Origin of the sequence: Chitinophaga sp. CB10 (assembly GCA_001870995.2) — a bacterium.
GTDB lineage: Bacteria > Bacteroidota > Bacteroidia > Chitinophagales > Chitinophagaceae > Chitinophaga.
In genome coordinates this window covers 1-57,671 of record MLAV02000009.1, presented here as the reverse complement: position 1 = coordinate 57,671, position 57,671 = coordinate 1, and the positions used below count along the sequence as shown (strand labels likewise).

Annotated in this window: 44 protein-coding genes and 1 tRNA gene (1 of these 45 running past the window's edge); 40 read left to right on the top strand and 5 right to left on the bottom strand. The window is 52.3% G+C overall.

Annotation, left to right across the window (positions count from 1 at the left end):
- From BOC67_RS14275 to BOC67_RS14110, 34 genes are all read left to right on the top strand, one after another.
- A protein-coding gene (locus BOC67_RS14275; RefSeq protein ID WP_291911037.1) for a hypothetical protein crosses the window boundary here: on the top strand, positions 1 to 3,000 show its 3' portion. It extends 216 nt beyond the left edge of the window; 3,000 of the gene's 3,216 nt are visible here — the last part of the coding sequence; the start codon falls outside the window, past its left edge; it ends in the stop codon at positions 2,998 to 3,000.
- Between the two features lies 1 nt (position 3,001).
- Positions 3,002 to 4,024 (top strand): PQQ-binding-like beta-propeller repeat protein, encoded by a 1,023-nt coding sequence (locus tag BOC67_RS14270; protein ID WP_291911036.1) that lies wholly within the window; start codon positions 3,002 to 3,004, stop codon positions 4,022 to 4,024.
- Between the two features lie 45 nt (positions 4,025 to 4,069).
- Complete coding sequence (locus BOC67_RS14265) at positions 4,070 to 8,539, top strand: hypothetical protein (RefSeq protein ID WP_291911035.1); 4,470 nt, start codon at positions 4,070 to 4,072, stop codon at positions 8,537 to 8,539.
- Positions 8,540 to 8,551: 12 nt separating this feature from the next.
- Positions 8,552 to 10,636, top strand: a complete 2,085-nt coding sequence (locus BOC67_RS14260) for a hypothetical protein (RefSeq protein WP_291911034.1) — start codon at positions 8,552 to 8,554, stop codon at positions 10,634 to 10,636.
- Between the two features lie 22 nt (positions 10,637 to 10,658).
- On the top strand, positions 10,659 to 16,190 hold the full coding sequence (locus tag BOC67_RS14255; RefSeq protein ID WP_291911033.1) for a hypothetical protein: 5,532 nt from the start codon (positions 10,659 to 10,661) through the stop codon (positions 16,188 to 16,190).
- Positions 16,191 to 16,266: 76 nt separating this feature from the next.
- On the top strand, positions 16,267 to 17,079 hold the full coding sequence (locus tag BOC67_RS14250) for a tetratricopeptide repeat protein (protein WP_291911031.1): 813 nt from the start codon (positions 16,267 to 16,269) through the stop codon (positions 17,077 to 17,079).
- A 185-nt stretch (positions 17,080 to 17,264) separates the two neighbouring features.
- Positions 17,265 to 19,400 (top strand): catalase HPII, encoded by a 2,136-nt coding sequence (gene katE, locus BOC67_RS14245; RefSeq protein ID WP_291911030.1) that lies wholly within the window; start codon positions 17,265 to 17,267, stop codon positions 19,398 to 19,400.
- Between the two features lie 626 nt (positions 19,401 to 20,026).
- Positions 20,027 to 20,311 (top strand): hypothetical protein, encoded by a 285-nt coding sequence (locus BOC67_RS14240; RefSeq protein WP_291911029.1) that lies wholly within the window; start codon positions 20,027 to 20,029, stop codon positions 20,309 to 20,311.
- A gap of 45 nt (positions 20,312 to 20,356) precedes the next feature.
- The gene (locus BOC67_RS14235) at positions 20,357 to 20,842 is read left to right on the top strand and encodes a hypothetical protein (protein WP_291911028.1); all 486 of its coding nucleotides are present in this window, start codon (positions 20,357 to 20,359) and stop codon (positions 20,840 to 20,842) included.
- A gap of 4 nt (positions 20,843 to 20,846) precedes the next feature.
- Positions 20,847 to 21,059 carry a hypothetical protein gene (locus tag BOC67_RS14230; RefSeq protein WP_291911027.1) on the top strand — a complete coding sequence of 71 codons (213 nt, stop codon included), beginning with the start codon at positions 20,847 to 20,849 and terminating at the stop codon, positions 21,057 to 21,059.
- Between the two features lie 129 nt (positions 21,060 to 21,188).
- Positions 21,189 to 21,506: a hypothetical protein gene (locus tag BOC67_RS14225; RefSeq protein WP_291911026.1), complete on the top strand. Its 318-nt coding sequence runs from the start codon at positions 21,189 to 21,191 to the stop codon at positions 21,504 to 21,506.
- Positions 21,503 to 21,733, top strand: coding sequence for a hypothetical protein (locus tag BOC67_RS14220; protein ID WP_291911025.1), 231 nt, complete (start codon positions 21,503 to 21,505; stop codon positions 21,731 to 21,733). Before BOC67_RS14225 ends, BOC67_RS14220 begins: the two co-directional genes overlap by 4 nt.
- Positions 21,734 to 21,736: 3 nt before the next feature.
- Positions 21,737 to 22,219, top strand: a complete 483-nt coding sequence (locus BOC67_RS14215) for a hypothetical protein (protein WP_291911023.1) — start codon at positions 21,737 to 21,739, stop codon at positions 22,217 to 22,219.
- Positions 22,216 to 22,794 carry an N-acetylmuramidase family protein gene (locus BOC67_RS14210; RefSeq protein WP_291911022.1) on the top strand — a complete coding sequence of 193 codons (579 nt, stop codon included), beginning with the start codon at positions 22,216 to 22,218 and terminating at the stop codon, positions 22,792 to 22,794. Before BOC67_RS14215 ends, BOC67_RS14210 begins: the two co-directional genes overlap by 4 nt.
- A complete protein-coding gene (locus BOC67_RS14205; protein ID WP_291911021.1) occupies positions 22,795 to 23,082 on the top strand; it encodes a hypothetical protein in 288 nt (95 codons plus the stop codon).
- A 242-nt stretch (positions 23,083 to 23,324) separates the two neighbouring features.
- Positions 23,325 to 23,936 carry a hypothetical protein gene (locus BOC67_RS14200; protein ID WP_291911020.1) on the top strand — a complete coding sequence of 204 codons (612 nt, stop codon included), beginning with the start codon at positions 23,325 to 23,327 and terminating at the stop codon, positions 23,934 to 23,936.
- Between the two features lie 78 nt (positions 23,937 to 24,014).
- The gene (locus BOC67_RS14195) at positions 24,015 to 25,652 is read left to right on the top strand and encodes a hypothetical protein (protein ID WP_291911019.1); all 1,638 of its coding nucleotides are present in this window, start codon (positions 24,015 to 24,017) and stop codon (positions 25,650 to 25,652) included.
- Positions 25,653 to 25,703: 51 nt separating this feature from the next.
- Positions 25,704 to 26,204 carry a hypothetical protein gene (locus BOC67_RS14190; protein WP_291911018.1) on the top strand — a complete coding sequence of 167 codons (501 nt, stop codon included), beginning with the start codon at positions 25,704 to 25,706 and terminating at the stop codon, positions 26,202 to 26,204.
- Between the two features lie 48 nt (positions 26,205 to 26,252).
- Positions 26,253 to 26,636 (top strand): hypothetical protein, encoded by a 384-nt coding sequence (locus tag BOC67_RS14185; protein ID WP_291911017.1) that lies wholly within the window; start codon positions 26,253 to 26,255, stop codon positions 26,634 to 26,636.
- Positions 26,636 to 26,956 carry a hypothetical protein gene (locus BOC67_RS14180; protein WP_291911016.1) on the top strand — a complete coding sequence of 107 codons (321 nt, stop codon included), beginning with the start codon at positions 26,636 to 26,638 and terminating at the stop codon, positions 26,954 to 26,956. The genes BOC67_RS14185 and BOC67_RS14180 overlap by 1 nt, the downstream gene beginning before the upstream one ends.
- A 4-nt stretch (positions 26,957 to 26,960) precedes the next feature.
- Positions 26,961 to 29,000, top strand: a complete 2,040-nt coding sequence (locus tag BOC67_RS14175; protein WP_291911015.1) for a hypothetical protein — start codon at positions 26,961 to 26,963, stop codon at positions 28,998 to 29,000.
- A 3-nt stretch (positions 29,001 to 29,003) separates the two neighbouring features.
- Positions 29,004 to 32,447, top strand: coding sequence for a M15 family metallopeptidase (locus BOC67_RS14170; RefSeq protein WP_291911014.1), 3,444 nt, complete (start codon positions 29,004 to 29,006; stop codon positions 32,445 to 32,447).
- Positions 32,444 to 33,286: a hypothetical protein gene (locus BOC67_RS14165; protein WP_291911013.1), complete on the top strand. Its 843-nt coding sequence runs from the start codon at positions 32,444 to 32,446 to the stop codon at positions 33,284 to 33,286. Before BOC67_RS14170 ends, BOC67_RS14165 begins: the two co-directional genes overlap by 4 nt.
- 26 nt (positions 33,287 to 33,312) lie before the next feature.
- The gene (locus BOC67_RS14160; RefSeq protein ID WP_291911012.1) at positions 33,313 to 33,534 is read left to right on the top strand and encodes a hypothetical protein; all 222 of its coding nucleotides are present in this window, start codon (positions 33,313 to 33,315) and stop codon (positions 33,532 to 33,534) included.
- The gene (locus BOC67_RS14155) at positions 33,535 to 34,302 is read left to right on the top strand and encodes a hypothetical protein (RefSeq protein ID WP_291911010.1); all 768 of its coding nucleotides are present in this window, start codon (positions 33,535 to 33,537) and stop codon (positions 34,300 to 34,302) included. It begins immediately after the preceding gene.
- Complete coding sequence (locus BOC67_RS14150; RefSeq protein ID WP_291911009.1) at positions 34,271 to 35,200, top strand: hypothetical protein; 930 nt, start codon at positions 34,271 to 34,273, stop codon at positions 35,198 to 35,200. Before BOC67_RS14155 ends, BOC67_RS14150 begins: the two co-directional genes overlap by 32 nt.
- Before the next feature lie 2 nt (positions 35,201 to 35,202).
- On the top strand, positions 35,203 to 36,408 hold the full coding sequence (locus BOC67_RS14145) for a baseplate J/gp47 family protein (protein WP_291911007.1): 1,206 nt from the start codon (positions 35,203 to 35,205) through the stop codon (positions 36,406 to 36,408).
- A 2-nt stretch (positions 36,409 to 36,410) separates the two neighbouring features.
- Positions 36,411 to 38,141, top strand: a complete 1,731-nt coding sequence (locus tag BOC67_RS14140) for a hypothetical protein (protein WP_291911005.1) — start codon at positions 36,411 to 36,413, stop codon at positions 38,139 to 38,141.
- 2 nt (positions 38,142 to 38,143) lie between these two features.
- A complete protein-coding gene (locus BOC67_RS14135) occupies positions 38,144 to 38,998 on the top strand; it encodes a hypothetical protein (RefSeq protein WP_291911004.1) in 855 nt (284 codons plus the stop codon).
- 2 nt (positions 38,999 to 39,000) lie between these two features.
- On the top strand, positions 39,001 to 39,831 hold the full coding sequence (locus tag BOC67_RS14130) for a hypothetical protein (RefSeq protein WP_291911003.1): 831 nt from the start codon (positions 39,001 to 39,003) through the stop codon (positions 39,829 to 39,831).
- Positions 39,824 to 40,909 (top strand): hypothetical protein, encoded by a 1,086-nt coding sequence (locus tag BOC67_RS14125; RefSeq protein ID WP_291911002.1) that lies wholly within the window; start codon positions 39,824 to 39,826, stop codon positions 40,907 to 40,909. Before BOC67_RS14130 ends, BOC67_RS14125 begins: the two co-directional genes overlap by 8 nt.
- A gap of 17 nt (positions 40,910 to 40,926) precedes the next feature.
- Entirely contained in the window at positions 40,927 to 42,498 is a 1,572-nt protein-coding gene (locus BOC67_RS14120; protein ID WP_291911001.1) for a hypothetical protein, read from the top strand.
- 30 nt (positions 42,499 to 42,528) lie between these two features.
- A complete protein-coding gene (locus BOC67_RS14115) occupies positions 42,529 to 44,889 on the top strand; it encodes a hypothetical protein (protein ID WP_291911000.1) in 2,361 nt (786 codons plus the stop codon).
- 90 nt (positions 44,890 to 44,979) lie between these two features.
- Positions 44,980 to 45,471: a hypothetical protein gene (locus BOC67_RS14110; RefSeq protein WP_291910999.1), complete on the top strand. Its 492-nt coding sequence runs from the start codon at positions 44,980 to 44,982 to the stop codon at positions 45,469 to 45,471.
- A gap of 229 nt (positions 45,472 to 45,700) precedes the next feature.
- Here BOC67_RS14110 and BOC67_RS14105 read toward each other — a convergent pair whose 3' ends face one another.
- Positions 45,701 to 46,324: a hypothetical protein gene (locus BOC67_RS14105; RefSeq protein ID WP_291910998.1), complete on the bottom strand. Its 624-nt coding sequence runs from the start codon at positions 46,322 to 46,324 to the stop codon at positions 45,701 to 45,703.
- Between the two features lie 86 nt (positions 46,325 to 46,410).
- Between BOC67_RS14105 and mqo the strand changes: the two genes are divergently transcribed.
- A complete protein-coding gene (mqo, locus tag BOC67_RS14100) occupies positions 46,411 to 47,922 on the top strand; it encodes a malate dehydrogenase (quinone) (RefSeq protein ID WP_291910996.1) in 1,512 nt (503 codons plus the stop codon).
- A complete protein-coding gene (locus BOC67_RS14095) occupies positions 47,923 to 48,783 on the top strand; it encodes a fumarylacetoacetate hydrolase family protein (protein WP_291910995.1) in 861 nt (286 codons plus the stop codon).
- 108 nt (positions 48,784 to 48,891) lie between these two features.
- Here BOC67_RS14095 and BOC67_RS14090 read toward each other — a convergent pair whose 3' ends face one another.
- Together BOC67_RS14090 and BOC67_RS14085 are read right to left on the bottom strand one after the other, a co-directional pair.
- Entirely contained in the window at positions 48,892 to 49,584 is a 693-nt protein-coding gene (locus tag BOC67_RS14090; RefSeq protein ID WP_291910994.1) for an HAD family hydrolase, read from the bottom strand.
- 60 nt (positions 49,585 to 49,644) lie between these two features.
- On the bottom strand, positions 49,645 to 51,039 hold the full coding sequence (locus BOC67_RS14085; protein WP_291910993.1) for an MmgE/PrpD family protein: 1,395 nt from the start codon (positions 51,037 to 51,039) through the stop codon (positions 49,645 to 49,647).
- Between the two features lie 76 nt (positions 51,040 to 51,115).
- Between BOC67_RS14085 and BOC67_RS14080 the strand changes: the two genes are divergently transcribed.
- From BOC67_RS14080 to ligD, 3 genes are read left to right on the top strand one after another with little or no spacing between them, the layout of a single operon-like run.
- On the top strand, positions 51,116 to 51,622 hold the full coding sequence (locus BOC67_RS14080; protein WP_291910991.1) for a CinA family protein: 507 nt from the start codon (positions 51,116 to 51,118) through the stop codon (positions 51,620 to 51,622).
- 11 nt (positions 51,623 to 51,633) lie between these two features.
- On the top strand, positions 51,634 to 53,163 hold the full coding sequence (locus tag BOC67_RS14075; protein ID WP_291910990.1) for an FAD-dependent oxidoreductase: 1,530 nt from the start codon (positions 51,634 to 51,636) through the stop codon (positions 53,161 to 53,163).
- Between the two features lie 45 nt (positions 53,164 to 53,208).
- Positions 53,209 to 55,989, top strand: a complete 2,781-nt coding sequence (ligD, locus tag BOC67_RS14070) for a DNA ligase D (RefSeq protein ID WP_291910989.1) — start codon at positions 53,209 to 53,211, stop codon at positions 55,987 to 55,989.
- Here ligD and BOC67_RS14065 read toward each other — a convergent pair.
- Positions 55,984 to 56,541, bottom strand: coding sequence for an AAA family ATPase (locus BOC67_RS14065; RefSeq protein ID WP_291910988.1), 558 nt, complete (start codon positions 56,539 to 56,541; stop codon positions 55,984 to 55,986). The two genes, ligD and BOC67_RS14065, sit on opposite strands and share 6 nt — an antisense overlap.
- 17 nt (positions 56,542 to 56,558) lie before the next feature.
- Positions 56,559 to 57,269 (bottom strand): phytanoyl-CoA dioxygenase family protein, encoded by a 711-nt coding sequence (locus tag BOC67_RS14060; protein WP_291910987.1) that lies wholly within the window; start codon positions 57,267 to 57,269, stop codon positions 56,559 to 56,561.
- Between the two features lie 112 nt (positions 57,270 to 57,381).
- On the opposite strand from BOC67_RS14060, the gene BOC67_RS14055 reads away from it, so the two are divergent.
- Positions 57,382 to 57,466: transfer RNA gene (locus BOC67_RS14055), tRNA-Ser, on the top strand.
- Positions 57,467 to 57,671: the final 205 nt, after the last annotated feature.

Here is a 57,671-nt window from a genome sequence, read left to right as displayed (position 1 = left end):
ACCCTGAAGGACGGCGCGAAAAATGAGAAGTCCGTATGGAAGGATGAATTTATCAGTGCAGCCGAGTCTGAAACGATCAATGAGGAACTGAAAGCTGTCAACCTTGCCAGTGATAATAAGAAAGAATTTGGCGTGTACGTGCTGGTATTCAACAGCTGGATCATCAATCTCACCACCCCGATAAAAGAAGGAGATAAGGCCTCCGCTTACCTGCAACTGAAAAAGCATGCGCCTCCCGCGCGTATAGCGCAGGTGAACAGCGAAGTGAAGGAGCTGGCGGGTGAGATATGGAGTAAAGCCGGTTTTTCCCAGCAGGACTTCACCGTTCGTATAGGCATCGTGTATGGGAGGGAGTTACTGCTCTACAACCAGTCACTGAACCGGGCCTTTGCCATTACCCAGGCATATGGAGACGGCATTTCCCGCAGGAAGCTGGACATGCTGAACGCCAACCTGGACAGCGTGCGCAGCATCGGCGATCCTGTCGGTTACCTGACCACTTATCCCAAAGCGCTGTATAAGGCATTCCGCGCCAAAACGATGCCTGTACAGCTGAAGAACCGGTTTGTGCCGGCGCTGAACAGCTATTTCGGGGACTGGTACATCCGCATGCCGAAAGAGTATAAAGGCGATAATGATCAGGCGCCGGTTGAAACAAGAGGCGTACCGATCGTTGATTACAGCCACGGGCTAAGTCCGGAGGAATTAACGCGGGTACTGAAAGGGTTGAATAAATCCTCCGGCGAAACCGGTTATATACCAAAAGTATTCATTACCTCCTATGTTACCCCGGATGAATTGCTGAAGCAGGTAAAGGATTATGTGGCCAACCCTGCCGGCGCAAAAGAGATTGTGATCTGGGTGCATGTAGCGGCGGACAAAAGTATCCAGTATGAATACGGCTACGGCAAGGATGTGCCGCAGCAGCAGGAGATCAGCGCCTTTGCCGCGCTCTTTGCAAGGATACTGCCGGAACTCCACGGCAATCCGCTGGCGGATATGTTTGACGCTATTTCCGGGTTGATCGGGAAGGCCATCGTACCGCCTAAGTACTACGATCCGGAGGACCCTGACTTTAACTCCATCCCCGGCCTGGTGGTGGGCAGCACGGTGGGCAACCTCGTGGCGGCGCCGCTGTATCCTATCCTGAGCGCGTTGCAATATGGCCACGACGAGGACAAGTTCACCATGACCCGTATCAACTTCGCCTTCACGGTGGGTTTGTGGAATGGCACCGTGGAATTTATACAAGGTATTTCCAATACGCTGAACCTCTTGTCTGGCGGGAAGGAGTGGGATAACATGAAGGAGGGGATCACCAAGCTGGGCGAGCTCTATAAAAAGGAAGGGATAAAAGGTGTCATGGGCGTTTTCGGGAAGATGATCAAGGACGCCCACACCGGTAACCCGTGCAAGGTAGGTCATACAATAGGCGTGGACGTAATCAATATCGCTTCCTTCTACTTTGCCTTTGCAAAAGCCGGGACGGCCGCAAAGATAGGCCAGCTGATGGATGCCCTGGATCCGTTTACCTACGTGATGAAAGGAGCGGGGAAGGTGGCTTCCTTTGCTTTCAAGGTTTCCGGTAAAACGGCCAAAGGCTTGTACCAGGTAGGGAAGAAGGTAGTGCGGATACACGTGGAGGATTTCAGGAAGCTGGTAGAATACTGGGATGACGTGGCTAAGAAGTGGATTCCTTACGTCTTGCCGCCTAACGGTAACCCACAGCTTGAGTTGGCGGGCGTCGGCCGGATAGAGGTGGATGTATCTTCCCTCCCAGGTGTGGACCCCCAAAGCATCAAGGCGATATCCCGGATAGAGGACGGGGCCAACGCATTCAAGGATGACGCGGGGCATATATTCGTGGAGATAGAGCATAACGGGACCAATGAAGTGGTGATGGGCAAGCTCGTGGAGCAAACCCTGGAGGACCTGTTGAAGAAACTGGATGCCTATCCTACCCTGCAGGCGAAGATAAAAGCCATGGAGGAAAAGGCGCAGCGAGCCTTTATTGAGGAGTTTGAAGGAAGTCCGGATGTGTTGAAGGCTTTTGAAGCGGGTGCTGCCAACTCCAAAGGCCTGGTTAATCCTACGCTCTGGAAAAAGTATTTTGACTTTACCCAGGTAGCCGGCAACGCAGCTGCCTATTCCAGGCTTTTCAGCAAATTAAAAGGGCTGGATGTGCAGGACCGCCTGCGGTTCTTCACACATTTCGGCGGCGATGAAGCGGCGCTCAAAGCATTTGAACTAGGGGAGGAAGTAAGCCTGGAAACATGGAAAACCCTGAGCGTAGTGCCTAACTCCGCGAAGGTTTTTGAAAACCAGCGATTTTTCCATGCGTTGCTGAAAAGCGAGCATGCCGCCAAGGTGGGGCTGGATCACGCAAAGATGTCGCAGATACTGAATGCGAGAGCCCTGGCCAAAAGGAATGTGGCGGATTTTAACACGTTTAAAAATGACCTCGGGGCTTTTGTGGAGAATTTCGCGGAGGTGGATAATGCGAAGTCTGTGATTGCGAACCTGGCGAAGGAGCAGCGGCAGGGGATTTCCTATATCGGGGAGGAGTTTGTGATCTATTGCCTGAACAGGCCGGAGAAGCTGCCGTTCGATCCGAAGGAGATTATCGGGTTCCAGGTGCCTGTTGATGCAAGGGATATTGATATCCTGACTTCGGATGGCCTTATCACGATTGCGCATGAGATGAAAAGCATCCAGAATTTTGAGAAGAAATATATCACGCAGTTACTGAAAGATTTCGAACGGGCAGCAAGCATTGACGAATTCAGGTGGCTGTTGAAAAAGAAAGGCGCTTATGAAGGCGCCAGCGCAATGGCAGATTTAAAAGCAACCGTGACGAAATTTTTAAAAGAAGCAGATATAGATGAAACGATTATCAAAAAGTACATTAAAAAACAGAATGGCGTAAATAATCAAACGAAAGAGAACTTCATTAAGTTTGTAGAGAACAACTTTGAAAAGATCTTTTACCTGATAGATTAATATGAAACTATTATTTACCATAGATAAACTCAAGTCCTGTACCCCTGTGGGCAATAAAATGATCATCAAAAAAGATGGGATGCTAACGGCCTATGACAGGCAGGCGCTGACGCCTGCGTGGTCAATGCCGGTAGGGAAGGAGGAAAGTTTTGATGTGACAGGCGGGCGGCTGATTTTTGTACATGGGCAACAGGTACGCCTATACGATCCGGAAGATGGAAGACTGGTGGTGGAACGTACACTCGACAGCGCCGGTTTTTGCTTTGCCGGCCCGGGCGCCATGGTAGTGGAAGCGCCTGACGGTAACGGGCATACGTTGTTGCGGAAAATTGATCTGTTATCCAATGATACGCTGTGGTCAACCACTGTTTCATCCGGCGCCGGCTTTTTTCTTTCCAATGATAAGGTAATGGTCATTTCCGAAGGAGAGGAAGCCCTTACGGGAATTGACCTCCGCAGTGGCGATACATTATGGACCGCTGAAAAATCGGCGCTCCTGGATGGCGGCGCCGAGCATACCGGCGTGCCTGCTGAAGTTTTTGGCGATCATTTTTACCTGTTTACGGAAAAAAGAGAGATGGTAAAGGTGGCGTTGCTTACCGGAACAGTGGTGTTTACATTCCCCAGTCAAACTGTACTGGCAACAACGCCTGCTTTTTATGAGCAGCAGGTATATTTTTCCGGCGGCCAGAAAATCGTGGAGTTGGATGCTGCCGGCCAGGTTACGAAGGAGATCGGGTATAAACCCTATGTGACCGGCGCCCCGTTTTTGTTTAGGACGTACCTGGCTGTAAATGAAAATTATATACTGCTCGGTAATACCCGGTCCTGCGAAGTGCTGGTGTTTAACAGGCATACGGGCGATTTCGTCTGTTCGTTCTTCACCGGCGATAAGGACTGGAACATCCGTGCCTACCTGTTTACCGCCAGCGGCGATCAACTGCTGGTGCAAATGGTGAGTACAGGTGAAACGAATGATAACCGGCTTAATATCTATTCACTTAAACCAGATGAAGTCAGTTAAAAGGTAACGCCTTCATCCACCTATACCTATTGTCCGTTATATCCTATGCCTAGTTTTATCAGCCGTTGCTACCTTGCCCTGTTCCTGGGATTGCTGGTGATCGCCACATCACTGCAGGCGCAGCAGCGCACGCCACTGGAACAACATATCCATGATGTCAACAAGTTGATCCTGGAACGCCGCGCTGCCAATGTCCTCAACAATAAAGATCTCTATGATCAGCTCAGGGATACCACCCAGTTCAAACTGCCGGTGGGCATCGGCGGCGGTAACGACGGCAATCCGCCGGTGATCATCGACAGTATCCGCTTCCTGCCGGACCATGCGGAGATTACCGCGTACTTCGTCATCCCCGTGCCCGGCGATGGCCGCGAACTGATGTTTGCTGCCAGCAGGATACCCGTGAGCCGCAACGGCGGCCTGGTAGGCACCGCGCGGCTCGAACTCGTCAACGATCAGCCATTCAACCCCTTCGGCAACGATGCCGTGATGACCTTCCTCCATGGTAAAACCTTCGTGGAATTTGACTGCGAGGGATTTAAACGGCTGGGCATCGGCGCGGAAATAAAACTGCCGTCCCACCTGGTGCCGGCCTATGCAGATGCCAACTCCAATACGAAGGAGCGGGTAAAGGCCACCTTTGAAGTAGCCACTTCCAATATACACGATATTATCGCAGCGGTAAACATAGAGCCCTTCCAGGTCAGGGGCGTTAAAAACGTGAAGTTCACCGTGCAGGATGCCATCATCGACCTCAGCGACGCGAATAATAGCCCGGATGTGGCATTCCCGGCGGAATACAATACGGACGATAAACAATTCTGGCGCGGGTTTTTCCTCCGCAGGTTCGAAGTGCAGCTGCCTCCTGAAATACGTTCCCGCAAATCAGGCAAGGCCCCGGTAATTGCCGTGCGCAATGCTCTCATCGACGATAAGGGTTTCTCCGGGGACGTGTACGCCACCAACCTCATTCCGCTGGATGACGGAGACCTCGGCGGCTGGTCCTTCTCCGTGGATAAAGTAGGCCTCCGCTTTGTAGCCAACCAGGTAAAAGGCGGCGAGCTGGCAGGAGGGATCAACATCCCCATCACGAAAGAACAAACCCGTTTTGATTATACTGCCGTCTTCCATCCCGGTAACGACTATATTTTCACCGTAGCCGCAAGGGATACGGTAGATATTCCCATTTTCATCGGGAAGGCGAAACTCTTGCCCAGCAGCAGTTTGGAGGTAGCCGTGAAAGACGATCACTTCCAGGCCAAAGCCGTCCTCAATGGAAATATTTCCATCAACGGCGCCGGCAGCGAAGGCGCTTCGGCGCTGGCTAAAAAGCTGAATATACCGGACCTCGCATTTGAACGCCTCACCATTTCGACGGAAGCGCCGTATTTCCACGAAGGAGTATTCTCTTTCTCCTCTCCGCTGAAACTGCCGACCATCGCGGGCTTCAGCTTCTCTATCGACAGGCTGGGACTGGTGAAGAGTGGGGAAAAGCGGGGCCTTAGCTTTACGATTAAAGTGAACGTCAGCGGCAAAGGTGAAAACGGCTTCGGCGCGGATGCCAGCATGTCGCTCATGAGCGTGGCCGCGAAAGACGCGGACGGCCGCATCCGGCACAAATTCTCCGGGCTGGAAGTGAGCCGCGTTGGCATCGATATCCACCAGGGCGTGTTCGCCCTGGCAGGCGCGCTCGAATTCTTTACCGATGACGCGGTGTACGGGAATGGGTTCAGGGGAGATATAGCGGCATCGCTGCAAATTTGTAAGGCAGAGGTGAAACTGGCTTCTACTGCATTATTCGGGAATGTAAACAGCGAGCGATACTGGTACGCGGATATCATGGTGGACCTGCCGGTGGCGATCTACATCTTCCCGCCGGCGGTGAGCATCAAAGGCTTCGGCGGCGCTTTGTTCTATGGCGTGTCCGTACTGGGTAAAGGTGAAAATACAGGGCCTTACCGCCTCGGCAAAACCAATACCGGCATCATCTACAAGCCTGATCCTACTGCCGGCTTAGGCATCAAAGCCTCGCTGAAGTTCATTGCCATGCAGGAAAAAACACTGAGTGGAATGGTAGGGCTGGAACTGGCATTCCATAAATCCGGCGGCCTGAAGCGGATCACCTTCCGCGGACAGGTAAACGTGATGTCCATAGGGCTTTCTCCCGGCGATGCGGCCCTGCTCAAAGGCATCAGCGGCATGATGAAACCCGGCCCGGCCGATGCGCCCGCGGGTGATTGCGGCTATGATCCGAATGCCTTTACGCCGGAGGGCGTGATTTCCGCCGGCCTCCTCGTGGATGTGGATTTTGAGAACAGCAGCCTGCTGGCTAACCTGAAAGTATATATAGACGTATATGGCGTACTCACCGGCATAGGCCCGAAAAACCTCGCCGGGGAAGGAGAGTTCTACGTTGGCCCGGATGGCTGGCACCTCTTTGCCGGCAAGCCGGATAATCCGATTGGTATCAATATCCTCGGGATTGCCAAAGCGCATTCCTATTTCATGGTGGGTACCAACCTGCCCGGAAGTCCGCCGCCACCGCCGGTGGTATCGGAAATACTCGGCGGTATGGACCTCGATTACATGCGGGACCTCAACGCCCTCGGCAAAGGTTCCGGCTTCGCCTTTGGCGCCGGCCTGGATTTCGATACCGGCGACCTCAAATTCCTCATGTTTTATGCCCGCCTGCGCGCCGGCCTGGGCTTCGATATTATGCTGAAAAACTACGGGGATCAGTTCCACTGCCAGGGTAGCAGCGGCCCTATCGGTATCAATGGCTGGTATGCAAACGGACAGGTGTATGGCTACTTCCAGGGTAAGATCGGCATCCGTGTAAACCTCTTCTTCAAGAAAGGGAACTTTGATATCATCGACCTGGGCGCCGCCATCGTACTCCAGAGCAAAATGCCCAACCCCGTTTGGATGCGCGGTATCGTAGGCGGCTACTACAGCCTGTTCGGCGGTCTTATCAAAGGCAGGTGTAATTTCGAACTCACGCTGGGTAAGGAGTGTAAGGTGGTAGGCAACAACATCTTCGCCAATGCCGGGGTACAGGTGATCGGCGATGCCACGCCGCGGGATGGGGAGTCGGATCAGAGCATCTTTACTGCGCCGCAGCTGGTGTTCAATATGCCGGTAGGCAACATCATGCGCATTAACGACGATGCCGGTAAAGCCCACGAATTTAGGACGCGGCTCGAATATATGTCCCTCCGCAGGGAAGGCCAGAACGCCGCCGGCGCCCAGCAATGGAACGGCGATAATACCATACTGGTACTCAATACTACCCAATGCCTGGAACCTAAATCCATCTATAAACTTACCGCTAAAGTAACCTTCGAAGAAAATGTCAACGGCAGCTGGACCCCTTACCTCGTGGAAGGAAAACCTTATGCGGAAGAAGTCAATAATACATTCAGTACAGGCAACCTGCCGGATAAGATCCCTGCCGATAAAATAAAATATACTTACCCGCTGAAAAACCAGCTGAATTTCTATCAGAACGAATCGCCTTCCAGGCTGGGGTACATGCAGTTCACGCAGGACCTGGCGCCGATGTTCCGCCCGGATAGCTCCTTTACGCAAACGGCGCGACTGGTGCCATCCGCCGGCGAGCCGGTCAACATACCGTTTAGCTATGATACCGGCCGCCTCACCTTCCGCATCCCGGATGGCCTGAAGAACGACGAAGTATATACGTTCGCGTTAGTGAACGTGCCCACGGAAGATGAAATGGACATCAGCCGCAACGTAGTGGCAGAGCAGAAACAGGTGGATGTGCAGGAAGGCGGCTCCATGACGGTTACCACCAAAAAGGCCACCAAATCGATCACCGTAGGGTCTGAAAAATCCTTCTTTGAGCTGGACTTCAGAACCAGCTTGTATAACACCTTTAACCAGAAGCTGGATGCGCTGGGCATGGGCGACTCCTATCGCCTGCCGCTCCGCGACGCCGTTCATGAGCTGGGCTACCAGCTCTCCAACAACGAACTGTTTGACGGGTATGAGCTTGACCAGGGCGGCGGCAGCAAACTGCTGAGATACGAAGCCCTCCTGGATGGTAACCCCTGGTACAACGAGGACATCTACCCCTGGGTGTACGATGGCTATCCGTTTGCCGCCGCCGCCGGCAACGCCGCGCCGGTAACTATTGAATGGCGCACGGCGGAAGCGCTGGGCGTGCCGCCGGTAAGAGCGGTAAGCCTGCGCCAATACAACCAGGGTATGCTGCTTAACGGGGACGCACAAACGAAATACACCGGCATCAGCACCTTCGTCTATAACCTGCCTCATTACATGGAAAGGGATAACTACCAGCTGATCAGCAAGATTGTAAATAACATCTACGCAAGGGGAGCGGACTACCCGGCTAAAGTGAAATCGATGATCCTGCAGCCGTTCAAAGCCATCCGCAAAGGCAGTTACCGCTTTAAGGTGAGTTACGTGCTGCCCGGTACCAACGTAGTGACCTCCACCAGAATTATCACCATTGAAAATCCCGTAGGGCTATAATAACCGATGAAAATGAAAACCAAAATATGCTCCATGATGATTGTCGCGATAGCGGGACTGTCGCTGGCGGCTGCGGCGCAGCAGAAAAAGCCCGCCCCGCAGCAGATAGCGGTGATGGCCCGGCCCGGCCACGACTCCATCATGCTGCGCTGGGCGCCCACCTCGCAGGCTTTATGGCAGCAGGCTAACGCCAACGGCTATATGATTACCCGCTTGACCGTCATGCGGGATAACAAAACGCTGCCGGTACCGCTGGTGGCCACCGTGCATACCGGCCCCCTAAAGCCCCTGCCGCTGGCCGGCTGGGAGGCAGTGGTAAAAAACCATGAAAAGTACGGCAGCATTGTGGCGCAGGCATTATACGGCGAGCAGTTTGAAGTAGGGGCGACGGGCAATGGCAACAGTATTATGGACATCTACCATAAATCCCAGGAATCAGAATCCCGCTACGGCTTTGCGTTGTTTGCGGCGGACCAGGATTTTGAAGTGGCCAAAGCCGCAGGCCTGGGCTGGGTGGATCACGACGTTCGCCCGAATGAAAAGTACCTCTATCGCATATACGCCGCCGCAGCCCTGCCCAACCTGAAGTATGATACCGGCTACGTCTTCTGCGGCCCTGCTGATGCAAAGCCATTGCCGGTTCCTAAAGGGCTGAAGGCAAACGGGCTGGAAAACGCCGTTATGCTCAGCTGGAACAAAGCCCTCTACGAACCTTTTTACAATGCCTGGATACTGGAGCGGTCCGCCGATAACGGGAAAACGTTTACCTCCGTGAGCAAGGAGCCGCTGATCAATACCCAGGAAGGACTGTCGGACAATATCCAGGACTTCTACCGCATCGATACCGGGCTGGTGGCCGGAAAGCCCTACGCCTACCGCATCAAAGGAATTACAGCCTTTGGGGAAACAGGCCCCGCCTCCGATACGATTGTAGTCGCCGTGGAGCAGAAGCTGAATGAAAGCCCCGTTATCCTGCAAACGGAAATGGTGCTGGGCAAAGTTTTCATTCGCTGGAAGATGCCGGAGCATAAAGCAAGGATTGTACGCTTTGACCTCGAACGATCCACCTCTCCTCAGAAAAAATATAACACGATCAACGAAAAACCGCTGACGGAAAAGGATTCCATTGTAACGGACGAACAGCCGCTCAGTAGTAATTATTACCGGATTAAAGCCACCACAAAAGACGGGCAGGTCATGCATTCCTTCCCGCATTTTGTACAACAGGAAGACAGTATTCCTCCTGCGCCGCCTACCGGCCTTGCCGGCAGCATCGACAAGAAAGGCATCGTATCCCTTACCTGGGAGGAGAACAAGGAGAAGGACCTATTTGGATACCGCGTCTTCAGAGCCAACTCCCCCGAAGAAGAATTTGTGCAGGTAACGCGTAAATCCGCGGAGGTAAACAGTTATACCGATACCATCTCCCTGCATACGCTCACTAAAAACGTGTACTATAAACTGGTAGCACTCGATAAACATTACAATCCATCCGGCTTTTCAGCCATGCTGGTGCTGAAGCGCCCGGATATCATTCCGCCGGTAGCGCCCTTCTTTACGAAAGTAACAGCCGGGGAGGCAGCCGTGCAGCTGGAGTGGATGCCCAGCAGCAGCGAGGATGTAGCCTGCCATGAACTGCTCCGCACACGGGATAGCGTATGGGAAGTGGTGCAGTATTACCCTGCGGGCGATACCACCCACGCTTATAACGATACCAGCGCCGTTACCGGTGTAAAGTATCAGTACCAGGTAACCGCTACGGACGACAGCGGGCTGAAAGGCATCTCCAAACCCGTGAGCAGCGGGCGTATTGATATGGGCCGCCTGAACGTGGCGAAAGCCCTGCGCATTGGGATAGACAGGGATAACAAACTCGTGAAGCTGGAATGGCAGCAGGTGGCCGGCGTAAATAAAGTGTTTGTGTACCGCGCCGCCGGCGACGGGCCTTACCAGTTGTACCAGACTTTCACCAATGGCGAAAACAGTTATAAAGACAACAACCTTTTAATTAACACGGTCTATAAATACAAGCTGAGAATGATGAATACGAGCAATGGCCGAAGCGGCTATACGGATGAAGCTATTGTAAATTATTAACTTATTCTTATCGCGATTACCTATGAAAAAACTTTACCAATTCCTGTTGCTGATAATGATGCTGGGAGCCGCCCCGAAGCTCTTTGGCCAGGCGCTCATCTACAGGGTCATGTACAGTGGCGACCTGAGCGGGACCTCCGGCTGGAGCTGCAACGGCGGTTCCAGCGTATATACTATTTTTCAGGATGCCAGTTATACAAAAATCTGGGATAAGATGCAATACGGCGTTTATTTGCCCGGGCCCAGCTCCTACGGGGATAACTTCTATACGGAGCAACTGCCTGCCTATGCGTATTTTTCCAGTTTTATGGGTAGCAGTAATACAACTGCCCAGGGCGACATCAATCAAACCTTTGACGAGTACGGCTATAGTACAACGGAGTTGGAAGGGTATGGGTCTGTTTCTGATCCCGGCGGGGGCGGAATGGGTGGTTGTAACATCACCCTGCGAGCAACCGTGATGATAATGAAGATGTACCTCCGGCTGGTAAACGTCAAAAATAAAACTGCCTATTGCCAGGATGAGTACGTAGAATTCAATATGCCTTTTTCGCCTGACCAGACTGTTTGGGAGGCAGCGAATCCTGGCGACTATTTCCGCTCGGTGACCTGGGTGAACGGTAGCCAGTTTAGAGGTACAGCGGCGGATTTTGCCAGCATTGGTATCGATATTACCAAAAACATTACCATCCGCGCCCGGGCCGATTTCGGAGATGTGCGTTGGAAATACACCGATGAACCTGTCTTTCACTTTACCGATGCCGTGCCGGCGCCGGCAGTTGTAAAGAAGGACCCGCTCTGCTTTGGCGGCGAAGGATCTTTTACTTTCAGCGATTTCAGGTATGCTAATGGTACCGCCTATGATGGTACGAAAAAGCTGATCCTCACGCTTACCAGCCCGGCCAAAACGTATAACGTGGAAGTGAATTCCACTGCGCCGGTAACCGTCAACGTTATTCCGGGCGTGTATTCGATGTATATCGAAAATGAAGCGTCCGAATGTCCGCGTACGATTACGCTGCCGGAAGTGAAAGCAATCCCGCAGGACCTCTCGGCCACTACCTCCCTGTCTTGTGTGGACGGTAAGCCTGCGGCCTCCATCAGCGTGACGGGTGGTACGGCGCCTTATACATACTCCCTCAACGGCGGCGCTAAAGTAAGCACCAACCTGTTTACCAGCCTGGCCCCGGCCACTACCTATACCATCACTTACTACGATGCGAATAATTGTAATAAGTCCGTAACGGTGACGACGCCATCAGCCATCACCTTACAATCCTACACCACCAAAGCGCCTTCCGGTACGGCTAATGACGGGGAGATAACAGTGACGGCTGCCGGCGGTACGGCGCCGTATATGTATAACCTGAACAATGGCAGCTGGCAGTCGGCCAACGTCTTCTCCAATCTGCCACAGGGCAGCTACAACGTGTCCATACGGGATGCCAATGGATGCCTGTTGCCGCAACCGGTTACCATTGTGCTCGAACAGCTGGACTTCACTGCCACCGCTACGCCGGTTAGCTGCGTAGGCCTGGAAGACGGCAGTATCGCATTGAATATTACAGGCGGCAGCGCCCCGTATAAAATCAAGCTGGATAACGGCGTTTATCGCACCAATGATAATCTCTTCAAGAACCTGGCCGCCGGTACCTATGAAGTGTGGGTGATGGACAGCAAGAATGTGGAGGCTCATCATACCGTTAACGTTGGCGCACCTACGCCGGTTACGTTTACCTACACCGCTACCAATCCGTTGTGTAAAGGCGATGGCAACGGCCAGGTGATACTGACCGCGACGGGCGGCAGCGGCGTGTTCAAGTATATCAACATCGGCCATGGGGATCAAACTTCCAACGTCTTTGCCGTGGCGGCAGGTACCTATACCTTCCGGGTGGATGATTCCAAAGGCTGCTCCTCCGCTACCACGCAGGTAGTAATCACGGAGCCGGCCAACAAGGTGTCCGCCACTTATCAAACAAAAGATGCGTTGTGCTTCAACGCCGCTACCGGCGCGATACTGAATATACAGGGCCGGGACGGGGATGGAAATTACCAGTACAGCCTCGATAACTACACCTGGAATACCGCTGGCAGCTTCACCCAGTTGCGCTCCGGCAACTATACCCTCTTTGTGAAAGACGGTAAAGGCTGTACGAATTCGGTGCCGGGCGTCACCATCAATAACCCGTTGCCGATTACGCTGGTGCTGAGTAAAGACATTACGGCCGTGAGCTGTAACGGCGGTGCGGACGGCGCCATAGAAGTAGCGGCTACCGGTGGTACCGGCAACCTCCGTTATTTCATCAGTAATAATCCTACGGTGCCCAATACCACCGGTAAGTTCAACAACCTGCCGGCAGGTACCTATACCATCATTGCCCGAGATGATAATGGCTGTGAGGCGCAAATCGCTTCGCTGCTGGTTTCCCAGCCAACGCCGCTGCAGATGAAGCTCTCCAGTACGGACGCGCTTTGTTATGGCCAGGCCAACGGTACGATTTCCGTAAGCAGTATGTTCGGCGGTAACGGTGGTTACGAATTTAGTCGCGATGATATCAGCTACGGACCTACGACCATCTTTCAAAGTTTGCCCGCTGGTAATTATATTATTTATGGAAAAGATAATAAAGGCTGCCGGGTAAGTGCCGCGGTAACAGTCCAGCAGCCCGTCAGCCTGGGCCTAACTACAACAGTCGCGCCCGTACGCTGTAACGGGGAAAGCAGCGGTACCATCACCATCAACGGCACGGGTGGTACGTTGCCATATACCTACGGCCTGGATAATAATACCTTCCAGGTGTCCAACGTCTTCAACGTAAAAGCCGGTAATGCGAAGGTGATAATCCAGGATAAGAACGGCTGCCAGCAGTCCACCACCGTAGTGGTGAGCGAGCCGGCCAAAATAATCGCTACCGTAACAGATATTAAACCGGTCAGCTGTAACGGCGGCAGCAACGGCGCTGTCACCGTGGCTGCGAGCGGCGGTACGGCGCCATACCAGTACGCTATCAATGGCGGCGCTTATGTAACGGGCAATACTTTCAGCGGCCTGCAGGCCGGTAATTATACCATCGCCATCCGCGATGCAGCTAACTGTACCGCCGTGGTAGATGCAACAGTTACATCAAATACCGCTATCGGCTATACGTTGTTGCGGAAAACGGACATCCTCTGTGCGGGAACCAGCACGGGTGAAATACAGATCGCCGCTACCGGCGGAGCCGGCGGTTATTCCTACCGCTTCGATGGCGGCGCTGCGCAAACCAACCCGGTATGGACGAACCTCGGTAAGAAAAATTATCCGATCATCATCACGGATGCCAACAACTGTACGGCTTCTGTCAACATCCCGATTGTGGAGCTGTATCCGCCGCTGGCGATGACGCTGAGCAGCGCGCCGCCGGCCAATTGTGCGGACAAGAGCAGCATCACTGTTACCCAGGCCCAGGGCGGCTTAGCGCCATACCAATACAACCTGGATAACAGCAATTATAAACCCGGCAATGTGTTCAATGACCTCGTAAACGGGGAGTACATTGTGTACATGAAAGACCAGGCGGGTTGTACCACCAGCAAGAATATTTCGCTGTATGGCCCGTCCGCCATGCGGGGCAATATTACCGCTACTGCGGCAACCTGCTTCGGTAAAGCGAATGGCAGCGTGGCGGTGAGCAACGTATCCGGCGGCTCCGGCACTTACGAGTACTCGCTGGATGGCAGCGCCTGGCAAGCGTCGCCGGTGTTTAATAACCTCGCCGGCGGTAAAACTTACCAGGTAACGGTAAGGGATATACCGTTTACCTGCCTGGTGCAGCTCAGCGCGGCGGTGAGCCAGCCGGCAGCGCTGCAAACGCAGGTACAAACCACGAAAGAGGTGAGCTGCTCCGGACGTGCGGACGGTATGCTTGCCATTACCGCCAGCGGAGGCACTCCCGCTTACGCCTATACGATAGGCAACGGCGCGCCGCAGGCGGCTGGTACCTTTAATAACCTGAAGGCTGGCGATTATACTATCACGGTAACGGATATACAAGGTTGTACCAGTGCGCAACAGGTAACGGTACATGAACCGGCGCCACTCACTGCCGGCATCACTTCCCTGAAAAATATCGACTGCTTTGGCAACGCCAACGGCGAGATCATACTGAACGCCGCCGGCGGTACGCAGCCTTATACATTTAAACTGAATAATACGAGCCAGTCGTCCGCTTATTTCGGCGCGCTGTCCGGAGGCGACTACCAGATAACGGTAACGGATAAACTGGGTTGCGCCGTGCCGCTGCAGACTACCATCACCGAGCCCGCGAAGCTGCAGGCTACCTTTGCCAGCAGCGATGTTAAGTGCTTCGGCAACGCCAGCGGCGAAATTAAGCTGACCGCCACCGGAGGTAAAGGCGCTTATATTTATACCTTAAACAACCTGCCTTATCAAACGGATAATACATTCCGTAACCTCACTGCCGGTAATTACCTGGTATCCGTATCGGATGAAAACAGGTGTATTGTTTCGCAAAACGTGACGCTCACACAGCCGCAGCCGCTCAGCTTCGCCAAGGAATTCCATCACCCGGTGTGCAGCTATTCGTCCGACGGTAGCATACAGGTAGCGCTGGCAGGCGGCGTAGCGCCATATACCTACAGCTGGTCCAACGGCAGCAATGCCACCACGCCGCTGATCACCGGGCTGAAAGGCGCCGTGTATGAAGTGCTGATGCAGGATGCCAACGGCTGCCAGCTGGCTGATAAAACGGTGCTGACGCAACCGGCGGTGATCCCGCTGCATCTCGGGTTTACGGATACGACGCTCTGCGTGGGCCAGGAAATCCAGCTGAGCGCCGGCGTTACTGGCGTTACCTATGAATGGAAATCCGGCAGTGAAGTACTGGCTACTACCAATGACATTAAGCTGAGCAAAGACGGGCAGTATAGCATTACGGTGAAAAATGCCGCAGGATGCACGGCGCAGGAAAGCTTCTCCATCAAAACCTCGCTCACCGCGCTGAAGACGGACTTCCTCATGTCGTCCTACAACACCCTGGGGGATACGCTGATCCTCGTAGACGTAACGCAGCCGAAGCCTTCCAGCCTGAAATGGACGCTGCCGGAGCGCATCACGGAAATCAGCAGCAGCGGGGACGGAAGCGTGAAGCAGTTGATCTTTAAACAGGTGGGCAGCTATGATATTACGCTGACGGCCCAGCTGGCGCAGTGTTCGGACGCTGTCACCAAAAAAGTGGTGGTGGTACCGGTGGAAGAGCGGCCAACGATCGACAGCGTACTGGGTTACAGGGAAAAGCTGATCCGCAGGATTACCATCTTCCCGAATCCTACCACCGGCCAGTTTAAAGTGGATGTGGAACTGTCCAGGGCAGCGGCTATCACCGTCCGCCTGATTTATTTCAACGATGGTAAGCTGATGGAGATCAGGAAATCTGCCATCGGTACCGAACACGCTGTGCCTTTCAGCATCGGTTACCTGCCGCAGGGCGTTTACCTGATCGGCGTGGAAGCGGAGAAAGAGTACGAGGTGAAGAAGATGATGAAATTATAGTCCGGATTATACGAATACACCTATACCTGGCGGTTGCGCATAGCGGCCGTCAGGTTTTTTTTTATTTTTGCCCGGTATGAAGAAATTATTGTTCCTGTTGATAGCTATTTATCCCCTGCTCGTGTTTTCCCAGGAAAATCCCCTGAAGCCATTGCTGCTGCAGGTGCAAAAAGAAGGGCCTGCCGGCTGGCAGCGTTTACAGCAAAAGATCAGCGCAGGTAAGGCCACGGCTACGGACTACCTGAAAGCCGCGCTGATACAGGGGGAAAATGAAGGCGCAATGGGATACCTGAATACTGCCATCAGCAAATTGCCTGCTACCAGTCCACTCTATAAGGAAGCCCTGTTGCTGCGTTCCAACGCCTGGATGCGGCAGGTGAATATCGACAGCGCCATGGCGGACCTGGAACGGGTGCGCGCTGCGGACCCCAGGGAAACGGCCGCACTGATCAATCTGTCCTACCTGGCGGGCTCCAACGGCGATTACAGGGCTGCGGTGGACTACCTGCAGGTAGCTGCCGGCATTGATACTGCCGATGCCAACATCTTCGCCAATATGGCTTATTATTACGCGGAAGGCGAGGCGTACGACAGCGCCGGCATCTATGGCGCCAGAGCGCTGAATCATACAAAAGACCCCAAGCTCACCGGTACCATTATGAACACCATCGGCTACGCGCAGGGAATGTCCGTTTCCCGGGAAAGAGGGCTGGCCATTATCCGGAAGAGCCTGGAAATATATCCTGAAAATTCATTTGCCTGGTTTAACATCGGCCGTATTTACCTGGTGATGAACAACCGGGAGGAAGCCTGTGAAGCGTTCCGGCGCGCGAAGAGCCTGGGAGGGGTGAACCTTACCGCTGAATACCTGGAATCCTTTTGTAAATAATTGTACTACGGTACAGTTCCTCATACTGTACGCGGCGGCAACTTACTGGGGGGCAAACGCCACATCGCCCGGATGGGTGCGTATTGGCTGTAAGTCAGCGTCATGGCAGGTTTTAAAGGCAACCTGACTGTTGGGTATGGTTTGTGTTACTCGCAGTTACCACTTACCATAAAACTATCCTGACCATGCAAGCGGAACAACAACCTGATAAACCTACTCAAAAAGACGAACAGCTGGCCCGCCATACAGAAGATGGCGCAGAGCAATATCTCACCACCAACCAGGGGGTGCGGATCAATGATAACCAGAATTCCCTGAAAGCCGGTGATCGCGGCGCTACCCTGATGGAAGATTTCATCTTCCGGGAAAAGATGACTCATTTTGACCATGAGCGCATCCCCGAAAGAGTGGTGCATGCGCGTGGCGAGGCCGCCCATGGCTACTTCCAGGTGTATAAATCCATGGCGGAATATACCAAAGCGGGCTTCCTGACGGATCCTTCCCGTAAAACGCCCGTGTTCGTGCGCTTTTCCACCGTGGCAGGCTCCCGCGGAAGTACGGACCTGGCGCGGGACGTAAGAGGTTTTGCCGTGAAATTTTATACAGAAGAAGGGAATTATGACCTCGTAGGAAATAATATTCCCGTGTTTTTTATACAGGATGCAATGAAGTTTCCGGACTTTGTACATGCCGTGAAACCGGAGCCGCGCAATGAAATACCCCAGGCGGCATCCGCCCATGATACCTTCTGGGATTATGTATCCATTTCGCCGGAGAGTACGCATATGGTGCTGTGGGTGATGAGCGACCGTGCCATTCCCCGTAGCCTGCGTATGATGGAAGGCTTTGGCGTGCATACGTTCCGCTTTGTGAATGAAGCGGGCAAAGGCACCTTTGTGAAGTTCCACTGGAAGCCTTTGCTGGGAGTGCATTCCGTAGCCTGGGACGAAGCGCAGAAGATTTCCGGGAAGGACCCTGATTTCCACCGCCGCGATTTATGGGAAGCCATTGAAGCGGGCGATTACCCCGAGTGGGAGCTGGGCGTGCAGCTGGTGCCGGAAGAAGATGAGCACAAGTTTCCTTTTGACTTACTGGACCCTACTAAAATAATTCCTGAAGAAGTGGTGCCGGTGCAACGCATTGGTAAAATGGTGCTGAACCGCAACCCGGATAACTTCTTCGCGGAAACGGAGCAGGTGGCGTTTCACCCGGGGCATATTGTGCCGGGTATCGATTTCACGAATGATCCGCTCCTGCAGGGCCGCCTGTTTTCCTACAATGATACGCAGCTGATCAGGCTGGGAGGCCCCAACTTCGCTGAAATACCCATTAACAGGCCCATAGCGCCCGTGCATAACAATCAGCGGGATGGATACATGCGGCAAACGATCAACCGCTCTCCGGCCTCCTATGAGCCCAATACGGTGGCAGGCGGTTGCCCTTACCAGGCGATGATGAAGCAGGGCGGTTTTACCTCTTACCAGGAAAGGGTGGATGCGCATAAGGTGCGCGCCCGCAGCGTCAGCTTCTTCGATCATTTCAGCCAGGCTACCTTGTTTTTCAACAGCCAGTCGGAAGCGGAGAAATTGCATATCATCAATGCCTTCCGTTTTGAGTTGGGTAAAGTGTCCCGTAAGGAAATCCGCCAGCGGATGCTGGGTATCCTGAGCCAGGTAGATACTTACCTGGCGGAGAAAGTGGCGGAAGGCCTGGGCATGGAAGTGCCGCAGACGCTGGAAAAGCCCATCAACCGGGTACGCCCGGCGGATGCGGGGGAAGAGGAATACGAACCCCGTACCGTGCCGCAGCAGGTGAGCGTTTCGCCGGCGCTGAGTATGGCCGGTACGGTAAAAGATACGATCAGAACCAGGAAGGTAGCTTTCCTCATTGCAGAAGGCGTGGACGCCGCGGATGTGCAGGCCATGAAGAAAGCCCTGGTAGCGGAAGGAGCGGTAGTGCAGCTGATTGCCATGCACCTGGGAGCAGTCAGCACTGCAGGCGGGCAGGCGCTGGAAGCCGATCAGAGCTTCCTGACGGCGGCATCCGTATTGTTTGACGCGGTGTATGTGCCCGGTGGGGCGGACAGCGTAACCAGGCTGACGACCATCCCTGCCGCCATCCATTTTGTCAATGAAGCTTACAAACATTGCAAGGCGGTTTGTTTACATAAAGACGCCATTCCGTTCCTGAGAAAAACAGCGCTGCCGGCGGATAACCCGGCCCCTGGTTTACTCACCGGCAATGATGCGGACGCATTCATCCGGGCGATTGCGCAGCATCGCTTCTGGGAACGCGAAGCAGTAGATGATATTCCCGCGTAATTAACCATTCTGAGATAAACTGAAAAACCTACAGTGGTTGTACCTAAGTAAATTGCCGGCGCGGTGAATCTCGTTGCTTGCAGAGCCAATACAGCCGGAGCTTTGCAGGAAATGAGATAAGTGTGATCCGCTATGGAATTTACTTTGGGTGCAGCCATTTTTTTAGGAAAAATCTTCGCAGTAATTTCTTCATTACGCAAATCCAGTGCGTAGCAAAAGGCGTACTTTGTATTGGAAGCCACGGTAAAAAACAACCAACGATAGGCTAGTTATCTTGTAAAAAAATTCGTTGTTTTTTCGTGTCGGATAAAATTGTGTGAACCTGTTTTTAATTTATATTTGTGATGTTGTACCCTATTATTCGCGTTGTAAAATGCAGATATGTATCCGAATCATCTTTTCTCAGATTACTTCACTTATCCGGACTTTCAAGTATCGAAGATTGCAGACTGTTGAACAGATCGTGTCATGACTGTTGACAAATAATATCCTATTTAAACCTGGTTGTTCCCGGTCAGCCACTGCCTGCGTTATGCCATACTATAACCGTGCGCGGATGGGTGTGCCCGTACCTCAGGGCGCCTGCCGGATACCATTGTTTGTTCATTTTTAAAGTATCGATTCTGATGAAAGCAGATGTGATTTCCCGCAGGGAAGAAGGGGCGGCTATTGCCTATACTATCCTCAATAATAACGTACCGGAAATTCAATTCCGTATTTATAAGTATTTGTTGAACCGGAGAGGCATGTTTGTACACCCGGTGACGGTGGGGCTCGACTTCGGCATCCGCTACGACGTTGCCTACGTGTGGGGAACCACGCAGCTGCGGCGGCTGGTGAAGATGGGCGTGGTCGTCACCCGGATCAACCCCGGCATTAACCAGCCGCTGTTGTACGGCGTGCCTGCATAAGCCCTTTTACTGTCCGTTTATTGTTAACCGTTAATCACCTTTTATATGAAGCAATTACATCCGATAGGGCATAGCCTGTCCGGCAGGCAGCGCGCGCACTTTGATGAGGTATGGGAGCAGATTGCCGCCAGCATCACTGCGCCGGTATTACATCCTGCCGAAGCGAGAATGATTCCGGTCCTGACGGAAGGGGGACACCTGGGAGAACAATTACTGCAGGTGGAAACACTGGTGATGCGCGCTCCTTTTTACATCCCCGTGAAGGGCAAAGCGGAGCTGCATGCAGGAATGGTGAGAGTAAACCGTACCCTGTTTTACGTGGAAGATGCAATGCCCACAGGTATATTCCCCCACCGGGACAAAGCCTGGAGCTATGCGCACGCACAGGGTTTGGAGCTGTTGAAATTATCATTGCTGCGGGCGTTTGACGCAGGCAGGTTTACCGCTGCGCACCAGGGCAGCACCGTGGTGTATATGATCGATAAAAAACGCTTCTACGAATTCCAGCCCAGGACGGAAGCAAAAAAATAACAGGATGCAACAGCCGGAAATAATCATTACCAACACGCAGTTGTACAACGAATCCATACTGGATGTGACGACGGGCTTTACGTCGTTCGACGGCCGCGCGTGGCATGGGAAGATCAGGATCGAAACTGAAACAGAAGGGACGATCGCATTGGATGGAAGGCATGAGTATAACGATTATGAAGAACAGTATGGGTTTATACTCATGGCTGGAAAGTAAGGAAGACGTATGTCCTATGAAGCCGACCGGATCCGTTTTGAGCGTTGCGCAATGATATGAACGCGTGCCGACAGGCAGGCGGGCAGTAATCATGCAGGAAAAAGAATGGTATCCTCTTAAAAAAAATCAATGAGTATCAAAAAGAGCATTTATGAAACACTCGACAAAAGCCTGAGAAAAGATTTCGTGATCGGTGCATTCATGGGATGTATAGCGGCGATCATCGCCCTGTTTTCATGGGGAGTACACAACGAAATACAAACGATCCGCTGTAATGAAAAGTTCGCCGCCTTTGCTGTAGACCTGCAACAACGGACGCAGCAAAAGCTGGACGAGAAAGACAGGGAGATCGACAGCCTCCGCCTGAAAGCGGCAATGGAGCTGAAGAAAGTGACCGCTATCCGGAAAAAGATAGAAGAACAAATTAAACAAGACACAGTTAAATGAAGCCAATAATTGTAGTGATACTGGTGATGATCACCATGAGCGCCTCTCCGTCCGCCACGGCGCCGGCAGACAACCTGCCGGAGGTCTTCGGGCAGATCGACAGCATGATTGTGAAGCAACATTACCGGAACCTGCAACAACTGGATACTACGATTACCCAGTTGCACGATGCATCTGCGCAGTATCAGGCGCTTGCAAGGATCGTCGGAAAATATCCTAAACCCTGACCTATGAAATACCTGTTGTTGTTGCTGCCCCTGGGATTGGCAGCTTGTGGAAAAACGCTGAGGTCCGCCCAGCGGGTACAGACTTCCGCGGAATGGACGGAGTTAAATACGCTGACAACCGCTACCACGCTGGATACGCTGGTGGAAATACCGGGAGATAGTTTGGATACCATCCTCGACCTGCAGTGCGATACCTGCGGTGACGGACTGGTATTCAGAGAAGTGTACGGAAACGGTATGCATATCAAAGCGGCGTTCAATGGCCGTACCCGGCAGCTGGAAACGCAGATTTACGCGGCGCCGCGCCGTGTGCCGGTAAATCTCTCCCAAAAAATAACCAAAACCACGCAAAGATCCACAAGGGCGCAACAGCAACAAATTGTTGAAGCGTCGCGCACCAAACGAGGGGGCGCAAGCTGGTGGTGGTACGTAGTCGTACCGGCAGTTATATTACTGATCATAATAACTAAATTCAGCAAAAGATGATTAGCGAAAAAGCCTTTGAAAAAGCAGCGGCAGCGCTGGGTTGCGAGGTTGCCGCGATTAAAGCCGTAGCCCGTGTGGAATCGGCCGGCGCGGGATTTGATAACAACGGTAAACTGAAGGTATTGTTTGAACCGCATATTTTCTGGCAGCAGCTGGAAGCGGCGCACATTGATCCGGCGCGGTATGCATCGGCCTACAAGGATGTGTTGTACAGGGAATACCGCCAGGATCACGGCCCTTATGCCACGCAGTGGGCGAAGCTGAACCGCGCGCGGCAGATCAATGAGGAAGCTGCGTTGAAAAGCGCCAGCTACGGTATGTTCCAGATCATGGGGTTCAATCATGCAGCGGCGGGTTTTGCAACGGTGGCGGATATGGTCATTGCTTTCAACACCGGTGAGGACGCCCAGCTGGAAGGATTTGTACAGTTTGTGCTGGCAAAAAAATTGCAGGGATTCCTGCGGCAAAAAGACTTTGCGGGATTTGCAGAAAAATATAACGGTCCGTCCTATGCGCTGAATGCATATGATGCCAGGATGCGGACTTATTATTTACAATTTAAACAGAACAGTTAAATGCATCAACTAACGTTTACGGATGTAGAAAGGAAAATAGCGGTGAGTATGGCTACCACGCTGAAAGACCCGCTGGATAAGGATGAGCAGTTCTACCTCAGCGCCATCAACGGCATCACTTCCTACCTGGATCAACAACTCTTTTATTGCTGGAGTAAGGGCGTGCCTTATACCTTAAATGAAATGATTTATTTTGCGGAGATACACCAGCTGCACCTGAAAATTTACGCGGATACGAACGATGTGCCGGTGGCGCAATACCTGCGTTCAAGTGCTGCGATAGGATAGAAAAAAAGTTTTCATTTTTATCATTTAAAACTTGTTTTTCTTCTCTGCAATTTTTATCTTTGACTTATAAAGATTGTTAGTTAACCGAATGAATGAATCCCCTGTAATACTTTCCTGCAGCCAGTTTTAAGAGATGCAATTTTTCATGAAGGAATGATGGTTGTATTTATTTTTTAGTTTGTTAATCCGATAAAAACTGCAGGCCCTTGTTAACACCGGGATAGTTTTCAATTGTATTTTTTATGGCGGAATCACTGAATATTTTTCCTGAACAATTGGTGAAGGAAAGTATAGGTAAAGCATTGTCCCATGTAAAGGCGGCTATTACAGATTACCTGGCCGTATTGCTGAATGGGATGCAGTGGGAGGGGTATGATTTTTATCAGCAGGCCAGGGCCTTGCTGGTAGAGGAATCCGGCGGCAGGAAGCTGACGGTGGGTTACCGGTATGAGGCGCAGCAAACGCCTTTGCCGGCATTGATCATCGCAATGGAGCGCGAGGAGCCGGCATCCACCGATGAGTGGCTGGCGTTGGGCCAGGGCTTTGTAACGGCGGATGATCTGGTGTTGGGCGATGGGGAGGCTACCTATTTTACCCGGCGCAAGAAAGCGGTAATGTCGCTGACGATCCTGTCCGATAACCCTGCCGAAGCGGCTATGCTTTATACGACCATTACCGGTTTGTTATTATCCTTACAATTACATCTGCATTTATCAGGGCTGGAACAGCTTACGATAGGAGGTGGAAGCAGCGAACGTTACGAGGCGTTATTACCCGCCATTACAAACAGGAGTATCCTGTTGAACTTTGCGTATAACTACAGCGCTCCTTCCATCCCTGCGGGGCTGCAATAAGGCAGGATTTTATACTCCGCAAGATCGCTTCACAACATCTTTAGTAAAGATTGCTATCATTATTGATTAGTATTTTTAATGGCAACAAAAGTAAACATTAACGGAAAGCTTACGTCGTTACCAGGCGTATATGCAATTACCAGGTCAGGCATCGTTAACCCTCCTACCAATTTGTCCTATGGTAACATTGTAATTATTGATGACGGTATCGGCGCTGGTTTTGGCGCAGGCGCCGGCGTGCTGGGTACTGCGAGGCAGGGTGCGGACAGTATTTACGAATTCACTTCCCTGCAGGCCATGCGCGACTTTGTGAAAGGAGGCGAACTGTGGAACCTGGCTTTACCGCTGTTCAAACCTGCCACCGCTGCCGCGGAGCCTATCAATGGCGTCAGCAAGGTATTCCTCGTGCATGCCAGGGAATCCGCTCCGGCTACCATCAGCCTGACGCTGACCAACGGCAGCCTGGAACTGCAAACGCTGGATGAAGGGCTCAACGCCAACGGCGTGATTACCGGCGGTAAACTGGCCGGCGGTTATGCGGCTAAACTCAGTGCAGGCGTTTCCGATAAGGACAAATTTGTGCTGTCCCTCTACCATGGTTCCTTCAAGGGTACCGATGCGCTGAACAATGCGCCTTATGATGGCATTGCCGCTGCGGATAGCCGCGCCGCCCTGGTGGTAGCTTCTCCGGAAGTAGCCACTATCACGGAACTGGTAGCCTGGATGAATGCCAGCACTACGTTCAAAACCGGTTTCCGCCTGAAAAGTTCCGCGGTAACTACTACCGGCGCCATCGTAGCAGCGGACCTGACCACCTACCCTGATTATGTACCGGCAACCGGCGCTACAGAGGCTTATACGCCGGCAGCTTTCGACGCGGCGCTGAACGCCCTGAACACGCTGGATTTCACTTTCTTCTTCAGCACCCGTTATGCGGATGAAGTGAAGCATGCCAATAACCTGAAACTGCTTGATTTCATCACCAGCGGCGAATCCAAATACGAGCGCTTTATGGTGGCAGCCGCACAGGCGGATAAAGCAGGCTTCAACACCGGGGAAAATTCCAGCATTGCCGCAGCGCATTATTACAACAGCGATAAAGTGATCCTTGTACACGGCGCTGCCAAGCTGACGACCCAATCCGGTTTCAAACTGGTAAGCCAGCTGTATAAAGCAGCCGCAGTACTGGGCCGTATCGCCGGCCTGGCGCCGCAAACCCCTGCTACCTTCAAACGTATCGGTATCAACGGGGAAGTGCATAAGCTGGACAACGCCGAGCTGGAACTGGCCAATAACAACGGGCTGCTGGTAACCCATTACGATTACGAACTGGACGACTACGTGATCCTCCAGGGCATCAATACCCTGCAGCGGAACGAGTACCTCGTCAATGAAGACGGCACTTCGCCGAGCATTGCCGTGAAACGCATCACTGCGCAATTGAACAAGGAAATTGTGGTGAATGCAAAACGTAAGTTCTTCGGGAAAGATAACGTGGGCCCTAACCGCAACAGCGTGACCGAGGCTGACCTGAAAGCATGGCTGGAAGGCTTCCTCCAGAGCAGAACCGCCAACGCCCTTACGGATAACCTGATCATCCGCTTCGGCAATGTGAGCGCCACGGTTTCCGGCGATAACTACTACGTGCAGTATGAGTTCGTACCGAACTTCGAGGTAAACAAAATCGTGATCACCGGCGTGATCCTGGAAGCCTAGGCTTCCGCCCCGTGAAGATTGCAGATCGCTGTAAGTTTTATATTTTTTTTAATGGCAGACAAGGTTTTTACTGGCGCTATCGCTTTAATTAAAAGCGCGGGAGAAGTGATCGGTTTAATGCGCAACGTAACCGCTACAGAAACTATCCGCAGAGTACCCGTGAGAGGTATAGGCACTATCCTGGCATCCGAACAGGCGGTGACGGAATGGGAAGGCACGCTGACCTGTGAGTTCATGGAAGTACGCTTCGATAAAACAGGGATTAAGAACGCCATCAGAAGAGCGTTCCCGAGCATCGGTTCGCAGGTGCTGAGCGGCGGCACTTCCTTCGAAGATCAGCTGATCCTGGACAATGAAGGCGTGCAGCTGGATATCTTCAAGAAGGTGACAGACGTGATCGATGCGCAGGGCGTGATCAAACCTAAATTACAGCCCTACGCCAGCGTGAAGAACTGTCTGATAGAATCCGACAGCTTCAACATCAGTGAAGGCGCTATTGCTGGTCACAACCAATCCTTCAAATACCTGACCCCGATCACCTTTATTCAATAAAAGGAATCAACCCCAAACAAGATTGTTCACATTTAACGCTTTTTCATAATGAACGAAGGCACCAACGAAAAGAAAATGCCGCTCAGATCTGTATCTGTCCGTATTGGTAATAACGATTATTCCATCAACTACCCCAACACCGGTCAACTGATTGACATCGACGTGTTGAAGGCGCAGTTCTCCGGAGGCAATTATGAAAAGCTGAAATACAGCTATGACGCAGGTTTCCTGCGCAGCGCAGTGACCATCGATGCGGTGGCCACGCTGAATGTGCTGCTGCCACAACTCCGGGACGACCTGATGGTGAAGTCGCTCTTCGCCCTGGACCGCGACAAAATGGAAACGGTACTCAACGAGTATATCACCAAAGTAGTGCCGTGGCTGGAAGAGTGGGACAGGATACTTGCCAACCCCAGCGATAAACAACCATAATGAAGCATGCGGCACTGGATAACCTGAAGTTATATGCTGTAAAATGGAATAGTCGGTTTCCACTGGACAAATGGTACAGGAAGAAATACCAGGTTGGATTTGGCACAGCCGCTCATCGTGAGTTGTGCCAAATCAATATCCTGATCGAGTTCCTGGAAGAGGAAGCCTTTAAGGAAGCCGGCGAATTCTATTTACACCAGAAAGAGACAGAAAAAGAATTGCAGAAAGGTAGCTGGATCAGAGAACGTAGCAACCCCGTTGAGGAGGAGAAGCTATTTGAAGATCTGTCCAATATCGATTTAAACACTATTCAGTATTAATCTTATGGCTGGAGATAACAGTATTCAGGTTACAATAAGCAATGGTGGAACAGACCTGACAGCCTACCTCGCCAGGTTGAAACAACAGGCTACGGATACCAACAGGACGATGCTGGAAGATGGGAAAAGCCTGTTGCGCATTGGCAGCGATCAGCTGAAGATGCTCAACGACCAGGTAGACGCCCTCACGAGGCTCAGTAACCTGGAAATGGCGGTAGCACGGCGGCGTAATGCGTATTACCGGGAGCAGCGGCAGGCGGAAATGGAACTAAGCCGTATCCGTGCCCTGAGCGCCGTACCCGGCATGCCGGCTGGCAATACCACGCTAAGCGGCGTGGACAGGGTGGACTGGAGCTATACCGCTTCCCGTAACCTGAAAGGCTTGCAGGCGAAAGGCTCCGGCGGCAACAATGAATTTGAGGCATTGCTCCGGGCCGTGCAGGATAATGGCAGCGCCATACTCAACGCCGCCCAGATGCAGGTGGCCCAGATGGCCGGCAGCACGGACTCCATCGTTGCGGCAATAGAGGCGGTACAGGAAGAAGTCAGCAAACTGGGTGAACTTATTCCCGAGGAAGTGACCTGCTCCTGCGAAGGAGGCGATGGCGGCGGTGGAGGCGGTGGCGATAGCCCGGTGCGCGGTGGCATAAAGAATGTGCTGAAGTCGCTCAACTGGGATGCCGTCGGCAGCGTATTATCCTACGGGCAGGAAGCCGTCAGCACCGCAGCAAATGCTGAGAACAGCTTCCATATGATCAAAAGCACGACGCAGGAAACCAGTGGCCTGATAGGGGGCGCAATCGGTGCGTTCATCCCCGTTATAGGGCCCGCGCTGGGCTATGCCATCGGCAGCGCTATCGGCGGTACCGTTGGCGAAATCCGGGAGAAGCAGGCAATCGCCACGCAGGAATACCTCGCGCTCTCCAACCGCATCAGCGGCCTGCAGGGAGGGGAAGGAGCGGTGACGCCTCCCAACATGACCAACTATGGTATGGACCGGTTCGAAGTGCTGAAGCTGATGGAACAGGTAGCGCTGAAAGGCGGAACAGCGGATGCCGCGCGCTATACCAGTGAACTGGTGCCGATTGCCAGGGCCTATAGCCTCGACAAAAATGAACTGCTCAACCTGATCGAACTGCAAGGCACCAACAAGGGGGATAATAAATCGCTCACCGGCCTGGTAGGCGGGTTGATCAGCAAAGCGCAGAAAGCGGATATCGTAAGGCCGGGCGACTACTCCGGGCTCGGGGATTTCCTGCACAAGTTTTCGGACCTGCAAAGGGAATTCCTGAAAAACCAGACCTACGTGGCTACGGGCACGACGGCGGATATCATGACCAAATTCCACGGCATCGGCGGGCAATGGCAGATCACTGACCCGAGAGGAATGGATAACCTGCTGGCAGTACAGAATGGTTTGTCGCACCCGGATGCGGATTCCATGAAAGCCCTTTCCTTCATGAGCCTGCGGAGGCTGGCGCCGAATGCCGGGTTGTTTGAAATCATGCAAATGCAGGAGCAGGGCCTCTCCGGCGAACATGGTATGGAGTACTTACAGTCCATGTTGAAATACGCCCACCAGTTAGGCGGCAATAGCGATATGGGCAAGTTTATGCTCAAGAACCTGTTCCCACAGCTGAGTTATAACGCCGTCAACGAAATTTATAATAACAGCAATTCCCTGGAAGGCGCCACGGATAAGCGTTACCTGGAATCGTTACAAAGCAGCGCACAATACGGGGAGCTCTTTAAATCTCTCGGCGCCAGCCATACCACGGAAATGGAAAGGGAAACAGCGGAAAAGAAAGAGCTGTACCTCAAATCCTTCGGGGAGATTCTCAGTGGCCTCACCAACCAGGTGGGGGATGCAATCCGGCATACTTTCAGCGGCGCGACTATCGAGCTGGCCAATGGTTCGATTAAGGTAAATGCCAGCCAGGCTGCGCCTTCCACCAATTACTACAAACCGTGGGACCCGATGGAATACATGCAGCGGCAAAAGAATACGAATCCGCCAACCCCATTTGTGAAAAAAAGCAACTAGTGTATGGAGCAAAATGACAAAGTTTATATAATCACACATACCAGTCCGGAACTGAAGACAGTGCGCGACTTTATCATGGAAATGGGGTCCATTGCTTTCGCGTATGCGAGCGATATAGAAGCATTTGGGAAGGTGGAGCTTTGGCCGGGGCGGACAAATGCCGAGTCCATTATCCGGCAGCATTCCCCGGAGATGCAGGAGCTGTACAAGCAAAAGAAAGTGGCGGATATGGAGTTGCTGCCGGGTACCAAGCTGGCGGTGGAAATTGATAAGGTGGACCGCTGTGCGTTGATGACGGAAGGGATAGAAGTGGTGAGTAATGACGCGATCCAGTTCAAAGCCGCCGCACTGGCCAGGTTGGAGTCGGATAAGGACTACCGTACCGTGGGCCGGCTGCAGGGCAATGGCACGGTGCAGGGCGTAGGCAATACGATCCAGCAGTTTCCGAATGCTACGGTATGGATATGGTGCAAAGCCCTGACGGATAATAAAGACGAGCAAAAGTCCGGCAAGATCTTCGACGTAACGCCCTATATCACCAGCCTCACTACCTCGGTTACACGTACCGGAGGGGGCAGCTTCCAGCTGTCGCTCGCACCCGTGAGCTGCATGATGGAAAACAGTGAATGGGTGTTGCGGATGAATGAACGTAAAACTTACCTGGAGCCGGATGTGATCGGCCGTACAGGATTTTTTTCCAGCGGGAATATGTTCAGGTATAAAGCCGATGGCGAGGGAGAGGAAGCAAACGATCCTGTCAGAAGTAGTTTCCTCTTCAATTCCATCATCAGCCCGAACGATGTGGTGTTCATCCGTTTTGAAACCCTGCAGCTGGAAGCCGGGCAGCGGGAAAAAGATCAGTATGCGGATATCATCAACAAAACCTCATTGCCGGGCCGTATCTATGATATGATTGGCCTGGTAGACAAGGCCGGCATTCAGCTCAACGCCGCCCGCAACGAGGTGAATATTGAAGTGACGGGCAGGGATTTATCCAAACTGTTTTACGATGACGGGACCTATTTCTTCCCGTTTGAATTTACACAGGGCAAGCTGGGTATATCCGGCTCAGCATCCAACAGTAACCCGCTGATGCAGCGTGTGGTGAATGGAAATGGCATCTATGCCCTGGGGCTTTATAAGAACCAGGCAATTGATAAGCTCATCAAGTTCATTATACAGCAATTGTCCACTATCAGCATCGTGCCTGACTCCCTGTTTGAAGCTTACAACCAGCAGGAAGACAAACTGAATTACCGCTACGACCCCGTTCCGGAAAATATCGCCCATAACGAGAAAATCAGGAATGCGCTGGCCAGGGAAAAGAAGGCAGCCATTGACATTTTCCGTGAAATCAGGCAGGGCACGCAACAGGCGTATCCCGACGCGAAGGATGAAAATGCCAAGCTCGAGGAAATATTCAACGAGGTACATCGCTTCTTTGTCTATATCCGAAAGGTAAAAACCCGGAAGGCGGATAAAAATGTGCCATTGACCATCGGGTGGAAAAAAACGACCTATCCTTCGCTGGCCGGCGGCAGGGAAGAAGTGCCGGAAGACAGGCTGCCGAACTACATCGTAACGAATGTCTACAACTTCCATTACGAGGACCCTACCATGTCCACCTACAAGCTCAAGGAATGGAGCGTTCCGATGGACAGGTATATCAACTTGGAAGAGACAAGGCCTGTGTTTAAACCGGAGATCGAGAAAAAGCTGGCAAAGGGAATCTGGCAAATTGTGAAGCTGATTGTGGACAAGAGCGTAAGTAACAGAAGGCTGATAGACAGCACGCTTTCCTCTGCCTCCGGTAGCCTGATAAATATATTCCGCAAGGTATGCCAGTATCCTTTTGTGGAATTCAGTATGGATACCTATGGGGATATGTTTTACGTCACACTGCGCAAGCCGCCGTTTGACCGGGCTTCCATACTCAGCGCCCTCCGGGGCAATGTTAGTACCGAGCTGGATATGGCGGAGCGGCCGCCGGACGGTAAAGGGAAGGCGCCTGAACTCTCGCCCCGGTTGGTGGAAATAGAGGAGGAAGCCTGTATATCTGAATCCCTGGAATTTTCAGATGCAGAGGCAATATCGTGGTACCAGTTACTGCCCAAAGCCAGCCCCATCGGGCAGAAGGACCAGCTGGCAACCGCTTACCTGCCTGCCGTGTTTTTCCCGGAGTATGCAGAGCAGTTTGGCTCCAGGGCGATGCAGCTTACGCATAACTATTTGCCAAGTGCTGCCTTCAACCCCCGAACCTCCGGCTCTATCTCTATCATTGAAGAGCAGACCTTCCTGGATCTCAAGCATATGATGGAAACGACTGCCTATCTGCCTTTCACCAGGAGCGGGACGATTGTGATCAACCGCGACAGGCGGATCAAAGCCGGCAACTTTATCCGGTATAAACCTACGGGGGAAATATTTTTTGTAGAAGGCGTGCAGCACAGCCTGAGCGTTGGTGAGAACGGCGTGGATGCCAGTACAACCATACAGGTAAGCAGGGGAATGGTGGAGCAACTGATCTATGGACTCAGCATTGAAAAAGATCCGGAAGATAAAACGGAAAGGCCCGGCGTGTATGCTTCGTACTTTAATATCATCGAAGCCATCCCGGAGGAGAAGTTCAATGAACTGAAGCAATCGAAAGCGCCGGCTCCGGCTCCGGCCCCGCAGCCCGCTGCTGAAACAAAAGAACAGCGCGCTTCCTCCGGCAGTAAGGACAGGGCGGCGCAGCTGGCGCCCGGCAATAAAGTACAGGGTAAACCGCTGGACGGGTACACGGATGCCCAATGGGAAGCATTCCGGGAATTGATTGAAGAGATCAACAAGCTGGGATACTTTGTATCCATCACACCCAGGGGAGGTTTCAGATCCTTTCAGCAACAGGTGGACCTGAATAAGGAAAACAGCAGCAACGCACAGGCGGGCAGCAGCCGCCATGAATTTGGCACTGCCATCGACCTCACGCTGATACAGGGAGCCACGCAAATCGGTAAAAATACCGCGGAGCATATCTGGCGCGCCACCGGCGTGCCCCAGCTGGCCAACAGGCTGCAGTTTCAATGGGGTGGAAAACGGAACAATGGCACGTTCGTCAATAAGGACGGGTCCATTTATGTGGACAGGGTGCATTTTCAGATGACGCCTGCTAAGATCGCCACGCTGGGTAAATCCAAACCCCAACAGCCGGACCCGCCCAAGGAAGTAACGAATACGCAGCAGTCAGCGCCTGCGCAAAAGCAGGTGAACCTGGTGGATGATGTATTCAAATACTTTAAGGTCAACATCTCCGTGTTTAACTTTTTCCTGAAGAGAAGGCAGCTGAGTACCAACCTCCGGTCCGCCAGGGATATGGTGACCCAGCAGGATGTAGGACTGAGCGGACAGGGATTGAGCACGGTGGAGATACGTGGAATTTACAAACCTAAAAAAAATAAGAAATGACCTACACGCTCGGCAGAACACCGGTATTCGATTTGAAATATACGGTAGGTATCGCCTACGTGGCGCTGCCTACGGATGTGAAACGGGAGGATTATATCAGGGACTGTTACCGCAATTTTACGGTGAGTGTATGGGGCGAAGATGGCAGCTTTATGAACAGGCTGCCCGTTGCGCCGGAGTTGATGAACCACCTGGAATTTCCTGCGGAGGCATCCCAATTAGGCTCGCCGGTGGTGTACGTGACGGAGCAGAGCCAAAGCCTCCCGATCGTGATTGCCCGCTTCCCGCTGGCCAGCGAGGTGGGAGATGCGCAGGAATGGGATTATAAGATATCCCGCACCTATGATGATGCGCATATGGACTTCTTCGGCTCCCCAAAAACAGGCAGCATGATGCTCAGTGTGGATGCCGGCAAAAAAGCCGGCGCCATGATGCTGAAGGTCAACGGCGAGCAGGACGGGCAGCTGTCCCTGGCAGCCAAAGGCAGTATCAGCTGCCAGGCTACGGAAAGTACGGCGTTCGAACAGCAACAGGCGTTTCGCACTACCACCACTGACAGGTCCGCCCCGGAAGGAGATGACAGCAACGATGCCAGGTTTGAACAGTATCCCGGAGAACACCATTTTAAAAATAAGCGCTTCATCATCAACAAGGGAGAAGAGCCAATGGTGCTGGGCAAGAAGCTGAAAGGTTTTTTGTCCGACCTGATCGACGAGATCAGCAAAGCCACGGTGACCACCGCCATTGGCCAGCAGCCCCTGTTGAACGCCGCGCAGATAGCTGCTTTCAAAAAGAGAACAGATGAATTTGTAAGTATTGTCGGATTTATAAATGAATAATCATTATGCCGTTAATTCCCAAAAAGATGTCCGATAGCCTCAAAGCGCGGATGCTGGAAGCCAACAACAAAAAGCAGGAAGATGCCAATGCCGCTGTTACGGCCTATTGCGAACACCTGGAAGCGGAAGTCTACAATGCTTTGCGTAGCATCACTATCACCATTCCCCCGGGGGCGATCATCGTCCAAACGGCTATGGGCCCTGCTGCCAATGTTACCCCGATCGTTTTAAATTCAATTGTTAAATAGATGAGTATAGAAAATGCAGTGCGCTACAGAGCCGTACTTTATGAACGGATAGGGAAGTCGGCGCTCAACGTAATGTATCCGAATGAATTCGAATATTACGTATGTGCGTTGGAGTTAGTGAATGCCAACAACAAATCCCTGCGCTATTTCATCTTCCCGGTGATGCCGTCCAACCTGGAGGAAGTGCAGCCTAAAAGTACCAGCGTCCGCAAAACGCTGGGCGGTACGGTAGCCTTGTCCAGCAACACGTTCAACCCTGTGGATATCACGCTGTCGGGCAACTTTGGCCGGAAGTTTAAAGTGCTGCTCGGCTCCAACTTCGAGGATTTTGTCAGCGCTTTCAAAACACCCAGGGGCAGCAGCCTGGTGGATAAAACCCAAAACGCCGTCAGGCAGATCTTCGACAACCGCGTTAAAACAGGCTACGGCTGCCTGAAAGTGATGGAGGAGATCATTACGGAAGCGGATCGTATAGACAGGGATGGCCCCAGGTTCCTGATCTTTTATAACCTGGCCTTCGGCACGAGTTACTATGTGAAACCTACGTCCTTTAAAATATCCATGTCGCAGGATTATAACATGATTCACAGTTATAACCTCAGCATGAAAGGGATTGCGCCGCTATCGGCCATAGAAAACCCCGCAAGCCGCTACAGGAGCCTGCAAATGGCCAGCATGACGCAGGACCACATGGATAAGACCGTCAACAAACTTTCAAGGCTTTTAACTTTTGACCATGACGACTTTAGCTACGCTTTTAGAATTTGAGCGCATTACCGGCAAAAATATCAGGCAGTTCTTCCGCAATGCGCTGAACTTTTTTCAGTCCGGCTACCCGCTGCTGGCAGCGTATTACGCCGGCAGCATCAACAGCGTCAAAAGCGATCCTTTCGCTGTGCTTACAGCGCTGGAGCAGGACATACAGATCCTGTTCACCGCCTTTCAGACCCATAGCGTGCAGCTGACCAACAGCAGATGGTGGTTCCTCCTGGAGGACCTGGAAGAGCTGGACAACCGGCTGAAGACCTGCAGGAATATTGCGCGCTGGTCAAGGTCTACCCGCTCCAATACGGGCTTCCTGGATAAGACGGAATCTTCCTACACGCTGCCTGCCGGCCAAACCCTGGAGCGTATTTCAGGCGATATGTTGAAGGACAGCCTTCCCGAGGACGACTGGATGGATATCGCCCTGCGGAATAACCTGCGTGAGGAAGACTATTCCATCGACGGTGGGGTCAACCTGCGCCTGTCCCTTCCTTCCGCCGGCGGCAGTGTGAAAGTCAACACCGTGGTGGATGTGATGGAAGGCCGCAACATCCTGGGAAAAGATCTGCATCGCGCAATGCGGTTTACGGATAACGACCTGGCGGTGCTGAGTCCGGACGAAACGGTGGTGCAGAGTGTGGACATCCTGGCGGCGCTGAAAAATAACGACAATCCCTATGCCCCCAACGACGGACTGCAAACCGCGGTGATCCTCGGCGGCAACAGGGCCTCCCTCAACTTCCCGGTCATCTCCCGGCAAATGTCCAGGACGTTCGCCTCGGACGATACGCTGACAGGCTTTACCATCAAGGAATTGAAAGTGGAGAACGACAACCTCCTGATCAATTACGAGGTAAGTACAAGATTGAATGAAACGATTGATGCTAGTATTACATTATAATCATGGCACTGGACATTAAACCATCAACTTCTGTTGAACGAAGATTACTTTTCCTGGAAACCCTGATCAATACCACGGATAAAGTGACGAAGGTATCGGACAACTCGGTGCTTTCAGGTATTGCTACCGGTATATCCAAGGTGGTGGGAAAAAGCGAAAAGGATATCATCCTCGCACTCAGCCAGCTGTTTCCGGATACGGCTTTCGGCTCCCAGCTGGACCAGGTAGCCGCCAACTTTGGCGTGGCGCCCCGGATGGGCAGCCTTGGTTCCACTACCTATGTAAGGGTAATGGCCAATCCCGGCACCGCCTACAGCGCCAGCATGCATTACCCTATCTCCACGGCCGGTATCCGGTTTGAATTCGAGGAAGATTTCACCGTAGGGGCGGCCGGCTTTACCTATGCCAGGGTGAGAAGCATTGAAAAAGGCGCAGCCACAAATGTGGAAGCCCTCTCCATCTCCCGGCTGACGCCGGCGCCGGCAGGCCACCTGAATATCGTGAATGAGAGCAGGGCCGAATTCGGCAGGGACGTGGAGCCGGACGAATTTTTCCGCATCCGGATTAAAAACGGTTCCAACATATTGGCAAGAGGCACGCTGGCCATGATGGAACAACTGTTCATCGCCATTAACCCTAAAGTATTACGGGTGTTCCATTACGGCAACAGTAACAGCGGTAAAGTGGTGCTGGGCATCGTCACACAGGACGGTTCCATCCTTACTTCCACGGAGCTGGACAGCCTCCTGAAAGGCAGCGCCGACTATTTTTCCCTGACGGAATACAGACCCTTTGGTACGGAGTATTACGGGATTGAACTGCGGAATGTTATCTACGCGCCGGTAGACGTGTGTTTCCGTGCGGAACTGGACAGGTCCGTAAACCCGGACGACATCCGCAAGGCCATACAGATCGCCATTTCCAAGTACCTGGACTTCCGGTATTTTGACCCGTCGTCCATGAAGGTGGAATGGGATAACCTCCTGGAAATTGTGAAGAACACCCTGGGGATCAAATATGTGCCGGACCAGTATTTTTACCCGCGTACGGACCTCTCGGTAGACCAGTTTGCCCTGCCAAGGCTGCGTGGCTTCCTGATGCTGGACCTGGAAGGGAAAATCATCAGCAACTTCAGTGGTACGCTTTCGCCGCTGTATTATCCAAACGTCATTGATCACGACTACATGTCTACAATTTTAGATTTATAACTATGGCTATTCAGGCAACAATATTAAGGGAAGAAGGCAACAGCATCATCCTCACCTGCCCGCCGGCAGTAGGGCTCTTGGGGATTTCCTCCTTTGCCGATGCAACTGCCGGAGAAGATGAAAGCAATTATTTCGAAAAATTTTTCCGCTATACTACTAACGGTATCGAATACACGGAATGGCAGCCGCTGAAGCTGGAAAACCTTACCGGCCTTACCTTTTCAGGTGATGATGTGGTTGTTTTTGAGCTGAGGTATAACCGCAGGCTCAGCGATCCGGAGGCCACGCTGGTATTGAACGGGGCCAGCCTGGAACCATCCGGTACCGCCCCGCTCAAACCGACGCCGGCATTCGACCAGTCCATTTTCGCCAGGTATTTTGGCGCTTATGATCCGGAGGTAGTCAGCTGGTATCTCAACGTGTTGCAGAAGTTGTACGAGAAAGGGATCGTGCCGGCTTATATCGACAGGAGCAATGAAGAGAACGGTAACCAGGACTTTATCGATTTCTGGGAATCCGTGGCGCATTTTGTATCGTTCCTGGTGATCTATGCCCGCAAGTTCCAGCACTTCTATGAAACGGATTTCCTGTTGGCCGACTTCATCAGTCAGCGTGGGCTGGCTGTTTCGGACGCGGCTACGCTGCCGGAAATGACGGAACTGATGGAGCATTTTTACCACCAGGTGGCCCGCCGAGGTACCAAACATATCTACGATAAAAAGGAGCTGGGCGCCGCTATCGACGGGGAGCTGCTGCGACTGATCAACTACCGCCAGGAAGATGAGCTGTTGTTCAATCTCTATAAGCCGGAACACTTCGGCTGGAACCTCGGTAATGCATCACCGCTGTACAAAGGGCTGTACCTGAACGATAATATCAACAAGAGTTATGAAAACCATTTTGATATAAAGGATGTAAGTAAATACCCTGTTTACGGAGAGGTGCGTGTTGCGACGGACGGGGAAAAATCAGTGATGCAGATCACCGACGGCGGATTGAAAAGCACCGATCCTGCATACCGGATCAAAGTGGATCCCCGGCTGGATTACGAGTTCTCCTTCCTGGTAAAATTGGAACCAGGCAGCCGGTTATCAGTGGGGATAAACTCCTTTGACAAAACCGGCGCGCCGCTGAACGCGCGCTCCTACAAGGACGGATCGGATAAGAATTATTTCTTTGAGTCCGTACAGCTGGTGCGGAATGATAAATACCTGCTGGTAAAGCTGTTCATCTATAACCGCAACAGGAAGACCTTTGCGAAAGATACGACAGAAATCAAGCAGGGCAACGATCTCATCTTCCATGCGGACACCACTTATGTTATACCTGTTATCGAAATTACAGGTGCCGGCAGGTTATGGGGCATGCGTATGCTGCCCATGCAAACAAACTATTCCAGGGGGCTGGTGCAGGTAAACAACTTTATCAGCATCTGGATGCGTAACCGGAATCACTCTTTTGCCATCGGCCAGGTGACGCATTACATCAGGCATTACCTGATTCCTTACAACTCCTGGATGGCGTTGACGGATGTAGGGAATGCCGGGTATAATGAAACGGAGGAAGAGCCGGAATCTTTTTACTGGCAGCCGGCGGCGCCGTATTGCGAAACAACGGCGTGGCGGCCGGCAAGCCCTGTCTGCGAAGAAAGGGAAACCGCCTGGATAGGCGAGCTGGCCACCGCATACTGTCTGAATTACGGAACAGGATCTCCTAACCCCCCAACTTTATAATTATGGCAAATACAGGAATGAAACAATATGCCCTGCTGGTACAATATTCAGCTACCACAGGGCTACCCACAGGGGTGGTGAAGCCGAATGTGCCCGGCGATCCGGATTATGTGCCGCCGGCGCCGGACCCTACAGGATGCCCGTTTACAAGCATTCAGCAAACACGCTTTACCATTAATAACTACACGACGAAAGAACAGGCCGGCCCCATTACCTATAACGTAATTACAGGCGCCAACACGGCAACGCTGCAGGCGTCGGAAAGCAGCGCTTTCGAGGAGATGGGCGAGAACCATACCATTACCATTTCAGGGGAGCGTATCGGTCAAACCTGGAGATATACGGGTGAAACCATTACTTATGACGCTTTCCTGTTTAAAGATGAGAAGTTGACGGCTGTCGGTTCTGCCTCCGCCTCCTGGGATAATTTCAATTTCCTCGGCCTGTCCGGCGAAATACTCATCAACGTGGTATCTACGGACAGGGGGTATTATGGCCAGGCAAACGTAGTTGCCATACAATTAGGCGAGGACGTCGGTACGGCAACCTTTTCCTTCATTGGCAACGACGGCGAGCTGGTCACCCTGGATAGCAACAATACCTTCGGCGCATATGATATGCAGCCGTATATGGTAGCTCCGGATTTTAACGGTACCAACAGTAATGATTTCCCGCTACTCATGGAAATAACCACCTACGACGGTGACTGGGTGCCGGTGGACCCTGACAACCCCGATGCCGGCTCAGTGCCGCTGCCCAACGTCACTACTGAAACCATTGAAGCTGGGGCGGTTATCAGCAGGAATCTTTCGGCTGATTTCGGAGGCGACTTTTTTGTACGTATCGTAAAAAAGTAAGGATGCAATACAAGTTGTTACTGACGCAGGCGGACACCACGATGTTTAACTGGCAGCTGAAAGTTTTCTTTTCATCCATTGAACACCTGGAAATCCCTAAAGAGAATATCATCCTGCTCACAGAGATCAAGGGTAAGCCCTCTGACGAATTCAAAAAGTTTGAGCGGTTTGCCACCTGCCACTATTTTGAAGATAAGCGGCAGCGCTTCTATAAACCTTCCTGCAAGCCGCATTTATACGGCCGCTACTGGGAAATGTGTCCGCAGAATAAAGAGGAGTACTTCTTCTTTGCAGAACAGGATATGTTGATTTTCGCCTTGCCGGAGGTACCGTTAAAGCCGGATACCTGGTATTGGAGCGATGCCTCAAGGTTCATTGAGAAAGGAAAGTACGAACATGTTATCGGCATGGAACCCAGGCCCTGGAAGCCCGGCGGTTTTCATGCCATCGGTACCGGCGTGGATGCGGACTTCTGGTATAAGGTAGAGGAGGACAGCATCAGGTTGTATGAGTACATGTGCAGGCATATCGACCTCCGGTACGACCGGTGGATCTGCGAAATGCGGGCCTGGATATGGAATATCTGGGACAGGGGATTTAAAACGGAGCTGCCCGCTGAACTGGATTTTGAATACGGCAAAGGATGGAAACGCCCTGTAAAACTTTACCATCACCTGGATGCCCGGGTGTTTGACAAAACCAGGTTTCAGCACACGGAACCTTTTGACGTGATACAGCAATACCATGCGCCGCAAGAATTATCTGTGTCGCGCTATATCAATGCTGTTAAGGATTGTAGTAATAATTTCTTAAAAAAGTTTAACAATGCTTGATAATACCGGAATGCTGGCGTACCAGTGGCTGATACAGGTGGATGCCCGCACAGGCGAACCTACCGGCCTTCGCAAACCAAATGATCCGGCCGATCCGGATTATATATCGCCTACCGAAAATTACGACGCATGCCCGCTCCCTTATACCTGGGAGCCGATGGACGCTTATTGCGAGGCAGCTTCTTATTATTGCGCACCGGGCTATACGCTCAGTGCAGATGGTACCCGTTGCCTGCAGGTCAATAGCGCCGCGGCTACGGCGCCGGCTACGCCGGCAAAAGCAGTGGCGACCACCAATAACTACTTGTCGCATTATGTGTACATATATTCGGAATATACCAATACAGGCGCAGGTTCTCCTTCATTAAGGTATTACGACACCTTCTGGTCCAACCCCGTCCCCAATACAACAGACGGGGCATTTAACCGTTGTGGCCTCTGGGTGGATACGAATAACGATGGCATAGCGGATCCTGTATTGTCCAAATGGATGGGATTTGTTGTTACCCTGGATCTGCCTGCAGATGAAAAAGTTTTTATCGGAATCGGTTCTACCACCTCCGGCCGCATCCTGTTGACAAATTCGGATGGTACAGCCAGGAACATCGTCACCTATACGGACTATAATAACTACGAAATATGGAGAATGTTTCAGGTGCAGCTCAGAAAAGGGTTGAACCTGATACAGCTGGAGGGGCTGGCGCAGATGAGCGCGCCGCTGGGCTTCGGAGCGGAGATCTATCGCAATACCTGGAGCCAGTTGTACTATTCCCCCGGGGAAAATGCAAATATCATCTGGTCGACGGCCAACTTCCGCGGCCAGCACTTCCATACCGGCGATGGAGGTTATTCCTGCCCGGCCGGTTATGCGCTTGACTTTAACAATGGCAGCCCGGTGTGCCGGCAGATACTGGTCGATCCGGTCAAACAACACAACACCGGCAAGGTGGCGTATCGCCGTCGTAAGCGTTTGCTGCGCGGCGTAGAGGATGGCACTATCGAAAACAATATACAGGATGCAGGTACAGGCCCTTACTTCCCGCCGGTAGACGATACCGGTACCTGCCCGATTAATTAACCCCAAAAAATAATGATATGGAAAATACCGGGATGGTCAAATACCTCCAACTGGAAGAATATACGGTAGGTACAGGTCAACCAACGGGCAGGAAAAAAAAGAATGCCCCCGGAGATCCGGATTACGTACCGCCTGCTTATAACCCGGCCGTCTGCCCGGTAACGCCGGCAGTGCCGGTGAGCAACAATAAACTTCGCGTCCGCCTCGTGTACAGCGGCGGCCAGTTCCTGAGCTTCCAGCACCTGGAAATTGCGCCCTGGGATAAGGCTGCCAATAACCCGGCGATCTATGATGATAAGTGCCTGGTGCTGCCAGGTCAAACATTGGAGCTGGCGCCAAAACCCCAGCTGCAGGTGGCAGAATGGTGGAAAATAACGATGGTGAGCAGTAACTTCTCCAAAAAGTTATCCCTTCAGCTCATCATCAGGTACACCACGGCCGATGGTGTGCAGGACCTCCTTACCACTACCGTCGATATGAATTCCGGGAAGGTATGGGATAATATTAAGTTGCCACGCACCACCACCGGCGGGCTGAATATGCTGGAATTCATTATTGCAGATACTGCCCTCCCTTCCGTGGAAAACACACCGCCTGTAGCCAATGCCGGCGCTGATATAGCCGTATTCGTAGAAGATGAACCGGCTGTGCAGCTGCAGGGTAGCGGCACGGATGGAGATGGCTACATCGTTTCATGGCACTGGGATAAACTCGTTGGCCCTGTGGCTTATAAACTCAGCGACCCCAACATCGCCCGGCCGATACTCACCGGCCTTGTTGCAGGCCTGTACAAATTCAGGCTAACGGTTACGGATAACCATGGCGCTATTGGCCAGGATGAAGTAAGTATCACTGTTTCAGCAAGGGAAGCATCTGCCAATGGCACGTTGCTGGCCTACGTGGATTCACTGGCGCAACAGGCATCCATTACGCAGATTGAGTTGCGTCCGAACGGTGAAGGGGACCCCATCGTGTTGCTGCAGGCGCCTTTAAGCAGCACGGATGCTCCGCTGCTGAAAACGCCGCCTAAAGGCACGTATGATATGTACGTTACCATTGCAGGAACAGCAGGCGCAGTAAAAGCAGAATATGGCGGTAAATCCGTATGCCAGCCATACCAGGGCGAAGGACTCTATATTTTCCACGCTGTCACTATTGGCGCAGGGGCAGATGGCGTAGCCATCACCCTATCCAGCGGCAATTGCGGCGACGAGCCGGTAACCCTCCTCTATGCGCACCTTGCCGTCACTAACCGCACCGTTACCGAACAAGCTTTGCTCCCCTTCGGCAAAAAAATCATCCGCGCCGCAAACGTAACCGTCCGTTTCTACGAGGATGCCGCGCTCACCCAGCCGGCAACCGCCAACGTACTCCTCAACTACCGCATCGCTACCACGGAAGCGGTAACCGCAGGCACGCGCGTACTGGATACCTATACCCAGGTAACCAACACCGATAACCTGCTGCTGACAAGGGATATGGGCGAAGCCATTTATGACCTGAGCCTGGAACCTGATAAGCAACTGCTGAGCGACACAAACATCACCTATGAACTCTTACCGGGCGTAGGTTACAAAGTAATCAGTTAAACAGATCGTTAAATTATTATAAGCTTGTAAATGTCAAGATTTAAATTTTGCCCTGACTTATTTTTAGAAGCCATTGAACTGAACCGGTTTGCTGATTTCATGGACCAGCAGGGGTTCCGGAAGAACATCCTGGAAAATTCCATGACCTTCGGTCTGATCAAGAACCAAAGGCTGGACCCTGATTTCCTGAATGCAAAAGTGGAGCGCGACCTCGATACCACCGTCGGTCAGAAAACGATTAAGATCCGGGAAGCAAAAGGTATCGACGCCGATGGCAATTTCATCTACCTGCCCGAAACCAATGGTATTCCCGTTCCGGCGGATGGCGCCTGGTACTGGATAAAGCTCCGTTACCAGCCGGTAGCCGAAGAGCAGGGAACCGTCAGCCTCGCCATTAATGGCGACCTCGTAGGCGTGGGCACCCGCTTTACCAGCACCCTCAGGGGCTTGCCCAACTTCCCCTCCAGGATTTCTTTCCCAGGCTCCAAATACAATAAACAGGAATACGATGTATTGGAAGTGATCGACGACCTGCATGCGAAAGTGGCGCATCCCGCCACCACCACTACCGGCATCGCGGAGTTTGTAGTGGAAGAAAACCTGAAGTACCGCGTAGTGGGCACCTTCACACCGGGAGCGGCCATTCCTAACGCGAATAAATATCCTTTCCAATACGATGGCGCTACCTATTCCCTCGAACGGGAGCTGCAACAGAACCAGGTTCCCGGCGTGTACAATGCAGGCCGCGAGTTTTACATTGCGCGCGTGAAAGCGGAAGGCGGCAACGTAATCATACAGGATAAGCGCCTGGAATATTGGAGAACGCAGGCCGACTATAACGCCGTTGCTATGGACTTCCAGGAGAACCCGCTCATAGGCGTGGAGTCCATCAAATGGCAGCATCCTACCACACCGGCAAACAAGAACCAGGTACAAATTGCATGGGGTATGCGTACGCAAAACTGGTCGGTGGATACGTCGTTTAATATGCTCACCCTGCTCGGCGGCGCCACAGGCGGTATTTACAAATCCACGGAGGACTTCACCAACGGCGATTTCAACGGCTGGCGCGTGTATTTCCCTAACGGCAATTACCGCAGGGTCATCTCATCCGTGAAGCAGGGCCAGGCCATTAACCTCCAGCTGGACGTGCTGGATGTGAATGATGTATCAGCCGATGGCGGCGAAACATTTTTTACCGGGCAGTATATGCTCGTGGTGCCCGACTGTGAACACGTGATCATCAAATGCTCGCCGGATCCGAATGATAACATGGGCAACGTGGAAGTAGAATACAGCTTCCCGGTAAATACGCTCTATGGCGTGTGCGAAGTGGATGCCTATAAGGACCCCGTATGTAACTACCTGATCACCTACCGTTACCATACCGGGAAAGGATACACGCCTTACACGGTGCTGCCTTCCGATACCGTGCATGGTTTCCTGACGGAAGCTTCCTTTTCCAATGGCGGCCTTCTCAAACCTGCCGACAGCCGGGTGTTCCAGACCTACGCTTCCAGCGAAACAAGCGGCTTTATCCCGGTCAGGACTGCTGCCTATTCCTACAGTCACTTTGTAGGCAAAATGGATAAGGGGGATATTAACGGCGTCAACGTCATCAGCGCATTCACCAATACCCAGTTAATGCAGTTGCAGGTAGGCAAGGAGAAGAGTTACCAGTATATCACCGGCAACATCACCCTGAACGACGACCTGTATATCAGCCTGAGCGATGACGGCGCTGTGGAAGGCAACCGCTTTACCATTCATTTCGACTGTGAAGCGCTGGGCATGGGCGGCAAAAATATTTACATCGTCCGCAATTATGCCGGCGGTAACCCGGATATCCTGAAAAAGATCACTGCGGCAGACGTTTGGCATATGCTCAACCATGACGGCGGTATTGTGTTCAACTGCATTTACTCCGGGAACAACTGGTGCCTGTCCGCTAACTACGAACTGCAGCAGCCCTTCCTGATTGCCGCTACAGACGGGGTTATTACGGACCTCTTTGATGCCGGCGGCTGGGGTAAAGTAAAAGGGTATTTCGGTTATCACCTCTGCGATGGCCGGGAAGGCACGCCGGATTTAAGGGACCGCTTTATCCTCGGCGCAGGCAACAGCTACCAGGCCGGCAAAACCGGTGGCGCGGCCACTGTTACGCTGACCATCGCCCAGATGCCTAAACACAGGCATGGTCTGAATGCATCCCCCAGCCAAAGCACCAATGGCACAGGTTTCATGGTGCAAAACGGTAAGTCTAACACACCGCCCTGGGATGGCGATGAAAACGGCAGCGTTTCCAACGCAATGGCAAAAGTGGGTAACAACGAACCGCACGAAAACATGCCGCCATATTATGCGCTCTATTACTTCAAAAAAATGTTCTAACATCCCGCCAGGAGTCATTTAATCAATCCGGATTAAATGACTCTTCCCCTCAAAATTTCGATTGTTCATTCAAATCCTATATCCTTATTTATGGAAACATTAACGCTTAAGTGTGAAAAGACCCGTGAGTTGTCTATCTATGATTTTTTTGTGGTGCTACAGGTAGAATGGTTACAGGCGGACATCCGGCAGAAGATCTACCAGAGTGAAAAAGATAAGAAGTACTGGGGCCGGGTGAAAGAAGGGAAGGAGAATACGATCCTCAAAATTGCGGAGAGGAACAACCTCCCTAATCTTTTCAATGATCCGTACATCAAGGCAGAAATCAGCAGCCGTGTTTTCCAGAAAACATCCTATCCCTTGTTCACCTACAAAAATGCGGAAATGAAAGCGGAACTTGAATACCTGGACCTGCTTTTTTATTACTATAAAGGCACGGAAGTCCGCTTCGAGCTGGAAGACGGCTCCTCCCAAACCGGTACGGTAGCGGCTTATCAGCCATTCGATGCATTTGTCACGGTGAATGTCAACGGGGTGCATACCCGGGTGCCGGTAACCAAAACCCGCCGCGCGCACCTGTAAATCACGCCTGTTTATCCTTTTCGCCGCGAAACATTTTTTATGATTGTTTGTTGCCACCCTATCTTATTACAGGCGTTGGGGTGTAGCCGTTATTTTTTTTTAGAGAGAGAATAAGTGCAGCCAGCTCCTTAAAGTCCCGGAGCTGGCTGCACTTTACGCGCCGCATATGCCGGCGCAACCAGGCTGCCGGCCGGCAGCCGCGTCGGTGTAAAACGCAGGGAAGCAGGCATCACTTCCTCGTTACAAATATCCAGTCGTTATGCACGCTCCGCCGCGCGGCGCCGCTATCTTCCGGTGCATACACGAGTACTCCCTTGCAAATGCCGTCCTTACCGGCTTCGAAGCTGATGCCGGATTTTATATCTTCATACACATCCAGGCTGTCTTTTCCATTTACGAAAGTGCCGGTGTTAGTGAGCGCATATTGATGTTGAATGGCGGCCATCGGCGTGCCGGGGCCAATTCCGTTTGTAGTGCGGAATGCGGGCGAAGTGACATATACGGATTTGACATGCGTGATCGCTTCATCCGGGCCGCCCATATTGCGCTGACTAAATATGCTGGTCTGGTAAATGCCATCCCTGTGGCGGGCATACCAGGTATTCAGGTATGTGCCCATGGCCGCATCCGAATAATCAGGATGGCCCATTTGCCTGATCAGCGAGTCCGCATTGGCCTGTATAACAGTGATGCCTATGCGCTTTCCTGGCATGATCAGTGTAGTTGTATCCGGAACGGGTATGGTTTCCACAGCAGCGGGAGGGAGGCTGTCGGCCTCATGGCCGGCTTGTTGGGTGGGTTGATGACAGGCAGTTGCCAGGCCGGCAATTGTCAGTATCCAGTACCTTTTCATAAAAAAATGTTTATATCTCTTAAAGATCATAAACTTTTTTAAGAAAACTTTATTTTATATAGGCGTACTTTTCAAATTGATCCAATATGCAAAAGCAACAGTTACATACGGATGTGTTATTGATTGGCGCAGGTATCATGAGCGCTACCCTCGGTACCCTGCTGAAACACCTCGCTCCGGACTGGTCTATCCATATCTACGAGCGGCTGGACCGTATTGCCGCCGAAAGTTCCGACGCCTGGAACAACGCCGGCACCGGCCACTCTGCCCTCTGTGAGCTGAACTATACGCCGGAAAGGGAAGACGGTACCATCGATACGCATAAAGCCCTGCATATCATCGAGCAATTTGAGGTTACCAAACAATTCTGGGCCTCCCTCGTGGATAGCGGTCAGATCAAAGATCCGTCCACCTTCATCCGCAGCGTGCCGCATATGAGCTTTGTACACGGGGAAAAAGATGTGACCTACCTGCGCAAACGCTTTGAAGCCCTGCAGCAATACCAGCTGTACCAGGGCATGGAATATTCCGATGACCCGGAAAAAATTAAACAATGGATACCGTTGGTAATGGAAGGGCGCAGCCTGTCGGAAAAAGCCGCCGCCACCTACATGGCCTTAGGCACGGATGTGAACTATGGCGCCCTCACCCGTACACTGATCCATCAACTCGAAAAGCAACCCGGCGTCAAATTACATCTCGAACATGAAGTAAAAGACCTGAAGCAACTCACCGATGGCCGGTGGGAACTGCGGATCAAAAACCGCCGCGCAAAAGCCACCCAAACCGTCACGGCCGACTTTGTGTTCGTTGGCGCCGGTGGCGGAGCGCTGGAACTCCTGCAAGACAGCGCTATTCCTGAATCCCGCCTCTACGGCGGTTTCCCCGTTGGGGGCGAATGGCTGGTGTGCCGTAATCCCGCCGTCGTAAAAAGGCATAACGCAAAAGTCTATGGCCAGGCATCCGTAGGCGCGCCGCCTATGAGCGTACCTCACCTGGATACCCGCGTCATCGACGGGGAAAAAGCTATCCTCTTCGGGCCTTTCGCCACCTTCTCCACCAAATTCCTTAAAGAAGGCTCCTTCTGGGACCTCTTCGAATCCATCAAATACTGGAACATCCTGCCGCTGATGAAAGTAGGGCTGGAAAACTTTGACCTGGAAAAATACCTGGTCCAGCAACTCACCCTCTCCTTTGAAGACCGCATCGATGCTTTACGCGTCTTCTACCCGGAAGCAAAGCCGGAAGACTGGACCCTGCAGGAAGCAGGGCAAAGGGTGCAGGTCATCTACAACAACCCGGATGGAGGAGGAGAGCTGCGCTTTGGTACGGAAACCGTTACCAGTAAAGACGGCAGCATTGCCACCTTGCTCGGCGCTTCTCCTGGGGCTTCCACCGCCGTGCCCATCATGCTCGAACTGCTGGAAGCCTGCTTCCCGGATAAAGTAGCGGATGAATGGCGGGAAACCCTCGAAGAACTCATACCCACCTACGGTACCCAGCTGGAAGGCAATCCCGCGCTCATCAATAAAATCAGGAACTGGACCAGTAAAAGTCTTAAATTGGACTGGCAGCAGCCTGAAATCAAAAACAAATAGATGAAGTTATTACGATGGGGTAATCCCGGGGAAGAAAAACCGGGCATACTGTTGAACGGCAAACGATACGATGTATCCGCTCTCGGGGAAGACTATACGAACGAATTTATAGGCAGCGGCGGGTTGGAACGCCTGGCCGGTTTCCTGGAAAAAGAAGGCGCCAAACTTCCGGAAGTACCGGAGCTGGCGCGTACGGGTATTCCGCTGGCCAATCCCGGTAAGATCGTTTGCGTGGGCCTTAACTATAAGGACCATATCCGGGAAACGGGCTTCGTGGCCGAATCGGAACCTATCCTCTTCCTGAAAGCGATGAGCGCATTAAATGGCCCCTACGACGGCGTGACCATTCCTAAAAACAGCGTGGAAACAGATTGGGAAACGGAACTGGGCATCGTCATCGGCAAAACAGGCACCAATATCGAAAAGCCCGCGGCGATGGATTATGTGGCCGGCTATATTCTTCACAACGATATCAGCGAAAGGGCCTTTATGAAAAAGCGCGGCGGCACCTGGGATAAAGGAAAAGGCTGCAATACCTTTGCGCCGTTAGGGCCCTATTTTGTGACGAAAGATGAAATTCCCGATCCAGGCAACCTGCGGGTGTGGCTGAAATTAAACGGGGAATACATGCAAAACGGCACTACCGCTGACCTGATCTGGAAAGTACCGGACCTCACGGCCTATACCAGCGAATTTTTTGGCCTCTTTCCCGGCGATATCATTTCCACCGGCTCGCCTGCCGGCAGTGGCATCGGCCAAATGCCGCCCCGGTTCCTGCGCCCCGGGGATATCATTGAATACGGCATCGACGGACTGGGTACAGGTAAGCAACTCCTGCGCGCCTACGGGGAAACCCACTAGCCTATTGAAGCAGCAAAGACCTGCATTTTGTCCGGGGTGAACAAAACACAAGCCTTTGCTGCTTTGCGCTTTATGCCGCTTAAACCTGGTTGTTTGGCCGTAAGCCTGCTAAGCCAGGTGCCCTAATATCTCCCTGATATTGGACAATTTAATATAGTTCGGGTGCTTCGGCTCCTCATCCAGCAGCTCGTGCGCCCAGGTGATATGATAAGGGATATGCGATGCGTATCCATCCAGTTCCAGTACCGGCAGTACGTCCGATTTCAGGCTGTTGCCCAGCATCAAAAAAGAGGAAGGCGTACAACTCAGCTTTTTCAACAGGTGCGAATAATCCGCTGCTTTCTTATCACTCATCACTTCCACATGATGGAAATATTCCTGTAGCCCGGAGCTTTTCACCTTTCGCTGCTGATCCAGTAAATCCCCTTTCGTAGCTACTACCAGCTTATATTTTCCTTGCAGGTGCTGCAATACTTCTTCCACGCCATCCAGCAGTTCAACGGGTTTTTGCAACTGATCCTGCCCGAGCGCAATGATCTTGTTGATGATACGCGCATCGGCCTTGCCTTCTGTGATCAGGTTGGCGGCTTCTATCATGCTTAGCATAAATCCCTTCACGCCGTATCCATAGAGCTTGAGGTTCTTCATCTCCGTCTGGTACATGATCTGCAAAATTTCGTCGCGGGGCATGTAGTCGGCCATCAGCTCAGCAAATTGCAATTCGTTTTCACGGAAATATGGCTCGTTTACCCACAAGGTGTCATCGGCATCAAAGGCTATAATCTTTAACTTTTCTTTCATGTTTTCTGATTCGTCTGTATCAAAGTTAAACCAATCGGGCGGACTTTCTACTGCAGCCTGTCAGGATTCGGTTTTGTCAGGTGATAATAACAATTCCAGCAACTCATTGGCGCTGCGGGTTTCCAGGTTTGCAATACATTGGTATAGCCGTTGCCGGTAGGCGGCGCCGGTATTGTCTGCATTCATTTTCTCGAATTTTATTTTGATTTCATCCGTGCTTAAAGGCCGCGTAAAAAATCCTTTGTAATCTTCCTTTTCAAGGGTATAATGACTGCTGTCGTTCATCGTGATTTTTACCTTGCTGCAAACTTTGTCAGGATATGCGACCGTGTAAGGATCCAGCATGCCCACCACTTTCACCGGTTTATGAATCGGCAGGCCGGTATGGCAATGCACTCTCTTTAACAGTTCCTGCACATCCAGCCGCTGGATACGCGCAGGCGTGAGTTGGGGCGGATAGAGCTGCTGGTCTATCAGCGTGGCGGCGGCTACATAGGGCAAACTATGATCGCCCTGTTCTTTTGAATACACATGCATCCGGTCCCCATACTCGCCATTGCCAACAATATGCAGCGCTGTGAGGAAAATAGTGATATCGATTTCCTTCACTTTTTCAGGAGAAATATTATGCGCTACCGTCAGTTCCTGGATGGCTTCCAGGGCGGACTGCGTGTGTACTTCCGCGTTAAAGGTCTTCAGGATGCACCGGGGTATAAGGTCAAAGTTTTCCTGTTCCCAATCGTATTCCAGTTTCAGTCCATAGATTGCATTGTAACCTTTCTCTGGCAGTTCAAACAGTTTACGCGGGCCCGTCACCTGCTCCCGGGCCATCATGGCAATGTTTACCGCGCCGTTGTTTACCAGGGAGGATGCCAGCCCCTTCCATTCCGTCGTGTACGAAGCGCGGGAGGTAACCAGCGGGTTATAGCTGCAGCCGGCAATCGCCAGTGCGTTGGCCATCTCATCCGCTGTCAGCCCCAGCAGCTTGCCGATGCCTGCCGTGGCGGAAAAGGCCAGCAGGGCGGTGTGGTCATACCCGTTGATCATCACCGGCAGCTGCTCCGTCAGCCGGCATTCCAGCTCATAGGCTATGGCCATGGCCAGCAGGAAGTCCTTCCCGCTCACCTCGCGCAAATGGCAGGCTGCCAGCAGCGCCCCGATGTTGTCCGAAGGGTGGCAGGTGGCTTCCTTTGCCAGGAAGTTGTCCATAAAGTCAGGATACCTGATCAGCGTGGTGTAATACTGTGCGGCGTGGTCCGCTGGCAGTTGCAGGCTGTTGCTCAATTTTTGAAGGGATGCCGCTACCTTTTGGGGCGTTTCCTGCGTTTGGGAAAATACGAATGAGGCCAGGCTGTCGAGCAAGTGATTTTTAAGCTGGGCCAGGATTTCGGGCGACATATCTTCCCATTTTTTGCGGGTAACATAGTCTGCCATTCGGTCTATCTGAGTTTTCATATCCTAAACTGTTGTTTAAAAAGGCATGCTAATTTCTATGCCATTCATGGCACAGTGTTAGAATAAAAAATATCATATGAAAACGATAGATGAAATTACCGTCAACCAGATACGGGACAGGCTGGTAGCCGCCGAACAAACCCTGGCAGTGGCGGAAAGCGTTACTGCCGGCATGTTACAGGTGGCGTTCTCCTCCGCATTTAATGCCACTGCATTTTTTCAGGGAGGCATTACTACGTACAACCTGGGGCAGAAGGCGAGGCATTTAATGCTGGATCCCATCCACGGCGAACGTTGTAATTGCGTTTCGGCATATACGGCAACCACCATGGCTGAAAATTGTTGTACACTGTTTTCATCAAATTGGGGAATTGGGATCACCGGTTATGCCTCGCCGGTGCCGGAACAAGGTATAACGCAACTCTATGCGTTCTATTCCATCGCAAAAGATAAGAAAGAACTGGCCGCGGGTAAAATACTGGCTACGCACGACGATCCGCTGGCGGTGCGCTATTATTTCTGTAACGAAATCCTTACACATTTCCTGGCGGCATTGCAGGCAGGAAGTATTGTTTCATCATAAAAACTGCTGGTATGATTAACAGAGATGGATACACTATCAGTTTATGGCAGCAACATATATCTGCTTTTCCACTGAGTAGTAAGCATGAGGACAAAACGTACGATGTAATAATCGTAGGCGGCGGTATTACCGGGGTAACCACTGCCTTCCTGTTGCAGGAGGCGGGCTTTAAATGCCTCCTCCTCGAAGCCGCCAACCTGGGCTTTGGCACCACCGGCGGTACTACGGCACACCTGAATACGCTGCTGGATGTATCGTACGAAACCATCGAAAAGAACTTCGGCCTGCAGGCATCCCGTGCCATCGCAAAGGCCAGCGCCAATGCCATCCGCTTCATTGAAAAAATGACGCAGGAATATAAAATAGACTGCGGCTTCCAAACCGCGGACGCTTACCAGTATGCGCAGAATGAGGAGCAGGACAAAGCCCTGGTCCGCGAAGCCACGGCGGCTACCAATGCCGGGCTGGATGTGAGCCGCGTTGCTACATTGCCACTGCCCATCGCCTGCAGCTCCGCGATACAGGTAAAGGGGCAGGCTAAGTTCTCCCCGCTGCCATACCTCTACGAACTCGCAAAAGAATTCGAAAACCTTGGCGGCGTTATCCTGGAAAATACCCGGGTAACGGATATCGCTCATAACGAAACGGTGGACGTAACCGCGGGCGAACATACATTCAGCGGCCGTAAATTGATACTGGCTACGCATATTCCGCCAGGCATCAACCTGCTGCACCTGCGCTGCGTACCTTACAGGAGTTACGCCGTGGCGGCGCGGCTCAGCCAGAACGATTATCCGCAGGACCTGTATTACGACATGGAAGAGCCTTTCCACTACATCCGCAGCCAGGAGGTAGATGGGCAGCAGTACCTGATTGTAGGCGGGGAGGATCATAAAACCGGGCATCACGAAAATACGAATCTCTGCTTCCGGCAGCTGGAAGCCTGGGTGCGTAAGCATTTCCCGGTGGCGGAAATAACACAGCGCTGGTCCTCCCAGTTCTACGAACCGGTAGACGGGCTGCCTTACATCGGCCAGCTGCCCGGCGAAGAAGAAGATATTTATGTAGCTACAGGCTTCAGCGGCAATGGTATGATATACGGCACTGTAGCGGCATTGCTGCTGCGGGATATGCTGTTGGGCGTGCAGCATGAATTGGAAAAAATCCTGGACCCTAACCGCTTAAAGCCCATCGCCGGCTTCAGCAACTTCATTTCGCATAACGCGGATGTGGCTAAGCAGTTTGTAGGCAAACTGATTCCCGCCGCGTCCCTGCCGCAGCTGGCGGACCTCGCGCCCGGCGAAGGAAAGGTGATCACCTACGAGTCGGAAAAAATGGCCATTTATAAGGACGAAGCAGGGGAGCTGCATACCGTCAGCCCCGTATGCACCCACATGAAATGCGATGTAAGCTGGAACAGCGGAGAAAGGTCCTGGGATTGCCCCTGCCACGGCGCGCGTTACAATACGGACGGGCAGGTGCTGAACTGTCCTTCCACCATGGCGCTGCATGCCCTGCATGTGGCTGCTACGGTAAAATGAACTATTCTGCCAGCAATTGTTTTATAATAAGAGTAAACGCCCTGCATGAGTTTAGCGAAATACAGGCAAAAACGGACCTTTACCTCCACTCCGGAGCCTACCGGCGGCGAAAACGCCGGTAAAGCGCTGCGCTTCGTGGTACAGAAGCATGATGCCTCGCACCTGCATTACGACTTCCGGCTGGAAATGGAAGGCGTGCTGAAAAGCTGGGCCGTGCCCAAAGGGCCTTCCATGGACCCTGACGTAAAGCGCCTGGCCATGATGGTGGAAGACCATCCGTACGATTATAAAGATTTTGAGGGCATCATACCCAAAGGCAACTACGGGGCAGGTACCGTCATCGTGTGGGACGAAGGGGAGTACCTGCCGGCAGAAGAGGATAAAAAATCGAAGAAGTCGCCCGAAAAGCAGCTGCTGCACCAATTGTACAGCGGTAAACTCAAATTTGTACTGAAAGGCAAAAAGCTCAAAGGCGAGTTTGCCCTGGTGAAAGCCTCCGGCAGAGGGGAAAATGCCTGGCTGCTGATGAAGCTGAACGATCAATACGCCACCAAGGCGGACGTTACGAAGAAGGACAAGTCGGTCCTGACTTCCAAAACCATAGAACAGGTAGCTGCCGCGCCGGAAAAGGAGTGGAAAAGCAACCGTGCCGCAAAAGTAACGGAGAAGCCTGTACGAAAAAAAGCGGCGGCCAAAGCAGCCACTGGAAAGGCGGCAGCGCCCAAACCCGCAGCACCCCAAACGCCGGCGGACCTCCCGGGCAAAAAAGCCCCCATGCCCAAAGAGGTGCAGCCCATGCTGGCTACGCTTACCAAAGGTCCGTTCGACAAACCCGACTGGATATACGAAATCAAATGGGATGGTTACCGGGCCGTGGGTTACCTGAACAAATCCAAAGTGGAATTGCTTTCCCGCAACCAGATCAGCTTCAACGCCAAGTTCACCACCGTGGTGGACGCGCTGAAGGAATGGAACACCAAAGCCGTGGTAGACGGTGAAATAGTTGCGCTGAATGATAACGGTGATCCGGACTTCCAGGCCCTGCAAAACTTTCTCAAGCATGGCCGCAGCGCCCATATCGTGTACTACATCTTCGACCTGCTCTGGTACGAGGGGCGGGACATGCGGCAGCTTCCCCTGCTGGAACGCAAGCAGTTACTGGAAAGTATTCTTCCGCCGGATAATCCCGTCTTGCAGTACAGTAATCATATCACCGGAGAAGGTACCGCCTTTTTTGAAGCAGCGGTAAAGCGGGGCCTGGAAGGGATTATGGCCAAAGCGGCGGACAGCGCATATTCCACCGGCCGCAGGTCGGAAAGCTGGCTGAAGATCAAGAATAACCACCAGATGGAAGCGATCATTTGCGGATATACCGAAGGGCGTAATAGCCGCAAGTATTTTGGCGCAGTGGTGTTGGGGAAATACGCCGGCAAAAAGCTGCATTACATCGGGCATACGGGCGGAGGCTTCAACGAGCAATTGCTGAAAGAGCTGTATGCAAAATTCCAACCGTTGAAAACGGACAAGAGTCCGTTCAGCCCCGTGCCTAAAACCAATATGCCGGTCACCTGGCTCAAACCGGAGCTGGTATGTACCGTTAAGTATGCAGAGGTAACGCAGGAGGGCATCCTGCGGCAACCTATATTCCTGGGGTTGAGAGAAGATAAAAAAGGCGCCAGCGAAAAAAATGAAAAAGTAGTAGCAACACCTGTATCCAAAAAACCTGAAAAGATGGCAACCACTACCAAGGCTCCCAAGAAGGCGGCTGCGAAGAAGGCCCCCGCTAAAAAGGCCACGCCGAAAAAGGCAGCTGCCGCCGGCAAAACTACCGCGAAAAAAAGCAGTACTGCAAAGGCGGCCACTGCATCTCCCCGGAATAAAAAAAGTAAAGCCGAAGGCTTTTTACCCGCTGATAAAAACGAGGTAGAGATGAAGGTGGATGGCCATTTGCTGAAGTTTACCAACCTGGATAAGATATACTGGCCGGTAGAAAAGATCACCAAAAGGGATATGATCAACTACTATGCAGCGGTGGCGGATTATATTTTTCCTTACCTGAAGGACCGTCCGCAGTCGCTCAACCGCTTCCCGGAAGGCATCAATGGCTTTAACTTCTACCAGAAGAACGTGGAAGACAAGGTGGCGGACTGGATCAGCACTTTCCCGTACACGAGTGAGTCCGACGGAGAAACGAAGCTCTTTATGGTCTGTAAGGACAAGGCCACCCTCTTGTACATGGCCAACCTGGGCTGCATAGAGCTGAACCCCTGGCACAGCACCACCAGGAAGCCGGATAATCCGGACTACTGCCTGATCGACCTGGACCCGGACAAGAACCCTTTCAGCCAGGTGGTGGAAACCGCCCTGGAAGTCAAAGACGTGCTGGATAAGATTGGCGCGGACTCCTTTGTGAAAACCTCCGGTTCAACGGGCATGCATATACTGATCCCGCTGGGCGCGAAATATACTTTTGATCAGTCGCGCATGCTGGCCGAGCTGGTGGTGAACATCGTCCATAAGCGACTGCCCGACACCACGAGCGTCGTACGGACGCCTGCCAAGCGCAAAGGCCTGATATACCTGGATTTCCTGCAGAACCGGCAGATACAAACCATGGCCTGCGCGTATTCCCTGCGGCCAAAGCCTGGCGCTACGGTGTCCGCGCCGCTAAGCTGGAGCGAGGTGAAGAAGGGCCTGAATATGAAGGATTTTAATATCTATACGATGCCTGAGCGGCTGGCGAAAAAGGGAGATCTGCTGAAAGGCTTACTGGGTAAGGGGATAGATTTGAATAAAGTGCTGGATAAATTACAGAAACTGTTATAGCGTCCGCAGGGAATACAGGTGGTTCAGTACAAAAGTAGCCCTGGCCGTGGGCACATCCTTCGGCACTTTTATCAGCGTATAGCCGTGGGCGGTATAGGTGGCCGCCATTTGTTCGTACGTGGCGACGGCGGTCTCAAAATCCTGTTTTCTTTCAGCGTCCTGCTGATAAATCTCCTGCCACGGTGGAAGTATAAAAACATCCGTATGGTAGCGATATTCCGCCGCTGCGCTTTCATACAATGCGATTTCCGGACCATTGACGAGGTGTACATAACCCAGTACATCCGGAATGCCCCTGTCGAAAAAGCAGGTGTTGGTAGTGGTGAGATATTCGTTGTAATCCAGGATAGACCGTTCCAGCATCAGCCGGGAGAAGGCGGTGGTATCCGCCCATGGAACGGCGTTTCCCTGCTGCTTCACCTGTTGCTGTATAATCATCCGCCCGGCTTCGGGGACGGTGTCATACCCGCGCTGGCCCAGGGCTTCGAGCAGGGTGCTTTTGCCTGCGCCGGGGCCGCCGGTAATTACGAAGTAGTTTGTTTTTGTGATCATATGCGAATGTAAATTTTTTAGAGGGATAATTTTTCGGACCAGGCAAGCGGGTCGGGGAGCTGCATACTGGCGAATTCGATATGCAGCACTCGCCGTTGCCGCTGGTTGGTGGTACGCCCGGAGCTGTGCAGCAGCAAGGGTTTCATGAGCATGGCGCCTCCGGCCGGTACTTCGCAGTGGACTTCCGTTTCGGTGTCCCGGTTGATGGTTTCAGGGCGGTAAATGCCTTTGGCGTGTGAGCCGGGGATCACCTTCAGCGCGCCGTTGGCGGCGGTGGTATCGTCGAGATGAATGCGCAGCGTTGTGATATTTTCCAGGTAGGGGAGCGGTGGCTGCACGGCAAACTGGTTGGTTTTAACTGTCCATGGGCCAAAGCCAGGCAGCGCGGCTTTTTGATTAACGGAGATGGTAAGGTCCTGGTGGTAGGATACGTACCAGTTGGACGCTGCCGGCTTGTCGAAATAAATACTCTTCACCACGAAACAGTTGTGGCCAATGGCTTGCTGCAGGAGGCTTTTAAAGCGGTCATTCAGCAGCAGTGGCAGCACTTCCGGCACTTCTTTGAGAAACTGCCGGATGGCAAAGAGGTCGCTGGTTTTACGGAAAGTTTCCCTGCTGCTATCTGCCTGGGAGATGCAGGAGAGAATAGCCTGGATCTCTGCGGCGGTGTATAAAAAAGGCACAATGGCAAAGCCGTTGAATGCCAGGGAATGCTGGTACGAAATCATGTGTTAAAGATAGCTATTCCTTTGCGCGCATGAGTTTAAGCCAAAAAATTTTCAAAAAAAAGTTGCCATAAATTTTTTAAATTCAATACGTTTTTTACTTTTGTGGCCCACTGGAGAGTTGGCAGAGCGGTCGATTGCGGCAGTCTTGAAAACTGTTGACTGTAACAGGTCCCGGGGTTCGAATCCCTGACTCTCCGCAAGCAAAAAGAGATCATCGGTAAGATGATCTCTTTTTTTGTTTTAGAAGCGTTTGGAGAATGCGTCAGTCTTTTCTCAAATGATTTTGACTGTAACAGGTCCCGGTGTAAGCTTCCCCTAAAACTAAGCCAGTCAGGATTAGAGCTTCTCATGCAATAGACCTTGATAAAAACGCTCGGCGTATTTGCAAGGAGATAGATACCC

What these genes read in the sequence shown, in the direction of transcription:
- ligD (WP_291910989.1), top strand. Translation starts at nt 53,209, where the DNA reads ATGAGTTTAGCGAAATACAGGCAAAAACGGACCTTTACCTCCACTCCG.
- BOC67_RS14200 (WP_291911020.1), top strand. Translation starts at nt 23,325, where the DNA reads ATGGCGGAATCACTGAATATTTTTCCTGAACAATTGGTGAAGGAAAGT.
- BOC67_RS14180 (WP_291911016.1), top strand. Translation starts at nt 26,636, where the DNA reads ATGAAGCATGCGGCACTGGATAACCTGAAGTTATATGCTGTAAAATGG.
- BOC67_RS14160 (WP_291911012.1), top strand. Translation starts at nt 33,313, where the DNA reads ATGTCCGATAGCCTCAAAGCGCGGATGCTGGAAGCCAACAACAAAAAG.
- BOC67_RS14195 (WP_291911019.1), top strand. Translation starts at nt 24,015, where the DNA reads ATGGCAACAAAAGTAAACATTAACGGAAAGCTTACGTCGTTACCAGGC.
- katE (WP_291911030.1), top strand. Translation starts at nt 17,265, where the DNA reads ATGCAAGCGGAACAACAACCTGATAAACCTACTCAAAAAGACGAACAG.
- BOC67_RS14175 (WP_291911015.1), top strand. Translation starts at nt 26,961, where the DNA reads ATGGCTGGAGATAACAGTATTCAGGTTACAATAAGCAATGGTGGAACA.
- BOC67_RS14225 (WP_291911026.1), top strand. Translation starts at nt 21,189, where the DNA reads ATGAGTATCAAAAAGAGCATTTATGAAACACTCGACAAAAGCCTGAGA.
- BOC67_RS14085 (WP_291910993.1), bottom strand. Translation starts at nt 51,039, where the DNA reads ATGAAAACTCAGATAGACCGAATGGCAGACTATGTTACCCGCAAAAAA.
- BOC67_RS14165 (WP_291911013.1), top strand. Translation starts at nt 32,444, where the DNA reads ATGACCTACACGCTCGGCAGAACACCGGTATTCGATTTGAAATATACG.
- BOC67_RS14075 (WP_291910990.1), top strand. Translation starts at nt 51,634, where the DNA reads ATGATTAACAGAGATGGATACACTATCAGTTTATGGCAGCAACATATA.
- BOC67_RS14265 (WP_291911035.1), top strand. Translation starts at nt 4,070, where the DNA reads ATGCCTAGTTTTATCAGCCGTTGCTACCTTGCCCTGTTCCTGGGATTG.
- BOC67_RS14125 (WP_291911002.1), top strand. Translation starts at nt 39,824, where the DNA reads ATGCTTGATAATACCGGAATGCTGGCGTACCAGTGGCTGATACAGGTG.
- mqo (WP_291910996.1), top strand. Translation starts at nt 46,411, where the DNA reads ATGCAAAAGCAACAGTTACATACGGATGTGTTATTGATTGGCGCAGGT.
- BOC67_RS14150 (WP_291911009.1), top strand. Translation starts at nt 34,271, where the DNA reads ATGACGACTTTAGCTACGCTTTTAGAATTTGAGCGCATTACCGGCAAA.
- BOC67_RS14230 (WP_291911027.1), top strand. Translation starts at nt 20,847, where the DNA reads ATGCAACAGCCGGAAATAATCATTACCAACACGCAGTTGTACAACGAA.
- BOC67_RS14140 (WP_291911005.1), top strand. Translation starts at nt 36,411, where the DNA reads ATGGCTATTCAGGCAACAATATTAAGGGAAGAAGGCAACAGCATCATC.
- BOC67_RS14145 (WP_291911007.1), top strand. Translation starts at nt 35,203, where the DNA reads ATGGCACTGGACATTAAACCATCAACTTCTGTTGAACGAAGATTACTT.
- BOC67_RS14240 (WP_291911029.1), top strand. Translation starts at nt 20,027, where the DNA reads ATGAAAGCAGATGTGATTTCCCGCAGGGAAGAAGGGGCGGCTATTGCC.
- BOC67_RS14135 (WP_291911004.1), top strand. Translation starts at nt 38,144, where the DNA reads ATGGCAAATACAGGAATGAAACAATATGCCCTGCTGGTACAATATTCA.
- BOC67_RS14270 (WP_291911036.1), top strand. Translation starts at nt 3,002, where the DNA reads ATGAAACTATTATTTACCATAGATAAACTCAAGTCCTGTACCCCTGTG.
- BOC67_RS14190 (WP_291911018.1), top strand. Translation starts at nt 25,704, where the DNA reads ATGGCAGACAAGGTTTTTACTGGCGCTATCGCTTTAATTAAAAGCGCG.
- BOC67_RS14220 (WP_291911025.1), top strand. Translation starts at nt 21,503, where the DNA reads ATGAAGCCAATAATTGTAGTGATACTGGTGATGATCACCATGAGCGCC.
- BOC67_RS14065 (WP_291910988.1), bottom strand. Translation starts at nt 56,541, where the DNA reads ATGATCACAAAAACAAACTACTTCGTAATTACCGGCGGCCCCGGCGCA.
- BOC67_RS14095 (WP_291910995.1), top strand. Translation starts at nt 47,923, where the DNA reads ATGAAGTTATTACGATGGGGTAATCCCGGGGAAGAAAAACCGGGCATA.
- BOC67_RS14250 (WP_291911031.1), top strand. Translation starts at nt 16,267, where the DNA reads ATGAAGAAATTATTGTTCCTGTTGATAGCTATTTATCCCCTGCTCGTG.
- BOC67_RS14210 (WP_291911022.1), top strand. Translation starts at nt 22,216, where the DNA reads ATGATTAGCGAAAAAGCCTTTGAAAAAGCAGCGGCAGCGCTGGGTTGC.
- BOC67_RS14110 (WP_291910999.1), top strand. Translation starts at nt 44,980, where the DNA reads ATGGAAACATTAACGCTTAAGTGTGAAAAGACCCGTGAGTTGTCTATC.
- BOC67_RS14170 (WP_291911014.1), top strand. Translation starts at nt 29,004, where the DNA reads ATGGAGCAAAATGACAAAGTTTATATAATCACACATACCAGTCCGGAA.
- BOC67_RS14105 (WP_291910998.1), bottom strand. Translation starts at nt 46,324, where the DNA reads ATGAAAAGGTACTGGATACTGACAATTGCCGGCCTGGCAACTGCCTGT.
- BOC67_RS14235 (WP_291911028.1), top strand. Translation starts at nt 20,357, where the DNA reads ATGAAGCAATTACATCCGATAGGGCATAGCCTGTCCGGCAGGCAGCGC.
- BOC67_RS14130 (WP_291911003.1), top strand. Translation starts at nt 39,001, where the DNA reads ATGCAATACAAGTTGTTACTGACGCAGGCGGACACCACGATGTTTAAC.
- BOC67_RS14060 (WP_291910987.1), bottom strand. Translation starts at nt 57,269, where the DNA reads ATGATTTCGTACCAGCATTCCCTGGCATTCAACGGCTTTGCCATTGTG.
- BOC67_RS14185 (WP_291911017.1), top strand. Translation starts at nt 26,253, where the DNA reads ATGAACGAAGGCACCAACGAAAAGAAAATGCCGCTCAGATCTGTATCT.
- BOC67_RS14155 (WP_291911010.1), top strand. Translation starts at nt 33,535, where the DNA reads ATGAGTATAGAAAATGCAGTGCGCTACAGAGCCGTACTTTATGAACGG.
- BOC67_RS14260 (WP_291911034.1), top strand. Translation starts at nt 8,552, where the DNA reads ATGAAAACCAAAATATGCTCCATGATGATTGTCGCGATAGCGGGACTG.
- BOC67_RS14120 (WP_291911001.1), top strand. Translation starts at nt 40,927, where the DNA reads ATGGAAAATACCGGGATGGTCAAATACCTCCAACTGGAAGAATATACG.
- BOC67_RS14215 (WP_291911023.1), top strand. Translation starts at nt 21,737, where the DNA reads ATGAAATACCTGTTGTTGTTGCTGCCCCTGGGATTGGCAGCTTGTGGA.
- BOC67_RS14080 (WP_291910991.1), top strand. Translation starts at nt 51,116, where the DNA reads ATGAAAACGATAGATGAAATTACCGTCAACCAGATACGGGACAGGCTG.
- BOC67_RS14205 (WP_291911021.1), top strand. Translation starts at nt 22,795, where the DNA reads ATGCATCAACTAACGTTTACGGATGTAGAAAGGAAAATAGCGGTGAGT.
- BOC67_RS14255 (WP_291911033.1), top strand. Translation starts at nt 10,659, where the DNA reads ATGAAAAAACTTTACCAATTCCTGTTGCTGATAATGATGCTGGGAGCC.
- BOC67_RS14090 (WP_291910994.1), bottom strand. Translation starts at nt 49,584, where the DNA reads ATGAAAGAAAAGTTAAAGATTATAGCCTTTGATGCCGATGACACCTTG.
- BOC67_RS14115 (WP_291911000.1), top strand. Translation starts at nt 42,529, where the DNA reads ATGTCAAGATTTAAATTTTGCCCTGACTTATTTTTAGAAGCCATTGAA.